Genomic DNA, 49,260 nt, shown 5'->3' with positions numbered 1-49,260 from the left:
ACACAGAATTTTCTGATTTGTCAAGCTCCGGGTTTTACACCGTGTCAGTTACCTGACCAGTCATTCAAGCTTCGGTGCGGGCCTCTTGGCCAAGGCGGTGAAACTTGCCTAACTGCTCTCTGCGGCGCTTACGGGAAAACCCTGTGTGTGCTGCAGCGAGAAAAGAACTATAGCACGATGATTTTCCGCCTTGCAAGCCTTCTTTGACATTTTTCTGGATATTTGAGGAGGAAAAATTCTGCAGAACGATGTAGCCGATTGATAACTATGAAGAATAACTATAAAAATAATTTTTTGATTAACTTCGAATTTTTGCCTACGGGCGGAAGACTTCAGCCCTCTACAGAGCAAAACATGGACTGACCGCTGTTTTCCTCAAAGAAATTCGTCAGATCATCCCCCCCACCCTCTGATAACTCTCCCTCCATATAGATAGGAGGGGAAATTCCTTCCCAAAATAGTCGTCTGTCGATGGATCGGCTGACTGACTGACTGACTGACTGACTGACTGACTGACTGACTGACTGACTGACTGACTGGATGGTTAGATGGTTGGATGGTTGGATGGTTGGATGGTTGGATGGTTGGATGGTTGGATAGTTGGATGGTTGGATGGTTGGATGGTTGGCAAACAGGCTAGCGGCGGTAAACACACAGCGCCATGCCCTCGCCCCAAATCAAGAGTGTCTCTATATAGATAGGCGGTTGAGTGGCCTCCAAGATCGAGCACGATGCAGAGCTGTTAGCCGCTCGGGGCCCCGGTACGGGGTGTTGGGGCGAGTCAGACGACTTGCCGCAGTCGGAGTCACCATCGGGGATGCAAGCAGTCTGCTGTTTGAGCCCAAGGTTTGTGATTGGTCCGGGGGACCAATCACTGGGCGAGTTCAGACTGCGCCCTGATAGTGGCTCTGACAAGGGGACCGGCGCGTAGTCCGCCCCATCACCCCGTACCGGGGCCCTGAGCGGCGTCCTACATAGAGCGGCTAGAACCACATCCACCCCAAAGCAGCCTCCTGAACAAAGACAAGCAAAGCATTCATCACCCCTAAACACTCTATATAGTCATAAAGGCATAGCAGCCTCACTGACTTGGCCCTACACTAGCTCGGAACAGATATTCCTTTAGCGAAACTAACTATGCATGAAGACATCCTGATTAACGTCACTCCGTTTGAAACCCGTGTTGCCCTGGTCGAGCAAGGTGCTGTCCAGGAGATTCATATCGAGCGCAGCATCCAACGCGGCTATGTGGGGAACGTGTATCTGGGAAAAGTGGCTCGGGTTTTACCCGGCATGCAAAGTGCCTTTATTGATATAGGGCTGGAACGCGCGGCATTTATCCACGTGGCCGACTTGCGCCAGAATCGCGCCGAGCGCAATCAAGGTAGTGCGACCACACCAATTGAAAAGCTCCTGTTCGAAGGCCAGTCTTTATTAGTACAAGTCATCAAGGATCCTTTGGGCACCAAAGGCGCTCGTGTCTCGACGCAGATCAGCATTGCTGGCCGCATGCTGGTGTATCTGCCTTTTGATCCTCATATTGGTGTGTCGCAACGCATTGGTTCGGATGCTGACCGGATCGAGCTGCGCGAACGCGTCAGCCGTCTGATGCCCAAGGATGAAAAAGGCGGTTTTATCGTACGGACTCAAGCCGAATGCGCAACCGATGAAGAGATCAGTGCAGACCAGCTATACCTGCGCACCTTATGGACCCGTATTCAAGAGCGTATCCGCGAGCAAGGCGCCCCCTCTGTGCTTTATACGGACTTGAACCTGGCGCAGCGTGTTTTGCGCGATATGGTCACACCCAACACCCAGTCCATCGTGGTGGATTCGCGCACGGTCGTGCAAGAGATGAAGGAATGGGCACAGATTTATACGCCATCCGTGCTGGAGCGCATTAATCATCACAAAGGCAGCCGCGCCTTGTTCGATACCGCCCATGTCGATGAAGAGATCAACCGCGCCTTGTCACGTCGAGTGGATCTGAAATCGGGGGGTTACTTGATTATCGATCAGACCGAAGCTCTGACGACGGTAGATGTGAATACAGGTGGTTTTGTCGGCGGCCGCAACTTCGACGACACGATTTTCAAGACTAACCTGGAAGCAGCGATTGCCCTGGCCCGCCAACTGCGCCTACGCAATCTGGGTGGCATCATCATTCTGGACTTTATTGATATGGACGACCCCACTCACCGGGAGTCTGTCTTGCAAGAGCTGCAAAAAGCACTGGCCAAAGATCGTACTCGTGTGACGATCAATGGCTTTAGCCAGTTAGGTTTGGTGGAGATGACACGCAAACGCACGCGTGATTCCTTGGCGCACCAACTGTGTGAGCCCTGCCCCACCTGCCAATCGCGTGGTTCCGTACGTACGGCCCGTACCGTCTGCTATGAAATCCTGCGCGAAGTGCTGCGCGAGGCCAAGCAGTTCAACCCTAAAGAGTTCCGTATTCTGGCGGCTCAGGAAGTGGTGGATCTGTTTCTGGAAGAAGAAAGCCAGCATTTGGCCGTGGCGGGCGACTTTATCGGCAAGCCTATCTCCCTGGAAGTAGACCCGCACTACTCCCAGGAACAGTACGACATTATCTTGCTGTAAGTGCTCTGCTTTGGGATTGGCTGGGTAGCCAATCCCCTTCATCCCTTATCGCACGGCAAGATCTCTGCAGTCTGCAAGCAGGTATCACTCAATAGCGGTTTGGACTCAGTTGGCCAGCTCAATAGAACAAATCAAACAAATAGAGCAAAGCGCTTTATGTGCGCCATGAGTGGTTTGTCATAAAAGGCATCAACAAACACACCACTACACCCAGGCTAACGCTGTATTACAGCTCACTCGCGCGAGCATCGACACACACAAAGCCCAGACACACATGCAGAGGCAGTCAAGCAAACGGTATCTGGCAACTAACAGCCAGAAAACAAGCCCGTAGCCTATTCCGCAACCTGATGACGAATAACATTAAAGCCCTCTGACTGCTGCGGTGCTACAAAATAGCGGCTGAACAAATCAAACTGCGCTTCAGTTGCTTCAAAGGGATGTTCCCCACGGGCATTACGGGCATGCAAACGCGCTTTGCACACAGCATCAGCCACATCCAGATAATGCAGTTCGTGAGCCACGCCCGCGTTTTCAATCAACTCCCGCGCCCAAGCTCGTGTTGCCAGCGTGTTGGAGGGAAAATCCAGCACCACGGATACCCCGGCCTGCAACAGACCCGTAATATGCGGTGCCATGGCGGTACGCAACAAGCCGGAACAACGAGCGTAATCCTCCAAAGACCCAATTTGACTGGGATACAAGCTAGCCAGCCAAAAGTCTTCGCTGATCAGGACTGTCTTTGACTGCTCGGACAGTTTCTTGGCGAAGGTGGATTTGCCCGCCGCAATCTTGCCGCAAATCAGATAGAGCATTGTTGCCGTCACGGCGGTCTGTTTGACTTGGGTTGTAGAGGCAGAATCCATCATCTCTCTTATTAGAAGCAACTAAAAACAATAAACCCGCCTGAACAGACGGGTCAAAAGCAGGTTTGTCCTGCCGTTTGGGCACCTCACGTATTGGAAGTGCCTCGTTGCGCAACGCTTGAACTATTACAGCGGTGCAACGGGGACAAAATCATCTTCGGGCAACACCTCTTTGGGCGCATCATCAGGATTGCACACGCCCGGAGCACGAATAGAGGTGAAGATTTCCTTGATTTCTTTTTTTACATCGGCACGGTAACTATAGACCTTGGCATCTACCCACCCCTTTTGCATCAAGGTCAGATCAATCAAAATACTGTTATCCCAACCCGCCCCCGGCTCCAGTTCATAACGCAAGGTGCCGTAGCTGGCCTGCCCCGGTTCCATCTTGAACACAGCGGCTTTGCCACACTCTGCCTGGTGCTTGAACAAGGCACGCTGAATGCTCACAAAATCCATATTGATGCGTCGCTCAGTCTTGAAAAAACTGGATCGACGCAAATCCTGTTCCCGCAATTCTGCATTCTGCTTGGCACATCCTGCCAACACAGCCAGCCCGGCCAGCGCAAGAATGATCTTCTTCATGATGTTCCTTATCGTGCAGCCTGAAGCCGCTTATTCGTTGAACTGAAACTGCATTTGGTAGAACCCGGCATACACACCATTGCGGGCCAGCAATTCGTCGTGACTGCCCTGCTCAATAATCCGCCCCTCATCCAGCACCAGGATTTGATCGGCATTTTGTACGGTAGACAGGCGATGAGCAATCACCAAGGTACTGCGCCCCTTCATCAAGGTTTCCAGAGACATCTGAACCTGACGCTCGGATTCGTTATCCAAGGCGGAGGTTGCTTCATCCAGAATCAAGATGGGTGCATTTTTTATCAGGGCGCGAGCAATGGCCAAGCGCTGACGTTGGCCGCCTGACAGGAAGTTGGCGTTCTCGCCAACCATCGTATCCAGGCCTTGAGGCAAACCCTCTACAAACTCACGCAGATTGGCTGCTTCCAGGGCCTCCCAGATACGCTCCGGTGAGACCTCGGCTCCCGCGCCATAAGCCACGTTTTGGCCGATCGTCGCCTCAAACAGCACCACATCCTGGCTGACCAAAGAAATCTGGCTACGCAAGCTGCGCAACGTCAGCTCTTCCGAGGGGATACCATCGACCCGCAACTGCCCGCTGCTTGGAATTAGAAAGCGCGGCACCATATTGGCCAGCGTGGTCTTGCCACTGCCGGAACGACCAACCAGCGCAATGGTCTGGCCGGGCTGCACCGCAAAACTGACCTCAGACAAGGTGTCGCGATGGGCGTTAGGGAAACGGTGAGAGACCGCATCAAATTCGATATGGCCACGAACGGGCTGCTTGAACTCCCGTGTTCCTGTGTCAGGCTCCGGATCCTGATCAACCAGCTTGAACACGCTTTCTGCCGCTACCAACATGCGCTGCATGGTGCCCGTAATATTGGTCAAACGCTTGATAGGGTCAAAAATCTGCCCCAAAGCAGCCATGAACGCCGCAAAACTACCGATAGTCAGTGTGCCGGTATTGGCCTGATACAAAGCCACAAAAATCACCCCGGCCACAGCGATGGACACAAACAACTGCGTAATGGGCGACAAGGCCGCATCCGCAGAAGCGGCGCGCATGGCAAAACGGCGCAGGCGCGCGCTCACGTACATGAAACGTGTGTTTTCACGCTCGTAGCCGTCAAACAGCTTGATGACACGCTGAGCATCAATGGCTTCGCTGACCACGCGGGTCAGCTCGGCGTTCATATTCACCGTATCGCGGTTAATGCGGCGCAAGCGACGCGACACCATCTTGGCAACAAAGACCGACGCGGGCATCACCAAAAACACGATGACCGTTAATTGCCAGGACATATAGAGCAAGACGCCCAGCAAGGCAATCACTGTCAGGGTTTCACGCACCACGACCGTGACCACCTCGGTAGCCACCCCGGTCATGGTGCCAGCATCAATCGTAAAACGGTTCAGCAAACGCCCCGTATCCCCTTGCTTGAACTCCGAGTCGGACAATCCCAGCAAGCGGGAGAACATGTCGCCACGTAAAGTCAGCAACATTTTGTTGGCGATCCAGGCAAACAGATAGGAGCTACCGTAACTGGTCACACCCCGCACAAACATCAGTCCGATCACGGCCAGCGGAATGGACCACATGTAATCAGGCTTGGCACCGGTAAAGCCATCGTCCAGCAACGGCTTCATGATCACCGCCAGCACCGGCTGGGTAGCCGAGGACAGACTGACCAGGATCAATGCCAACACCGCTACCTTCCAATAAGGCAGCAAACGGCTGTAAATGCGCCTCCAGAGATCGGATTTGACGGGATCGTGCCCAGCAGGCTTGATTTTGGTTTCTATGGCGTTGGACAACGAGGACACCCTATATACTATCTAATTGTGTTTATTCTAACGCTCATTGCCTGAATCGAGCGTCCCCGCTTTGGTTCGTTCTGCCTCGTTGTCCCTGTTCATGTCTGATCCCTCTGCCCTTTACCTACGATTGCCTAATTGGCTAGGCGATGCATGCATGAGCCTGCCGTGTTTACAGGCTCTGCTCGATACCGGTTTGCCCGTTGTGGTTTGCGCCCGTCCCTGGGCCCGCGAGCTGCTGTCGGCGTACCCTTTGCATGGCTTCATCCCCATGAGCAGCCACTGGCACCAGGATGCCAAAGCCATACGCCGCTATCGTCGCCAGCACGGCCATCGCCATGCGTATGGCCTGCTGCTGCCTGATTCGCTTAGCAGTGCGCTCAGCTTCAAACTGGCTGGCCTGCCAGCCTGCGGTTATCGGGACGACGGCCGTAGCCTTTTATTACGTTGGCCTTTAAATAAGCCGCAAAAGCGGTTGCACGCGGTGCAATCCTGGTTCTATATTGTTCAACAGGCTTTGAAGCTGTGGAATTTGAACCCGGCAGCCGAACAAGCCCCAGCCACCCTGGATTTGACGCTCAGCCCCCTGCAACGGCAAGAAGGCGACAACAGTTTGCGCCAAGCCGCCCTGCGCCCCGGTGACTATATTCTGATCGCCCCTACTGCAACGGGACTGCACAAAGGCCGCGTCAAAGTCTGGCCCTATTTCGACCAACTGACCCGACATCTGCAAGCCCAAGGCAAAACCGTCATTATGTGTCCTCCGCCCAACGAGCATGAGGCTGCCCTGCACAATGCGCCCAGCGCACGTTGTCTGCCGCCCCTACCCTTAGGGGCGTTTGCACGGCTTTGCCAACAGGCGCAGTGGGTAGTTTGCAATGACTCTGGCGTCTCCCATGTCGCCGCGGCCATCAAGGCGCAGCAGCTGACCTTATGTGGCGTCACCAACCCACAAGACACGGGCCCCTGGTCACCACGGGCGATCTGCCTGGGACGTGATGGCCAATGGCCTACGCTGAACGAAGTGGTGCAAGTGTTGGAGTCAGAACAGGAGCACCCATGAGCGTATCGAGCATCCTGACCAGCCTGGTCATTCCATTGAACTTGTTTGCAGCCCTATTACTTCTGGCAGTGTTGCTGTTTATCTTGCGCCAGCGTAAAACGGCTGCCGCCCTGGCCTTGGCCGGACTGCTCTGGACCGGTGCCTGGTCCCTGCCCGCCACCAGCCTGTATGCCGGTGGGTATCTGGAAAAAATGTATCCCTACCAGCCTGCTGAACAGGTGATGCAGGCCGATGCCATTGTGGTTCTAGGTGGCCACACTGCCCAAAACCGCAGTAATTGGTTCTTACCACAGACAGCCCAAAAGACATCGGCACGCGTAGAACGGGCGGCTGATCTGTATAAGGCAGGACGTGCGCCTTACATCGTCTTGTCGGGAGCAGCGCTGGACGGCGGCATCAGCGAGGCCAAGGTCATGGCCAACACCCTGAACAACCTGAATGTCCCCACCTCGGCCCTGCTGATGGAAAACGACAGCCTGACCACTCAACAAAATGGCGAATATACGGCCAAGCTGTTGCAAGAAAAGCAGGCCAAGCATGTCCTGCTGGTGACTTCAGCCTTGCACCTGCCACGTGCCATGGCCATTTTCCGCAAGCAAGGGGTTGATGTGATTCCAGCCGGTGCAGCCCCACAGTTAACGGTTCCGAACAGTCCCGGGTTTTCCAGGTGGAAACCCAATCTGATGGCCCTGCAGTCCAGCCGCTCCATCATTAAAGAATATGTCGGGATTCTGGTGTATTGGTCCCGAGGCTGGGCATGATTTGTCGCTCCGAATGCGGGGCCTGCTGTATCGCCCCCTCGATTTCCAGCCCTATCCCCGGCATGCCCCACGGCAAGCCAGCCGGTGTGCCCTGTATCCAGTTGGATGAGCAACTGCGCTGCCGGATTTTCGGCCAGCCCGAACGGCCTGCCTGTTGCTCTGGTTTACAGGCCTCGCCTGAAATGTGTGGCACCAAGCGCGAAGAAGCCTTGCTCTGGCTGGCAGAGTTGGAAACGCTGACAGCCCCCCAGCCCTAACGAGCGAGATAAAAAAAAGAGGTGTTCTGAAATACACTCAAAACGCCTCTTTGTATACACCCTTAATAAGCTGACGCTGACAGCGCCCGCGCTTTCAAATAGGCCTGATAGGTATCTACTGAAAAGCGTTGCGCGTCAAACCGCTTCTCTGCCCGCTTCCTGGCCCGTCTGCCCACCGTTTGCAAGCAATACTTCTGACACAGCATGTCTCGCACATGCGCTTCAATGGCCTCGACATCACCGCAAGGCACCACCCAGCCTTCATGCAAGTGTTCAATACTTTCAGGCAAGCCACCGGCATTGGAAATCAGAACTGGCAGCCCCAGTGCTAGGGACTCGTAACACGCGTAGGAGGCAGATTCTTTATAAGACAGCACAAAACCCACATCACATGCAGCCAACACCGAACGTACATCCTTGACCAATCCAGGAAAGAGCACTTGTTCGGCGCAACCCAAAGCCTGCACTTTTTCGCAGACGGCGGCGGCTGGCGGATCCCCCGCCACCACCACCCGGACTCGCTGTTTCAGCTCTGGTTCCAGACGAGCAACCGCCTCCACCAGCAGCAACCAGCCTTTTTCCAGATCGGTACCACCTACCGAGCCCAGCACCAGACAATTGTCAGGCAAAGTCGAGCCGAAGAGCGTCTGACGTGCGGCCCACTTTTCCTGCGGGCTCACTGGACAATAATGCTCCAGGTCCAGGCCGTGATAAATACGTTCCACATTGCAACGTCGGTAATCGGAATTAGCCAGTTGCCGCGCCACATAATCGCTAACGGCAATACAAAGATCCGTCCCAAAGCGCGCCCGCAAGCGGTTACCCACGCTATGGAGACGGTTGGTATTGTGTTTGGTCCAGATAATGACCGGAGGATTAGGCAGCGTTTTACAAGCGATCATGACATGGCGGTGATCGGTGCTGCCATTGCAATGCACGATATCAAAAGCCTCACGCTGCAAAAAACGGCGCAAACTCCATATCTCTGATAACGCCGTCCCGATACGGGCGGTGTACAGGCCCGGCAACACTCTGACGCCAGGTACCTGCAAAGCTTCACGATACAGTCGGCCTGTTGCCGGGACCGCCAGAGTGAAATCACACTGATGAGCCAGCCCACGCAACAAACCCAAAATATAGGTAACATGGCCTCCGCCATTACCGTGATGAATATCAGTGATCAGGACCTTCAAAACTCGCTCCGTCAGCGGCTATGAATGACAGGCAAATGCTCTGGCCGAGCATCTACGGGTCACAAAGTGTATCCGCTATTGCGCAAGCTGAACAATGACTGAACAGCAGTTTTGAAAATTTAATACCAATAACAAAGAAAACAGCGTTTTAAGCTTGGCGGCGAAGCAACACTTTTTGGTACAGCTCCTGATAACGACTTGCCACCGCAGGCCAACTGAACTGGGCCAGCAATTCCCGAGAGTTCTCGACCAGATTACGGGCCATCACCGGATCCTTGCTGATTTTCTCAATCGCTTGGGCCAGTTCCTGGGCATCTTCCGGATGGCTGAGCAGCAAGGCGTGATAACCACCCTGCACATATTGGGCAAAGCCGCACCACGGCGCCGGACTTAGGACGACCGGCAAACCATAGGACATGGCTTCCAGCGGTGCCATGCCAAAGCTGTCATTCAGGGTGGGATGCACGTAAATATCGGCAGCACGATAAAAGGGTTCGACGTTCGAGGTCTCGCCTTGCAAGATGACACGATCCTGCATATTCAGAGACTGCAACTGTTGGCGCATCTGATCTCGCAGGCCAGGTTTTCCACCCACCACCAACAGGCGGTAATGAGATGGCAATTTCGCCAAGGCCTCCAGCACCGTACTCAAGCCTTTGCGCAGGGGATTGCGCGCCACCAGCAGACAGACGACCTGCTCCTTGGTGAAACCCAAGGACTCACGCACTTTGGTACGCTCTTCCCCTTGCAAATCGGCTTGCGGCAAGGCCACGCCAGGAGCGATAACCGGATAATCGTGCACGCTGCCATAGGCTTGCTGCAATTGTTCGGCAATCAAGCCTGAAACGGCGACAACGGCATGAGGACCGGGCCGCAAACGGCGTTTTTCCAGACCCAGATAGCCCCAGACACGCGGGCTGAAGTAGGAACCCAGCTTTTTAAGCCAGGGCAAGGGTCGCACCCGCCAGTTGAAACGCACGGGGGTGACATGAACCACTTCCACGTCCCCGCACCACCCGTTCATGTGCGAATGCACAATATCAAAACCTTGGGCCGTGGCCTTGGCCGCCTTGCGGGCGAACAGGATGCCGCGTATCCAGCCAGGCCAGTGCGACCAATGACGGATAGGCACGTAGGCCAGCTTCAAGTCGCAACGACTGTCATACTCACGCGCAAACACGGTAATTTCGTGCTTTTCGGCCAGTTCACGCATCAGCTCCACGCCATAGGCCTCGGCACCGCCAAAGCGGTTACCAAAACGATCGACCACAAAAGCAATGCGTAAACGCTCGGCAATCGCAGCAGGCGTGTCGTGGATTTGATCTGAATTCATGAGCGGGAAACCGTACGGCGCTTGTCTTCCAGGCGTGTCACGCACTTTTGCACAAAGCGCAAAATATTGGTGGAACGCGAGACCGTCACGCGGGGCAGATCAAACAAGTCATCGTCCGAACGCGCCAGGCCACGATTGGTGGTGGTGGCGTTCAGATACCCTGCCTGGCGCACTTGCTCACGGATAGCCTGATTCTGATCGCCATAGGGATAGCAGAAAGCGCTGACTTCAACTTGCAGCGCATCTTGCAGCTCTGCCTTGGATTGCGCGATCTGGTAATGGGCAATTTCCGAGGACACATCAGTCAGATGCACATGGTCCAAGGTGTGCGAACCGGCTTCATGACCGGCATTTACCCAGGCGCGCAGCTCGGGCAAGGACATCAGACCGGAATGCGGCACACCTTTGGGTTGATCCCAGAAGTTGGAGCCGTCCAGATGCCGCGCAACAATGTAATTAGTGGCGGTAAAGCCCAACTCATCCAGCACCGGCATGGCATTTTGAAACACGTTACGGTAGCCGTCATCAAAGCTGATTCCCACAACCTTGCCCTGCTTTTCACCGCGCAGGTACGGCATCAATTGCGCCATGGACAAACCTTGATAGCCCAAGCGCTTCAGCCACGTCATCTGGCGCCGAAAGTCAGTGGGATGCACGGTCAAGCCTCGATACGGCGAACCTTTGGGAGCAGGCACCCCGACCTGGTGGTACATAAGAATCGGAATCATAGGCGGCATTATAAGGGGCTAATCAGACTTCTGACGGGTGTAATACCACAGCTTACTATATCGAAACAAGCTGCCTGCGGCGGCCATACACGCCAGGATGAAGCCTTGCGGGCCGTCCAGAAAGCCGCGTCGAACAATATAGTGACGTACAAAGGTCCAACTGGCATGACCGGCGATACCCGGCAAGCTAGTGGTCTTGCCCTTGGCCTGCATTTGACGGGCGGCATCCGAGGAATAGCGGTTGATCTTGTCAATAAAGACTTCAAGGCTGGCGTAGGGGTAATGCAGGAAATGCCCATCCAGAATCAGGACAGGATGTTCAGTCTGCACACTTTCATGGACTTTGGCATCGTTAAAGCGAGCGGTACCGCGCTTGAACAGGCGCAACACCCGGTCCGGCCACCAGCCACTATGACGCATCCAGCGGCCAGCAAATTCAGACAGGCGGGCAATCCGGTAAGCCGTGCCACGCGGCTGGGCTATTTCCTGCTGAATCAGCTGTGCCAGCTCGGGGGTAACGCGCTCATCCGCATCAATGGACAGCACCCATTCGCCCGTGGCCTGATCAAGCGCCCGATTCTTCTGCGGCCCAAAGCCGGGCCAATCCGGGGTAACCGTGACTTTCGCGCCCAGGGAACGGGCAATTTCCACGGTCTGATCGGTACTGCCCGAGTCCACCACAATGATCTCGTCCGCAAAGGCCACCGACTCCAGGCAGGCACGAATATGCGCCTGCTCGTTTTTGGTAATCAGGATAACGGACAGGCGCTTGCCGGAGGCGCTTCGCTCTACTTCTGTCGTTGACGACGACGCCATGCTTTCCACCTGTTGAAAATCGGACCAATCACGGGATGTACCGCGACATTCAGCCTGCGCCCGACTGACACGCCAGTCGTATCACGCACGGCGAAGCGATAAATATGCAAAGGATCGCTGCCAGGCTGGTTGGAGCCAAAGGCACGCGTCGTGTACAGATAGCGGAAACCTGCCTGCTGGGCGACCTGCACGTAATCTGGATCAAAATAACCTTGAGGCCAGCACAACTGATCGGAGACCGTACCCATATTGGCTCTCAAGGTTGTACGCGACTGCTCCAGTTCCCAACGCATCTTGTCATTCTTTTGATCGCGCTGTTCGCTCAAATCCCAGCGAGTATGGGTATGGGTGTGGCTGTGGAACTCAAACACGCCATCAGCCTGCATGGCGTGGATTTCACTCCAGCGCAAAATCACCTCGTCACTACGACCTTGCTCGATACGCGCTTCACATTCACGATGATCCGGGCACTCGGGCACGTCCTGGCCCTGGCCCAAATAAGGACGCACAGGCCCCTCATTGATCCAGCTCGTCACCAGGAAAATCACGGCATTGAAGCCATATTTTTTCAGCAAAGGATAGGCGTAGACCCAGTTATCCAGGTAACCATCATCAAAGGTAATCAGCACCGATTTGGGCGGTACACCCTGCCCTTGCAGATGGCCTACAAACTGCTCGGTTGTCAGGCTGGTCCAGCCATGCTTTTTCAACCATTGCAAATGCTGCTCGAAATGCTCGGGACTGGCATTGATCATGCCCCCTTCCGGGGTGACATGGTGGTACATCATGACGGGCACCGTGCTTGCCACTTTCATCCCTGAAGCTCCTTTAACCAGCGGTAGTAAGCGCTTTCCAGCCGGTCACCCATGGCAACCGGGGTAAAGCGCTCGTCGCTACGACAAAACAGGCGGCCTGCGGCTCCCATGTCCTGACGCAGCTCAGTGCTTTGAATCATTTTTTCCAATGCGGCGCGCCACTGCTTAGGGTCATGCAAGTCCGCCAAAAAACCGCTGTGACCGTCCAACATCATCTCCGGCACTCCACCGACGCGGCTGCCCAGCACGGGAATGCCAGCACACCCCGCTTCTACAAATACGGTGCCCGAGGCTTCCATATGGGTCGCCAAGGCAAAAATATCCAGATTGGGCAGAATCGAGGGCACATCCGCACGAGCGCCCAGCATATGAATCCGCTCCTGTAATCCCAGCTCCACAATCAAGGCCTGCAATTGCTCGTAGCCCGGCGAGCCGCCCCCCACCAGCACCAAGTGCAATTGAGGATAGCGGTCAAACAAGGGATGCATAGCGGCAATCAGCTCACGATGGCCTTTCTCACGGCGCAACACGGCAACGCAGCCTACCAGCAAGGAGTCAGATGCCAAACCTAGCTCAGCGCGCAAATCCAGGGCGGGTGCCGAATCGATCACACTGGGGTCCACACAGGGGTAGACCACCTGGACATGCTCAGGCTTCACGCCGCGCTCGATCAGGTGATCGCGCACATAATCGCTGGGCGTGATCACTCGTTTGGGCACGATGGTGTAAGACATCAAGGAACCGACCTTCTTGGCCAGATGACGCGTGCGCACAATCAAAGGCGTCCCCGCCAAGCGTCCGGCCACGCCAGCCAGCATGGTGTCCCGGCGGCTATGGCTATTGAGCACATCAAACCGGCCTTGACGCAAGACCCGACGCAATTGGCGCACACCGCGCATGTAATTGGCCGGGCCATCCATCAAGAGGGTGTGGACCACAAAGCCCTCATCACGCAAACGCTCGGTAAGCTGGGCATGAGGCTGGCACGCGGCCTCCACCTGGTGCCCACGCTCACGCAAGATACGCATGGCACGCAGGATGTAATTCTCCTGACCGCCAAAGCTGGTGGCTGCTTCCGAGTGCAAAATGCGCAAGGGCTTCATCGGTAGCTGATCTCCACCTCGTGTGTGGCATCCCAGCCTTCCAACTGCTCCAGCAAGGAATCAGCCAGACGAACACGCCATTGCGGGCCTAGCTGCACCACACATTCGTAATCGGGGCGTTGCAACTGCACCTCTACCGGCACACCGCCCTGCTGCTCGGCTCGATGCGGCGCCAGCAAGGCTTGCAAACGCTGCGCGTCCGCATTGTTATTCAAAGCAATGCTCAAGCAACTGGCACGCGCTTCACGGGCCAACTGCAGATCAAAAATCGAATCGGCATTGATACGCAGACCGCCGGTGTAGTCGTCGTTGCTGACCTTGCCCTGAATGATGATCAACTGGTCTTCTTTCAGACGCTGGCGGTGCTCTTCAAACAGTTCATTGAAGATCGCCACTTCCAGTTGCGCCGAGCCGTCATCCAGCATGGCATACAGCATCTTGCCGCGACGGGTCATGCGTACCCGCACGGCTGACAGCACGCCAGCAAACCACTGCGGGCTGCGCGAGGCTTCCAGGCGTGCCAAGGGTGTCGGTGCGAAACGACGAACTTCATCCCGCCAGGCGTCAAACAAGTGGCCGCTAAAATAAAAACCCAGTGCCGTCTTTTCCTGACGCAAGCGATCTTGCAGGCTCCATGGGGCGACTTTCGCGACCTCGCCTTCCACGATATCGTTGGAGTCATCATCAAACAGCGAGGATTGATTCGCGCTACGCTCGGCCTGCTCAGCCGCTTCCGTGGCGGCACCAATACTGGCCAGCAAGGCGGCGCGGTTTTCGTCAATCGAATCAAAAGCACCGGCGCGTACCAAGGCTTCAATCGTGCGCTTGTTGACCTGATGACGGTCCACGCGACGGCAGAAATCAAACAGGCTGGTAAAAGGACCACCTTGCTTGCGAGCTTCCACAATCGCTTCAACGGCGGCCTGACCCGTCCCTTTCACAGCCCCCAGGCCGTAACGCATGGTACGCGGCGGCAAACCTTTTTCTGTATAGCTGTCCTTAACCGGCTCAAAGCGGTAATTGGACGCGTTGATATCGGGTGGCAAGACTTCCACACCGTTAGCCAGCGCGTCTTTCCAGAAAATCTGCACCTTGTCGGTATCGTCCATATCGGACAACAAGGTCGCGGCCAGAAACTCGGCCGGATGGTGAGCTTTCAACCAGGCCGTCTGATACGCAATTAGCGCGTAAGCAGCCGAGTGACTCTTGTTAAAGCCGTAACCCGCGAACTTTTCCATCAGGTCAAACAACTTCACCGCCAGCTCAGGGTCGTGACCTTTCTTGACCGCCCCTTCCTCGAACAAGACGCGATGCTTGGCCATTTCCTCGGGCTTTTTCTTGCCCATGGCACGACGCAGCAAGTCGGCACCACCCAGTGAGTAGCCACCGATAATCTGCGAGATCAGCATCACCTGTTCCTGGTAGACGATCACCCCGTAGGTGCTGCTCAGCGTGCTTTCCAGATCCGGATGGAAATAATCCACCTCAGCCCGACCGTGTTTCCGGTTCACGAAGTCCACCACCATGCCCGACTCCAGTGGCCCCGGACGATACAGGGCCAGCATGGCGATAATGTCTTCAAAGGTGGAGGGCCGTAGACTACGCAGCAGCTCCTTCATACCGCGCGATTCCAACTGGAACACGGCGGTGGTATTGCCTTCGCAAAGCAGTTTGTAGGAGGCGTCGTCATCCAATGGCAAGGCCATGATGTCGAACTCGCGCTTGTCGGCATTGAACTGGCGCACATAGCGCACGGCCCAGTCCAGAATGGTCAGGTTACGCAGGCCCAGAAAGTCGAACTTGACCAGACCGGCGGCCTCCACGTCGTCCTTGTCGTATTGCGACACGGCGTTGGCGTCGGGGCCGGACTGCGCGTACAGCGGGCAAAAATCAATCAGCTTGCCGGGCGCAATCAGAACCCCCCCGGCGTGCATGCCCACGCTACGAGTCAGGCCTTCCAAGGGGCGGGCCAGATCGATCAGGGCTTTGACTTCCTCGTCGTTCTCGTAACGCTCGCGAAAGGCAGGCTCATCGGCCAGCGCCCGTTCCAGCGTCCAGGGATCAGCAGGGTTGAAAGGAATCAGTTTGGACAAGCCATCGCACAGGCTGTAGGGCAGCTCCAGCACACGACCGACGTCACGCACCACGGCTTTCGCACCCAGGGTACCGAATGTGGCAATCTGGCTGACAGCCTGGCGGCCATACTTCTGTTTCACGTAATCAATCACGCGTTCGCGGTTGTCCTGGCAAAAGTCCACGTCAAAGTCAGGCATGGACACCCGCTCGGGGTTCAGGAAACGTTCAAACAGCAAGTCATAGCGCAAGGGGTCCAAGTCGGTAATCCCCATGCTGTAGGCCACCAACGACCCCGCCCCCGAGCCCCGGCCCGGTCCGACCGGCACACCATTGTGCTTGCCCCAGTTAATGAAGTCCGCCACGATCAGGAAGTAGCCGGGGAACCCCATGGAGATGATGGTGTTGCACTCCCACATCAAGCGCTCTTCGTAGGTCGGGCGTTGCTTCTCGCGCTCCTGGGGATCGGCATACAGCTGCGTCAAGCGGATTTCCAGACCGTCCTTGGCCTGCTGGATCAAAAAGTCGCCCAGCGACATGCCATCGGGTGTCGGGAAGTCGGGCAGATAAGGTTTGCCCAACTCCAGCTCCAGGTTGCAACGCTTGGCAATTTCCAGCGTGTTTTGCAGTGCAACAGGAACGTCCGCAAAACGCTGCTGCATTTCATCCGTGCTGAGAAAGTATTGCTCTGGCGTAAAACGCTTCACACGCTTGGGGTTGGCCAATTGCTCGCCTTCAGCAATACATACCCGCACCTCGTGCGCACGGAAATCGTCCCGTGCAATAAACTGAATCGGGTGCGTCGCCACCACCGGCAATTCCAGCTCTGCAGCCAAACGCATGGCGGCTTGTACATAAAGCTCATCGCCGTCCGCACCGCTGCGCTGCAGTTCAATATAAAAGGCACCGGGGAACAAGTCTTCCCAATGGCGGGCACAATCCCGGGCCAAGTCCAGATTGCCATCGGCCAGGGCATGGCCAATATCACCCATACGCCCGCCGGACAAGGCAATCAGGCCACTACACTCTTTCAACCAGGCGCGCTGTACCTCGGCACGTCCTTTGTACTGGTTGCCCAGCCAGGCACGGGTCAAGATGTCGCACAGGCTCAAATACCCTGCTTCGTTTTGCACCAGCAAAAGCAGGCGTGACGGTTTTTCGCGGTCTTCCTCGTTCTGCAGCCAAATATCACAACCCATGATGGCTTTCAGCCCGGCTTTACGCGCCGAGGTATAGAACTTGATCTGTCCAAACAAGTTGCACAAATCCGTCAACGCCAATGCAGGCTGCCCATAGGCCTGCGCTTTTTTGATCATTTCGGGAATACGGGCGATGCCGTCCACCACGGAGAACTCCGAGTGGGATCGCAAATGGACAAAGGAAGGGGTGGTTTCGCTCATGATGGAATTGTACTTAAGCCAATGGACATTGGTGGCCCTGAAGCGATGCTCAGGGTGAATAAGGGCAGGCAATATGTTTCGATTGGTTCACATCTGGCTGAACAACAAACGCACAATCACCCGCCCCCTACCGACCAATACCAAAACAACAAATAACCTAGCGCTGCAAGGCAGCCCAGGCTTTTTCCAGACGCTTGACCGAAACCGGCATGGGAGTTCGCAACTCTTGCGCAAACAAGGACACGCGCAACTCTTCCAGCATCCAGCGAAAGTCCCGCAAACCGCTATCGGTGGCGCCTTTGAGCGCCGCCACGGCACGCTGGTACTTCGTCAGCAAGACTGACATATCCTGCATCAAGCGTTGATCGCGGGCCGGATCGGCTCGCAGCTTGTCCACCCGGGTTTGTACGGCTTTCAGGTAGCGCGGCATATGAGCCAACTGCGCGTATTCATTGCTTTCCAGAAACATGGTGGGCATCAAGGCATTCAATTGCTGCTGTATGTCTTTCAAAGCCTCGGGGTGAGCTTTGATTTGCGCCAGTTTTTTCTGGGCGGCACTCCACTCATTCAGAATCTGACCGGCCAGACGCGCTACTTCCTGGGCCACCAGACCCAAGCGACTGCGACCTTCTTGTACGCGTGCCTCAAACTCGGCCTGGTTTTTCGGCCACGGCTCCATCATGCAGGACTGCTCCAGGGCCACATCAATAATCTGATCCCGCAATTGTTCCTGCGTACCCAGATTGATATACAGCATGCTGATGCGGGTCAGATCCGTAATGTTCTTTTCCAGAAAGCGCACTTGCTCGCGCAAGGCCAAACGGAACAAGCGACGCAAACCCAAACGGTGCTGACGCTGGGCCTGAGCCGGGTCGTCAAATACATCCAGATCGCAATGGGTTTTCTTGTCGATCAAGGCCGGGTAACCAATAAAGCTGCGACCTTTGCGCTTGATTTCCATCAGCTCGGGCAGTTCGCCAAAGCTCCAACTGGTCAGTTGCTCGTGATCCAGCACCTGCGCCACTTGCTCGTCGCTGGCAGCCATCTGCTGGAAGGACGCCTGCGCCTGACGGCCATGTTCGGCCTTGAGCTGGTCCAGATTACGGCCGCCCGACAACATGCGACCATGCTCGTCAATCACTCGGAAATTCATGAACAAGTGAGTCGCCAACGTTTCCGGCTTGAAATCGCTGCGCTGTGGTCTTTGTTTGACGTGCGCCCACATATCCTGAGAAATCGCATCCAGCAGGCTCATTCCGGGATCGGATGCTTTTTCAAACCAGCGCTGGTGAAAGGCGGCCGCGTAATCGGGCAAGGGCACACAATGACGGCGAATACGCTGTGGCAAGGATTTCAGCAAAGCCAGCACTTTTTCCTTCAACATGCCGGGCACCAGCCATTCGCAACGCGCGGCGTCGATCTGGTTCAAGGCGAACAAGGGGACACTCAAGGTCACCCCATCGCGCACCGAACCCGGCTCGAAGTGATAATCCAGCGCCATCTTCACGCCCTGCCATTCAACCGAGCGCGGAAACACCTCGGTGGTGATACCGGCTGCGTCGTGCTGCATCAGCTCGTCGCGGTTCAGCTCCAGGCCCTTAGCCTGTTCCTTGGACAAACCCTTGAACCATTTTTCCAATGTGGCAGTCTGGTACACGTCCTTGGGGATGCGCTGATCGTAAAAGGCGTAGATCAGTTCCTCGTCCACCAGAATGTCAGGACGACGCGATTGATGCTCCAAACGCTCTACCGCCTGAATTTGCTGACGGTTATGGCGCAGGAAAGGCAGGTTGGAATCAATCTCGCCCGGCACCAGAGCCTGACGCAAGAACAATTCACGGGCCTGCACCGGATCAATGCGGCCAAAGTGAATGCGACGGCCACTGTAAATCAGCAAACCGTACAAGGTCGCACGCTCATTGGCAACGACCTGACCGGCCTTTTTCTCCCAACGCGGGTCGCCCCAGGTTTTACGCAGCAAATGGGCGCCAACTTTTTCAATCCATTGCGGTTCGATACGCGCCACACAGCGGGCAAACAGGCGCGTGGTTTCCATCAGCTCGCCGGCCAGAATCCAGCGGCCTGCTTTCTTGACCAGCTTGGAACCGGGGTGAATCACAAAACGCAGCTCACGCGTGCCTTGATAGACGCCGGTTTCTTCGCTCTTGTAGCCAATATTGCCGATCAGCCCCGTCAGCAAGGCCAGATGCACCTGCTCATAAGTGGCAGCCGAGGGATTGGCGACCCAGCGCTGTTCCTGCACCAGGCTACGCAATTGAGTATGGACATCACGCCACTCCCGAATCCGCAAGGGTGACAGCAGGGCCTGTTTAACGCTATTGGCAAACTTGCGCTGCGAGCTTTGCTCCTGTGACAAGGCTTCCAGCCAGTTCCACAGCTTCACATAGGACAGAAACTCGGACTTGTCGTCATTGAAACGGGCATGGGCCTGATTGGCCGCTTCACGTTCATGGACAGGACGATCTCGCGGGTCTTGCACGGACATGGCCGAGGCCACGATCAGCATTTCCGTCAAACAATGATGTTCGTGACCGGCCAGAATCATGCGGGCCACACGCGGGTCCACCGGTAGCTTGGCCAGGGAACGGCCAACTTTGGTCAGGCGCTGCTGTTCATCCAGCGCGCCCAGCTCTTGCAAGATTTGATAGCCATCGGCAATGGCGCGGCCAGTCGGTGGCTCCACAAAGGGGAAGGTTTCCACATCGTCCAGATGCAGGGCCTTCATGCGCAGAATCACCGAGGCCAGCGAGGAGCGCAGAATCTCGGGATCGGTAAAGGGGGGGCGGCTCTTGAAGTCCTGCTCGTCATACAGACGAATACAGATACCGGGACCAATACGACCACAACGCCCTGCCCGTTGGCTGGCCGAGGCCTGGCTGATCGCTTCAATGCGCAACTGCTCGACCTTGTTGCGCCAGGAATAGCGCTTGATACGCGCCAGGCCGCTATCGACCACAAAGCGTATGCCAGGCACGGTCAAGGAAGTTTCGGCCACGTTGGTCGCCAGCACCACACGGCGCGCATTGCCTTTGGGGCGGAAAATACGTTCCTGATCCGCCTGCGACAGACGCGCAAACAAAGGCAGGATCACTGTATTGATGGGCTTTTCTTTTTCCAGTGCCTCGGTGGCTTCACGGATCTCGCGCTCGCCGGGCAAGAACACCAAAATATCGCCAGTGCCGTGCCGGGCGCATTCCTGCACCGCATCCACAATGCCTTGCATCAGATCCCGCTCTTCCTCGGAGGCAGAACGGCGTTCTTCGGCATCGACCAAGGACGGGTCCAGAATCGGGCGATACACAATATCCACGGGATACAGACGGCCCGACACTTCAATCACGGGCGCCCTCTTGCCCTTGTGGGCAAAGTGCTCCGCAAAACGCTCGGCATCAATGGTGGCCGAGGTGATGATCAGCTTTAAATCCGGACGCCGTGGCAGCAACTGCTTTAAAAAGCCCAGCAGAAAGTCAATGTTCAGACTGCGTTCATGGGCCTCGTCAATAATGATGGTGTCGTAGCGGCTTAACAAGGGATCGCGCTGGGACTCGGCCAGCAAGATCCCGTCCGTCATCAACTTGATGGCCGAACGCGGTCCGGTCTTGTCGTTGAAACGAATTTGATACCCTACCCAGTCACCAATCTCCGATTGCAGCTCCTGGGCAATACGCTTGGCAACCGATGTGGCCGCCAGACGGCGCGGCTGGGTATGACCAATAATCTTGCCCTGCAGGCCGCGCCCCAGCTCCAGGCAGATTTTAGGTAATTGGGTGGTTTTGCCCGAGCCGGTTTCACCACACACAATGACCACCTGATGGTCTTTGATTGCCTGGGCAATTTCGGCCCGTCGGGCGCTGACTGGCAGGTCATCAGGATAGGAAATTGTTGGTAAAGAGGGTGGATTTTCAGTCAATTCGTCGGACTCGTGCATGAAAGGTAGTTTCTGGTACAGACATCATTATAATTTTGGCTTGAAACCATTTGGACGCAAAGATCCCCCGCAATGAACACAGACATCCCCGACTCGTACAACGCCATCGAAACACCTGATCAGTCCCAGGCACAATTTGTGCGATGGTTCAGGGAAGTGGCGCCTTATGTACACGACTTTCGAGGCAAGACGTTCGTGGTGGCTTTTGGGGGCGAGCTCATCAACGATGGATTGCTCTACACCCTGATCCCGGACTTGTCGCTGCTGTCGGCGCTGGGCATCAAGCTGGTGCTGGTGCACGGTTCACGCCCCCAAGTCAATGAACAGCTACGCCTGAAAGGGGAAACCACGCAATTTGGCCGTGGTACCGAGCCGACCAGCGCCGTCGCTCTGGAATGCGCCAAAGAGGCCGCCGGTGAAATTCGCCTGGATATTGAAGCCGCATTCAGTCAGGGTTTGCCCAACACCCCCATGTCACATGCCCAGATTCGCATTATTTCGGGCAACTTTGTGACCGCGCGTCCTGTGGGTGTCATTGATGGCCTGGACTTCAAGCACTCTGGCTCGGTGCGCAAACTTGATGTGGACGCCATGCGCGTCATCCTGAATCAAGGTGCGCTTATTCTACTCTCTCCCTTGGGTTTTTCTCCAACCGGGGAGGCCTTTACCCTGGATATGGAAGATCTGGCAACCAGCACGGCCATCGCGCTGCGCGCTGAAAAACTGATTTTCCTGACACCGGAACATATTGGTCACTCCAATAATCTGGATATTGACTCGGAACTGGCCCGTGCCGATGCCGATGGCCTGCTGGCCTCGGGCAAACTCGATCAGGACTGCTCGACCTTTTTGCGCTATGCCTCGCAAGCAGTCAAACGCGGTATTGCCCGTGCACACCTGGTGCCCTACAAGCAGGACGGCAGCATTTTGCTGGAGATCTTCACCCACGATGGGGTGGGTACCATGGTGGTGGAAGATTCGCTGGACGATTTGCGCCCGGCCAATCTGGACGATGTGGGTGCAATTGTGCAACTGATCGAACCACTGGAAATTGACGGCACCCTAGTGCCCCGTGGTCGTTCTGTCATCGAGCGCGAAGTGGAGCAGTTCACGGTTCTGGAGCATGACGGCATTATTTACGGCTGCGTTGCCCTGATCCCCTACGAACAAGAAAGCATGGCCGAGATGGCCTGTCTCATCGTGCACCCCGAATGGCAAGGCTCGGGCGAAGGCGAAATCCTTTTGCGGCACACCGAGGCCAAGGCCCGTGCAGCCGGTTTCAAGCGCCTGTTCGTGCTGACCACGCGCACCTCTCACTGGTTTATCAAGCGTGGGTTTGTGCAAGGTGGCGTATCTGATCTGCCTAAAGGCAAACAGTCGCATTACAACCGATCGCGCAACAGCATGGTCTTTATTAAAAAGCTGTAAGCCGGTTTGACCGTCCTGCGCCCCTCAGTACAATACGCCCATCCACGCATTTGATTGAAAAGGAACACATATGGCACGCATGATTCACTGTGTGAAGCTGAAACAGGAAGCCGAGGGCCTGGAGTTTCCCCCCTACCCCGGCGAACTGGGCACCAAGATCTGGCACTCGATTTCCAAACAGGCCTGGGCCAACTGGATGGATGTGCAAACCCGTCTGGTGAACGAGAACCGCCTGAATCTGGCTGACGCCCGTGCCCGCACGTATTTGAAAGAACAAATGGAGCAGTATCTGTTTGAAGACAAGGATGTGGAAGCCGACGGCTTCACCGCCCCTTCCGCCTAGGGCCAGCCCCACTCGCTGACCACAGGCGACCGACCCCGGAGCATGACATCGTGCTCCGGGGTTTCTTTATTTCTGCTCCCGTTTCTTTGCCTTTCCCTGCCCAAGACGCAAACCATCCCCCCTTTCGCACGCCACCCATAACAGTAATTAAATGAAACACTGCGCGACAAGTCAGTTTCAGACTGGTTAAAAATCAAAAGAAATGGAAATTTTCTATAATTATGAATCGCCCTAAAGCACAAAATCACGGCTGGCCTTAATGTGCTTGCAGAGCACCCAAGCCAAGCATGGAGCGCAGCACAAACACAGGAATAATGCTGCAGGGAGCATGCCCTTCCCCAACGCTGCCGCCATGCCTTGGCACAGTCCTGCGCCAATTCAATACTGGCTCGCCTAGCCCGAGCCACACAGGCCCATCACGTGTCCATGTCTGAGCAACCAAGCTCGGCGCCTTGCGCCGGACCTGAACAGCACAGCCACTTACTGCTTTACCCACAGGAAAAGAAGTTCATGTGCCGCCTAGACCTCCCCGAGATTGCCCAGTACTCCACCCATTTGCGCCTGTGGCTGGTCAATCTGAGCTATCTGAAGGCTTTGTATGGGCCACAGTTCCATGCTTTCGTGTTGGACACGGTGCAGCAAAGGCTGCTGGATTGTGGGTTGAATACAGACGAGATCCTTATCCAGGGGGATTTTGTCCTGATTGCCCTCAAGCAACTGAGTAAGCAGAACCGCTTTGAACGCACCCACCCCAACGCACTGGCCCAATTGCTGGGCGCAGCCCTGGAGTGCGATCCCATCACTCAGGACGAGCACCGCATCTACTTGCATACACAGATGGCCTATCACTATGACAGCCGGCAGTACGATACGGATCTGCTCCACCCTCCAACGCCCAACCCCTGCTCTCACACCCATCCGGCCACGCTGGCGGCCTGGCACAAGGTCTGGGCCAAGACCTACCGGGACGACATGAGCCTGGCTGTGCGTATGCTGGATGATTTGCAAACCGGCATGTTGGTACTGGCTTTTCAGCCCCTCTTTCACCTAAGTGAGCACCACAAGAGCAAAGATTTTTATGAAGAGGCACTGATTCGCCACAGCAGCGGTACTGACTATTCCCTGCCCGAGGCAATTGCCGCCCTGGAGCGACTGGGACTGATCTCGCGGCTGGATCGCAGCGTCCTGGGCAGCGTGGTGAAACTGCTCAGCACGCAAACGACTCTGTGTCTGGGTGCCAACCTGTCCGCTGGTTCTTTGCAGGATGACTTGTGGTGGCAAGACTTGTTCAGCTATCTGGACAGCCGCCCGGATGTCGCCCAGCGCCTGATTCTGGAAGTAACTGAAACCGGCACTATTGCCCACAAACCCACCGCGCTGCGTCTGATTGCACAATTGCAGAATCTGGGCGTGCGCATTGCGCTGGACGATACCGGCTCAGGCAATAGTACGCTGGCCTTTCTGGCCCAGACCCACGCCGACATTATCAAAATTGATCGTTCTATTTTGCTGCGGGCACGCAGCCCCGGACAACCGGCCCACTTGCTGCGTAATCTGGTCAATGTCTGCGCCGATTACTGCCCCTATGTCGTGATTGAAGGGGTAGAGGACGAGACTGACCTTGAGTTGGTGCGCCAGTCTGGCGCACACGGCGTACAAGGCTATCTGCTTGCCCTGCCTACCCTGACGCCATCCTGGTGGGACTCACCCGCTTTGATCACAGTCCAAGATGCGGTGCTCGTTCGTACCCAGTTCTATCCCGGACACGTTCCCCAGGGCTACGGCTTTGGTTTCTGAAACATCGCCGTCCCGCTAAAAACCGGCTGCTTTTCACGGCGCTGAAAACCAACAAGCCTTGCATGAAACCATGCAAGGCTTGAAGCAAGAAGGCCGGGATCAGAATCAGGCTTTGTCTTCAGACTCTGGCTCGGGCAAAGGCTCGCCGCGCGCCGTGCGCTCGGTATTTTTCACACCAGTGTGACGCACATCGTCACCGCGCACCATGTAGATTACACGTTCAGCCATGTTCTTGGCGTGGTCACCAATGCGCTCCAGCGCACGAGCAATAAAGATCAGGTCAATAGAGTGCGAGATCGTACGTGGGTCTTCAATCATGTACGTGATGATGTGACGCAGCGAACCCTTCCACTCACGATCCACTTCCTTGTCACTGCGTACAATCTGTGCCGCGTGCACGGCATCCTGACGGGCAAAGGCGTCCAGCACGTCGTTGATCATGCCAGCCACCGAGGAGCTCATGTGACGCAGTTCGACCACCGGCTCATAGCCTGCGGTACCTTCGTGCAAACGGCGCGCCATCTTGGCGATGCGCTCGGCCTCGTCCCCACAGCGTTCCATGTCGGTCAGCATTTTGGAGATGGACAACAACATGCGCAAGTCAATGGCGGTGGGCTGATTACGGGCGATCAAGTTGGTGATGCGCTCGTCAATCTCCACCTCCAGGCGGTTGATTTCTTTTTCACGCTCGCGAACCTGGTCAACCAGCGACATATCCCCGGTTTGCAGGGCTTCGGTCGCACTGCGAACCATAGATTCAACAATACCGCCCATCTGCAAGAACAGCGAACGGGTGGCCTCCAGATCGGAGTGAAACTGCTTATTGGTATGTTCGTTCATAGTGGCCTTCTTTAACAGCAAAATGGCTCGCGCCAGCGCTTAATCCGTATATAGATTAAGCACCGATTATGACAGAGACATTAAATTTCAGAAACCGTCGCCAGACAGGGTACGCACACCTTGTTGACCGGCAATCAAGGCCACGCTGGCCGGGGCAATAGCGAACAGACCGCAACATACCACACCGGGCATATTGTTGATGCGCGCTTCCAAAGCGGCCGGGTCTTCAATGGACAAGCCGGACACGTCCAGAATCAGGCCGCCATTATCGGTGACAAAGCCCGCACGCTCGACGGGATTACCGCCCAGGGCACGCAACTGACGGGCGACCGCATTTTTGGCCATGGGGATGACTTCCACCGGCAAGGGAAACGCACCCAGCCGATCCACCAATTTAGAGTCGTCCACAATACACAAAAACTTGTCCGAGACTGACGCCACAATTTTCTCGCGAGTCAGTGCGCCACCACCACCTTTGGTCATGTTCAGGGCAGCGTCGATTTCGTCAGCACCATCGACATACCAGTCCATGCGTTCGATGGTGTTTAAGTCTTGCACGTCAATACCCAGACTTTGCAGGCGAGTGGTCGAACGCTCCGAGCTGGAAGCTGCAGCCTTGAAGGCATGCTTGTGCGCCGCCAGGGCATCAATAAACAGATCAACCGTGGAACCCGTACCCACACCCAGAATCGAATCAGGAGTCAGGAAAGGAAGGACGTATTCAACGGCGGCCTGAGCCACCTGTTGTTTGAGTTCGGACTGTGTGTACATGGCAGATATAAAAATCGGGGGGCTGGGCCCCCCTTTGGTTTACTTGAGAAAACGAGCAGCAAATTTGCCTTCGTTAAAGCCCACGCTAACTTCACCCTCGGGCGTAATCAGCAAGGGACGGCGTACCAGGGCAGGAAACTCGGCAATCAAGGCCAGCCATTGGGCATCGTCCTGCGGTTCTTTACGTTCCGCCGGCAGATTACGCCAGGTCATGGAAGCGCGGTTGACCAGTTTGGGCCAACCGCCCAGCTCCTGCGCCCATTGTTGCAAACGGGCCGCTTCCAAGGGATGTTCGCGGTAATCCACAAAGGTCAACGACAGACCATTTTGCTCAAACCAGGCCATCGCCTTTTGGCAGGTGCTGCAGTTTTTCAAACCATACATCGTGAACACGGCAAGACTCCTTATCAATCAGGCGCGACGCTCGCGGCGTACCTGCAAGCGATTGGCGACGATCACAAAAATACCGATCACCAAAATCAGCAGGGTTGCCAGGGCGTTGATCTCGGGCTTGAGCCCCAGACGGACACGCGAAAAAACTTCCACCGGCAAGGTGGTAAAACCCGGGCCAGACAGGAAAGAGGCAATCACCACATCGTCCAGCGACAAGGTAAAAGCCAGCAACCAGGCCGCCATCAAGGACGGCACGATCGAAGGCAACACAACCTGGAAAAACGCTCGTAAGGGAGTCGCCCCCAGATCCAGCGCCGCCTCTTCCTGTGAACGGTCCAGCTCACGCATGCGCGATTGCAGAATTACAGTGGCATAGGCGGTACACAGCACCACGTGCCCGATCCAGATCGTGAAAATACCGTTCTGTTCCGGCCAGCCAAACAAGGAGTTCAGCTCCACAAACATGAGCAGCAAGGAAATGCCCAATACAACTTCCGGGATGACCAACGGTGCGCTGACCAAGCCGATATACAGCGCAAACCCCTTGAAGCGGCCCATACGAGCCAGCACATAGGCAGCCCAGGTGCCCAAAATCGTGGCCATGGTGGCCGTCAACACAGCAATCAGAAAAGACAGCTTGGCAGCACTGAGCAAGGCCCTGTCCTGAAATAGGGATTCGTACCAGCGCAAAGAAAAGCCCGACCAAGACGTCATGATGGCCGATTCATTAAATGAAAAGACAATCAGGAACAGAATCGGTATGTACAAAAAGCCAAAGCCCAGTGTCAGAACCAGGGCACGCAACCAGGGATTAGGCTTGGTCATCAGCGGCCTCCCCGTTGCGTTTGCATTTGCCGCATCTGGCTGTACTGGAAAAAGATCAAAGGAATGATCAACAGCAGGACCATCACGCAGGTCACGGCAGCGGCCATGGGCCAGTCTGCATTATTGAAGAACTCGGTCCACATGACGCGGCCCATCATCAAGGTATCGGCACCACCCAGCATTTCCGGAATCACGTACTCGCCCACTGCCGGGATGAACACCAGCATGGCACCAGCAATCACGCCGGACATGGACATGGGCAAAGTGATGTGCCAGAACGCCGACCAGGGACGGGCGCCCAGATCATAAGCCGCTTCCAGCATGCGCATATCCAATTTGACCAGATTCGCATACAAGGGCAGGATGAAAAACGGCAGATAAGCGTAGATCAAACCAATATAAACAGCCAGGTCGGTGCGGTAAATTTCCAAAGGCGCATCAATAATGCCTATCCACAGCAAGACCTGATTGAGCAGGCCATCGCCGCGCAAAATGCCTACCCAGGCATAGACGCGCAGCAGCATGGAGGTCCAGAATGGCAAAATCACCGCCAGCAAGAGCAGGCTACGCACAGCCGGTGCAGAGCGCGCAATGTAGTAGGCCACCGGGTAGCCGATCAAAATACAAAAGATCGTGGTGACAGCGGCCATCTTCAGGGAACTGACGTAGGTCGCCAAATACAGATTGTCGCTGAACAGCAGAATATAGCCGCGCAGGTTCAGGACAAAGGAAATGCTTTCCTCGGCAAACTGGGCCAAGGGCGTATACGGTGGCACCCCGAAATCAAGATCGGCAAAACTGATCTTGAGCACGAGCAAAAACGGCACCAGCAGAAACAGAATCATCCACAAGAATGTGGGCGCGACCACCAGCGTGCGACTGGTGGGCAGCAGTTTGCGCCAGGACAGGTTCTTCATGTGCTCAGTACCGTTGCGCTATCGTCGGACCAGGACACGTAGACCTCTTCATCCACACCCGGAGCATCAGGTTGAGCCAAGGTGCCGCTAGGCATTTGCGCTTCGATCAACATGCCGGCATCCAGACGAATCTGATAGCGGGTGTAACTGCCCATCCAGGATACGTGGGTCACAATGCCGTGGCCCCAGTTGGTATCCTCCGAGGGCAATTCGCGGCCCACCTTGATCTGCTCGGGGCGAACGGACACGTAAACATCCATGCCCAGCGGTTCGCTGATCCCGTGGCTGACATACAAGGGCCGGTTCAGCTCCTCACATTCAATGTGAACATGATCCGGCTCGTCCACCGTCACCACGCCAGTGAACAAATTGGTAGAGCCGATAAAACCCGCCACAAACCGCGAATTCGGAAAGGAGTACACATCGTAAGGCGTACCAGACTGAATGATCTGCCCGTCGGACATCACCGCCAGCCGGTTGGCCATCGTCATGGCCTCTTCCTGATCGTGAGTGACCATAATGCAGGTCACCCCCACGCGCTCCAGAATCTTGACCAGCTCGATCTGCGTTTTCTGACGAATCTGCTTATCCAGAGCCGACATGGGCTCGTCCAGCAAAAGCAGTTTGGGGCGTTTGACCAGGCTACGTGCCAGGGCTACACGCTGTTGTTGCCCACCCGACAACTGATTGGGTTTGCGGCGCGAAAAGCCCGCCATCTGCACCAGGTCCAGCGCCTCGAACACGCGCTCGTGGATCTCATTGCGGGGCACCCCCTCTTGCTTTAGACCAAACGCCACATTGGCCTCGACCGACATGTGCGGAAACAGGGCGTAAGACTGGAACATCATATTGACTGGCCGCCGATAAGGCGGCAGGTCAGTAATGTCCTCGTTGTCCAAGTAAATCCGACCGGAAGTCGGCTCCTCAAACCCTGCCAGCATGCGCAGCAAGGTGGACTTGCCACTGCCCGAACTGCCCAGCAGCGCAAAAATCTCGTGACGAGCCACGTCCAGACTTACCGACTGGACGGCCACCGTGTCGCCGAAAATCTTGACGACTTCGTCCACACGCACAAAAGCATCCTCGCCATCCATCCAGGGCGAGGTTCCGGTACGGATATCTTGCATGATGCCTAGCGTCCAGACTTGAGTTCAGCCCACAGGCGCGTTTGCAGGCGCTGCACTTTCAATGGCTGAGGTTTGATCACGAATAAGGTCTTGGAGACTTCAGACGAGGGGTAAATCATGGGGTTGTCGGCCACTTCCTTGACCACGAACTTGCGCGCCTCTTTATTGGCGTTCGGGTAGAACATGGTGTTGGTAATGGCGGCATGAACCTCTGGTGTTTCAATGTAATTGATAAAGGCGTGGGCCTCTTTCACATTGTTCGCGCCCTTGGGAATAGCCATGGTGTCGAACCAGATCGGTGCCCCACCTTGCGGAATGTAGTAGTCGATGGCATACGGTTTTTTCGCCTGACGCGCACGGTCAGCCGAAATCATCACATCGCCCGAGAAACCGTAGACCATGCACAGATCACCCGCAGCCAGTTCGTCGATATATCCCGAGGAGCTGAACTGACGCACGTAAGGACGAATGGTCTTGAGCAGATCCAAGGCCTCGCGGTAGTCCGCTTCGTTGCTGCTGTTGGGGTCTTTGCCAATGTAGTGCAGCACGGCGGGAAATACTTGGGCGGCTTCGTCCAGGATGGAAATGCCACAGCCTTTCAGCTTCTCGGCATTTTCCGGTTTGAACAGCATGTCCCAGTTGCCCAGGTCCACCTGTTCACCCATGATTTCTTTGACTTTGGTGACGTTGTAACCCAAGCCATTGGTGCCGTAGCCCCACGGGATCAGATACTCGTTGCCAGGGTCCACATCCGAGAGCAAGGCCATGATGTCCGGGTCCAGATTGGACCAATTGGGGATCTGGCTTTTATCCAGCTTCTGGAACAAACCACCTTCGATCTGACGCGCAGCATAATGCGTGGAAGGAACCACCACGTCGTACCCTGATTTGCCCGTCAACAACTTGGCTTGCAAGGTGTCGTTATTATCGTAAACGTCATAACGCACGGTAATGCCTGTGGCTTCCTGAAAGCCAGACAAGGTATCGGGGGCCGTGTACTCAGCCCAGTTATAAACGTTAACAACCTGATTTTGTGCCTGTGCAACAGGCATGATGGCAGCAGCGGCCAGCAGGCCGGCGAGTACCTGTGGTGTGTTCATCCCAAAAGACATCACGAGTCCCCTTCCTATCGAAAGCGAAAAACCCAAAAGGCGAGATGATAAAGCTTTTTTAAAGCCCGTAGTCGTAATTAACGCTGCGTTTGGTGACGGTAAGCAGAAAACATCTGCTGCCACCACCTATCGCCACGCGGCCCACACACTTTGAGCAAAGATCGCCTGAGACGGTGCACATTACCCAGCGCCTGGGCGGGGCTGACAGGCCCCCGTCGTGCACGGTCAAAATCGATCAGCCAGACTTTGTCATTCGCATCCAGCAAAATATTGTAGGCGTTCAGGTCAGCATGCCAAACCTCGAATTGGTGCATGCGGACAATCTCGCGCGCCACTAGCTCAGGGCAGGCGCGATCCAGACACAAAGTCAAAGGCTGCACATCGGGCACCCGCCGGCTTATCAGGGCCGCACGGTACCAAAAACCCTGTCGCCACCACGCCCCTGCCAGCACCTCGGGAACAGCCAAACCCTTGTTGTGCAAATAAGACATCACTTGAAACTCTCGCCAACTGCGGGTATTGGATGCACCTTGCCAGAGATAGGCGGAATCATTGAAGCGAGCCACCAGACCACCACGACGATAATGACGTAATACGGCCTGACCAAAAGGGCCATTCACAAACCAGGCAGCCTGACGGCCGCCCTGCCCGACTTTGCTGGCCTGATCGCCATAGGAGGCCGCCTCGAACCAGCGTTGCAAGGCCGCCGGTTCCAGATCCAGTTGATTGGCCAACGCCGGCGCCAACAAGGCACCGCCACCGGGCAAAGCATAGACAGTTTCGGAATGGGTGCTCACAGCAGCTCCTCAGGCACGAACCAGCAACAAGGTCACGATCAGTACCAGCATGCAGGCAAAAATAAACTTCAGACGATTCTCAGGCAGGCGATAAGCCAGACGCACACCAAACGGCACCAGCATCAGGCTGCCTATCGCCATCGGTATCCCGATCTGCCAGGTTGCTTGGCCATGAAAAGCATAGGTCGCCAAGGCAACCAGCGTACCGGGAATAATCATGGACAGCGCCAAGCCTTGCGCACCTGTCTGGCTATAACCCATGCGACTGGTCAGAAAAGGCACTACCAGCACCGCACCGCCCACACCAAATACGCCCCCGGCCAAGCCCGCCATCATGCCTACCGCGATATACCACAGCTGGCCAAACGACTCCGGGTCCGGACGCGGCTTGTCACTGCGACGACGCCGCCGGGAAAAACCCAAACTCTGGTCGAAATAATACAGGGCAATGGCCATCACAAATACAGAGTAAATGCGACGCAGCAAGACCGCATCCATACCCAAGGCCAGACGCGCCCCCAGCCAGGTAAAGATGATGGAAGAAACCGCCCCCAGAGCAGCCCGGCGGAAATCAATATGATTGCGGCGATGATACTGACGCACGGTCAGCAGCACCGCTGGCACCACCATGATCAAGGCCGTCCCCTGAGCGGTTTGCTGATCCATGTCCAGAATCAGGCCCAGCAGCGGAATGGCCAGCAAACCGCCGCCTATCCCCAGCACACCACCGGCGTAGCCAATAAGCGCACCTCCCAGCAAACAAGCCAGGATCAACTCAAGATTTAACATGGCAATTACAGGTTGCGCAGACGATCGACGGCGTCCTCGACCCGATCTACCGCCCAGATTTCCAAGCCTTCAATCGCCTGGCGCGGGGCATTGCTCTTGGGAATCAGCGCGATGCTGAAACCCAGCTTGGCCGCTTCGCGCAAACGCTCCTGACCGCGCGGGGCCGGACGAATTTCACCGGCCAGGCCAATTTCCCCGAACACCACCAAACCGCGTGGCAAGGGACGGTTATTCAGGGAAGACAAAATAGCCAGCAGCACAGCCAGGTCGGCGGCTGGCTCAGTAATCTTGACACCCCCCACGGCATTAACAAACACGTCCTGGTCGTACGTAACCACACCTGCGTGGCGGTGCATCACGGCCAGCAACATGGCCAAACGGGAGCTTTCCAGGCCCACAGACAAGCGGCGCGGATTAGGTACATGCGCTGTATCCACCAGGGCCTGAATTTCCACCAGCAAAGGCCGTGTGCCTTCCTGAGTGGCCATGACGCAGGAACCGGCGACCGACTGGGAATGCTGCGACAAGAACAGGGCCGACGGATTGCTGACCCCTTTCAAACCCTTTTCCGTCATGGCGAACACGCCCAGCTCATTGACCGCGCCAAAGCGGTTCTTGAATGCCCGCACCATGCGAAAGGACGAATGCGTGTCGCCCTCGAAATACAGCACGGTATCCACAATGTGCTCCAGCACTCGTGGCCCGGCCAGCGTCCCGTCTTTAGTGACGTGACCGATAAAAATCATGGAGGTGCCGCTTTGCTTGGCCAAGCGGGTGAGCTGTGCTGCACATTCGCGCACCTGCGACACCGAGCCTGGAGCCGCACTGAGCTGATCGGAATACAGGGTTTGAATCGAGTCGATCACCACCACACTGGGTTGATGCGACTGCAAAGCCTGGCTGATGGATTCCAGACGAATTTCAGCCAGCAGATCCACGCCTTCAGTAGGCACACCTAGACGGCGAGCGCGCAAGGCGACCTGTTCGGCGGACTCTTCGCCCGTCACATACAGCACTTTGGTTTGCTGGGCCAAGGCTGCCATGGCTTGTAGCAGCAACGTCGACTTACCGACTCCGGGATCGCCCCCAATCAGGATGACGCCCCCTTCCACCAGCCCTCCGCCCAGAACACGATCGAACTCACCTATGCCGGTAGGCACACGTGGCAATTCCCGTGCCTGTACCTCTGAAAGACTTTGAACCGGGCTGGAACCGGCCAGGGAAGCGAAACGGTGAGCACTGGCCGCCGCCGGTGTCTCCACCGTTTCCTGCAAACTGTTCCACGCCCCACAGGCAGGACATTTGCCTGCCCACTTAGGTGTATCTGCCCCGCACTCTGTGCAAACAAATACAACTTTGGCCTTGCGGGCCGCACGAGTACTGGTGGCCATAGAAATTCCTTAACGTCCGCCCAGACTGCCACCGCCATCCACGCCCAGATTCTGGCCGGTGATATAAGCGGCTTCATCGCTAAGCAGAAAAGTAACCGCCGCAGCCACTTCCGCGGCCTGCCCAAACCGCCCCAAGGGAATGGAGGACAGGCTGCGTTGTTCAGCTTCGCTGCCGACGGGATGATTGGCACGGAACAATTCGGTTTCGATCGGACCAGGAGAGACCGCATTGACGGTAATGCCGTAAGGGGCCAGTTCCAGCGCCCAGGTGCGGGTACAACCCAGCAAAGCACTTTTGGCCGCGGCATAGCTGGTGCGGTCGGCACCGCCGTGCACGACACGACTGCAAATATTGACGATGCGGCCTTCCTTGCGCGCTTTCATCGAGGGGATGAACGCCTGGGCCACTTGCACCGCCACACGCACATTCAGGTCAAACACCTGATAGAGGTTGCCCAGGTCCACCTGACCAATGGGCTCGGGTGCGACCATACCCACATTGTTCACCACCGCATCAACGGGGTATTTTTCGCGGATAACGCGCAGCATTTCCTCGGTTTCGCCTGCATTGCTCAAATCGCAGGAGTACAGATAACCGGGGAAATCAATATTCTCCGTGTGACGGGCCAGACCCACCACGTGGGCCCCGGCATCGGCCAGCCTTTGGCTGATTGCCCAGCCGATTCCTTTGGTAGCACCGGTAACGAGTACACATTTATTCTTCATGGCTATGCCTTATGGGTGTTAATCCTGGATGAAGCGCGGCACGCGTGGCGCGACCGCACAAATCAATTCGTAGCCCAGGGTTCCCGCTGCTGCGGCAACTTCATCCACACTGGGCCCGCCTTGACCGAACAACACCGCCTGGCTGCCTACTCCGGCGGCGGGCACCGGGGTCAGGTCTACTGCCAACATGTCCATGGAGACACGGCCAAGCAAACGGGTACGTACACCATTGACGGTAATAGGGGTGCCGGTTCCCGCATGGCGCGGGTAACCATCGGCATAGCCGCAAGCCACCACGCCAATGCGCATGGCCCGCTCGGCAAGATAGGTATGGCCGTAACCAATGCCCTCGCCCTGCTTGACGCCGCGCACACTGATGATTTCTGCAGCCAGCGTCATGCCGGGCTGCAAACCAAAATCATCGGCACTGATATCCGCAAAAGGAGAGCTACCGTACAGACAGATACCGGGACGTACCCAGTGATCCGGGCCGGAGGGCATGTACGCACCCAGATCGGGGCTTAAAGTCGCGGCAGAATTGCACACACTGACCGGGCCGGGCAAACCGTCGGTAATCCGGTTAAAGCAGCGAATCTGCTCCAGCGTGGCGTCGATATTGTCATCGGCGCGCGCAAAGTGCGTCATGCGCCCAACCGTGCCCAGCTTGCCTGCTTTTTGCAGACGCTGGGCGCGCTCGAACGCGGCAGGGTAATCGTCCACGCTGAAACCCAGGCGGTTCATGCCGCTATTGAGCTTGACCATGGCATTCAAGGCTACCCCGCCTTTCCACTGCTCCAGCATCTTGAGCTGCTCATGGCAATGGATGACGGTGGTCAGACCGAACTCGGCCAGCACCTCCAGATCTTCTGGCTGAAAAAAACCTTCCAGCAACATGATAGGGCCGGTCCAACCGGCAGCCCGACAGCGTATGGCCTCTTTTAAATCCAGCATCGCCATGCCTTCGGCGGCACTGAAAGCCCGCACCGCATTTTCGATGTCATGACCGTAAGCATTGGCCTTCATGACGGCCCAGATATGAGGCCGTTTTACACCCGATGGAGCCGTAGCGTTATTCAGGCTCTGAATAACCATATCGAGATTGTGACGCAGTGACGCAATATGAATGGTGGCCGAGATAGGACGTGGCATGGTTCTCCCCGAAGCAATACGAAAGTCTAAACCAGCCCTAGTGGAAACGAAAGCCGTATACTGGCGGACTATGTCTATCGAGCACTATGAAAACTTCCCTGTCGCCTCTGTGCTGCTACCTCGTCGGCTACGCCGACCGGTCACCGATATTTATCGTTTTGCCCGCAGCGCCGACGACATTGCCGATGAAGGCGATTTAAGCGCTGCCGAGCGCCTGGAACTGCTGGCGCAGTTCGAAGCCGGAATAGAACAACTGCAATATCACCAGCCCGTCCTGGCCGATACCCCGCACAGCGAAATTTTTGTCCCTTTGGCCAGCAGCATCAGCAACTTCCAATTGCCGCTCAAGCCTTTTTTGGACCTGCTGTCTGCGTTCCGCCAGGACGTGACCACCCACCGCTATCGCGATATGGCACAGGTTCTGGATTACTGTACCCGCTCGGCCAACCCGGTTGGCCGCTTGATGCTGCATCTGTACCAAGCTCACAGCCCAGAGCTGATCGAGCTGGCCGACTCCACCTGCACGGGGCTGCAACTGGTTAATTTCTGGCAGGACGTGGCGCTGGACTGGCACAAGAACCGTGTCTATATCCCGCAAGACCTGCTGGCCCAATATGATCTGGATGACGATTACATCCAGGCCCGCACGCAACTGCTGCGTCAGCCCGAGGCCGATGCACGCTGGCAGGAAATGATGCAACTGCTGGTGACCGATGCCCGTCAGCGCCTGCAAGCCGGACTGCTGCTGTCCTCCCACCTGTCCGGGCGCATCAGCCTGGAATTGAAAATGATGGTACTGGGCGGCCTGCGTATTCTGGAACGCCTGGAAGCGGTAAAGTTTGATGTCTTTAGCCATCGCCCCACCCTGTCCCGCCTGGACTGGCTACGCCTGATTACCCGCGGCCTGAGCCGTACCTCTTACCGACCCTGAACGTCCATGAGCCCAGACGAGTATTGTCAGAACAAGGCAGCCCAAAGCGGCTCCAGCTTCTACTACGCCTTTTTGTTTCTGCCGCCTGAGCGCCGTCGCGCCATCACGGCGCTGTACGCGTTTTGCCGCGAGGTGGACGATGTCGTGGACGAGGTTCACGAAGAGTCCGTCGCCCGCATGAAGCTGGTGTGGTGGCGCACACAGGTGGCTGATCTGTATGAGGGCCGTGCCCATCACCCGGTCATGCAGGCCCTGGCTCCTCATATTGAAGCGTTTGGTCTGCCACAGGACGAGTTGCTGGCCGTGATCGACGGCATGGAAATGGATCTGGACCAGATGCGCTACCCAAGTTGGAGCGAGCTGGAACGTTACTGTTGGCACGCCGCCAGCGTGGTGGGGCTGCTGTCGGCGCGTATTTTCGGTCAAACCCAAGAACAGACCAGCGACTATGCACAAAAGCTGGGCCTGGCATTTCAACTGACCAATATCATCCGCGACGTGGGTGATGACGCCCGTCGTGGTCGCATCTACTTGCCCCAGGAAGATCTGGACAAGTTTGGGGTGTCGCCCCACGAGATTCTGGACCAGCAGCACTCGGACCGTTTCGAGGCCTTGATGGCTTTTCAAACCGAACGTGCTCAGGATCTGTACCGCCAGGCCATGCGCGCCCTGCCTGCTGTTGACCGTCGGGCACAACGCCCCGGCCTGTTGATGGCAGCCATCTACCATGCCCTGCTGGTGGAAATTGCCAATGATCGCTGGCATGTGCTGGAACAGCGCATTTCGCTGACGCCCATTCGCAAGTTCTGGCTGGCCTGGAAAACCTGGGTATCGGGTGGCCGCAGCTTGCAACGCAAACTGGGCCGATGAAAGTCGCGGTTATCGGGGCGGGTTGGGCGGGCTGTGCCGCTGCCTGGCGACTGAAAACCCAGGGCCATCAGGTCAGTGTCTTTGAAGCCTCCCGCCATATAGGCGGGCGTGCCCGCCGTATCCACAGCCCCAATCTGGGGCGCGACACCGATAACGGCCAGCACATCATGCTGGGCGCCTACGCCGTCATTCTGGGCTTGATGGGGGAAATTGGCCTGGACGAAGCTTCCCGTCTGGAACGCAAGGATCTGGACGTAATCTCGGCCGATGGGCATTTCCGCCTACGCAATCGCCCCCTGCCCGCCCCCTTCCATGTATTGACTGGCCTGCTGGGTGCCCAAGGCCTGAGCTGGTCGCAAAAAATCAAGCTGGCGCGCTTGTGCCGCTGGCTGATGAAACAACAATGGCGCACCCCAGCCGGTCTGACCGTGTTGCAGCTTCTGGAGCAGCATCAACAAGACAAGCATGTCATCCGCTTATTCTGGCAACCGCTGTGTGTGGCCGCCATGAACACCCCGATTGAACAAGCCTGCGCCCAATTGTTTGCCCATGTCCTGCGCGACAGCCTGGGCGGTCCCCGACAAGCCAGCCAAACCTTGATCCCGCTGACAGACTTAAGCCAGCTCTGGTGCGAACCCGCCCTGCGCGATATTCAGCTACAGCTAGGCCACCGGGTACAAAGGCTGGAGCTAACAGAATCGGGCGTACACATTGATGGCCTGCAATTTGATGCAGCCATCGTGGCTTGTCCTCCCGTACAAGCTGCTCGCCTGCTGCATAGCCTGCCTAGCAGCCCAGCCAGCGAACAGTTGTTGGCGGATCTGGAGGCGTTTAGCTATATCCCTATCGCCACCCTGTATCTGGAACTGGAGCAAGCCTGGAACCTGCCCCACTCCATGTTAATGCTAGACGATAGCAGCGGCAGCGGTGGGCAATGGCTGTTTGATCACAGCGCCTTGAAACCAGGCAGCGGCGAAACGTTGGTAGGGATCGTCATCAGCGACGCAGTACGTTTGCAAGCCCTGGATCGTGAACAGGCTATTGCCGCCATTATCGAGCAGGTGCGCGCTCAAACCCAGCATCTACACGCCATGCCAGCCGTGCGCGCCAGCGAGCTGATTATCGAAAAGCGGGCCACTTTCGCAGCCATTCCCGGCTTGCGCCGCCCTGGGGTCACAACGCCGTGGCCAGCCATTCGTCTGGCGGGCGACTGGACCGATACCGGCTACCCTGGTGTGCTGGAAGGCGCAGTACGCAGTGGTCTGAAAGCGGCGCATCTGTAAGTACCCGCTCTGAGCGGATCACAGACAGAAAGAATATTCCTAGCATCTATCTTTCCAGCTACGCATTCATTCAGTCCTTGCTTTACCGCTAAGCTGGCTTGGCTTGGACTTTAGACTCGGCTTTAGTTGCCACTTTAGCTACGACGACCACGCGTAACCCCCCTCAAAACACGAGCTATCGAGGCAAGGCACTATTGCGCCAGGGGCGTCAACAAAGTCTGGGCTGGCTTGTTGGCTGCCAAAAAATCAGCCTGGAACAAACGCATACGCACCACATCCCGATATTGGCCGTTGATGAAGAACTCGTGCTTGAGCTCACCTTCCACCTGAAAACCAAACTTCTGATAGATATGGATAGCCTTGTGGTTTTCCTTGTCCACAATCAGCACGATCTTGTACAGGTTCAACACCCCAAAACCGTATTCGATAGCCAGCTTGGTCGCCCGCGAGGCAATTCCCTTACCCTGAAACTCCGGTGCAATAATGATCTGAAACTCTGCGCGGCGGTGTACATAATCAATTTCCACCAGTTCCACCACTCCCGATGGCTGCCCTTCCCACTCCACCACAAAACGGCGCTCACGCTGATCGTGAATGTGCTCATCGTACAGAGCTGCCAGTTCGCCATAGGTTTCGTAAGGTTCTTCAAACCAGTAGCGCATCACACTGGCGTTATTGTCCAGCAAGTGCACAAAGCGCAAATCCTCACGCTCCAGAGGGCGTAATTTAACGTGGGTCGTTTTACTCATGGTTTTTCTATCCTTTCTCTATGTTCGATAGACGAGCCGCCTATCTGCCTATACCAAAGGCCATAGACATCATGCCCGCATATTCCGTGTTTTTGATGAAGGCCTGATAGAAAAAGTTCAGTTGGCTGCCAAGCCACAGCCCTGCCAGTCTTGTTGCTGCATAACCGGCCAAAAATGCAAAAACCCCGATTTCTGCTTTCCTGCCGAGCAAACTGAATATCAGTCAGACCAGCAGGAAGATCAAAATCGGGGTTTGAAACGACTACCTAGCCGCTATGGCTGCGCCAGCAAAGAAGCAGCGCAGGTAGCTGGCATCAGGTGGGGGCGTGTTCCTCGATGTAGCGACGTACTTGAGCGACATCGGCATCCATCACGACCACTTTTTGCGGCAAATCTGCCAGACCACGCAAGTGTTCAGGCACTGGCGCCGGCTGACCAATTGCTTCTTCGATCGTTTCGGAGAACTTGGCAGGCAGCGCGGTTTCCAGCACCAACATGGGGATACCTTCTTCGCGGAAGTTCTGAGCCACCTTGACGGCATCTGCCGTGTGCGGGTCGATCAGCGTCTGATACTGCTGGTTCACCTGGGCGATCGTGTTCAAACGATCCTGGTGCGAGCTGGCACCGGCCACAAAGCCGAACTCTTCCTGGAAGCGTGGCAGATGCTCGCTCAGGTCGAACTGGCCTTCTTTGCTCAACTGTTCCCACAATGCCTTGACCTTGCTGCCATCACGGCCCAGCAGATCAAACACAAAGCGCTCGAAGTTGGAGGCGCGGGAAATGTCCATGGATGGGCTGGACGTGGCATACGTTTGCTCGGAACCACGGGGACGATAAACACCCGTGCGGAAGAACTCTTCCAGCACGTTGTTTTCGTTGGTGGCCAGAACCAGCTTGGCGATAGGCAGACCCATCTGGCGAGCAATGTGACCCGACAGAATATTGCCGAAGTTACCCGAAGGAACGGCAAACGACACCTTTTGACCAGCCTGATTCGTGCTGCGCAGCCAGCCCCAGAAGTAGTACACCACTTGAGCGGAAATACGTGCCCAGTTAATGGAGTTCACGGCACCCAGATGCCATTTGGACTTGAACTCCAGATCACCAGCCAAGGCTTTGACGATATCCTGGCAATCATCGAACACACCTTTCACCGACAGGTTGTGGATGTTGTCGTCTTGCAAGGAGTACATCTGAGCGCGTTGGAAAGCACTCATGCGACCGTAAGGCGAGAGCATGAACACGCTGACGCCACGCTTGCCGCGCAAGGCGTATTCTGCCGCCGAACCTGTGTCGCCAGACGTGGCGCCCACAATGTTCAGGGTGCTGTTGCGTTGTGTCAGTACGTACTCGAACACTTGGCCCAGAAACTGCATGGCCATGTCTTTAAAAGCCAGGGTTGGACCTTGGGACAAGCCCAACAAAGAGAAACCAGGCTCCAGTTCCTTGACGGGGACCACCTGCTCGCTATCGAACACGCCGGGGGCGTAAGCACGTGCAGTCAATGCGGACAGTTCGTCCGCCGGAATATCGGTGACAAACAAGCCCAGCACTTTGGCGGCCAGTTCGGGGTAACTCAGTGCGCGCCAGGATTCCAGCGTTTCTGCACTGACTTGAGGGTAGCTTTCTGGCATGGCCAAGCCACCATCCGGAGCCAAGCCTTCCAGCAAGATGTCCGAAAATGGCTGGGCTTTCATGCCGCCACGGGTGGATACGTAATTCATTACAGATTCTCCACGCGCAAACGGGTCACGGCGGACTGTACAAAAGGCAGATTCTGAATCTGGCTGATAGCGCCATTGATGGCACCTTCACGCGCTTCGTGCGTCAGGAAGATGATATCGGCCTGTTCGCCAGCCGGTTCCTGGAACATGGAACCGATCGAGATCGAGGCTTGCGCCAGAATACGAGCCACATCCGCCAAAACACCAGGACGATCGTCCACACGCAAACGCAGGTAGTACGAGGACACCACTTCATCCATAGGCAAGATGGGGGTATCGGACATGGCGTTGTGCTGGAAGGCCAGATAGGGCACGCGGTGTTCGGGTTCTGCGGTTTGCAGACGGGTCACGTCTACCAGATCGGCCACCACCGCCGACGCGGTTGGCAAGGCACCGGCACCAGCGCCGTAGTACACAGTCTGACCCACAGCATCGCCATGCACCAGCACCGCGTTCATGGCACCTTGCACATTGGCCAGCATGCTTTGCAGCGGAACCAGTGTGGGGTGTACGCGCAGCTCAATACCTTCTTCGCGGGCACGGGTAATTCCCAGCAGCTTGATGTTATAGCCCAGGCGTTGTGCGTGTTGCAGGTCTTCCAGTGCCAGGCTGGTAATGCCTTCCACGTGGGCCTTGCTAAATTGCACTGGAATACCAAAGGCCAAGGAGGCCAGCAGGCTCAGCTTGTGCGCCGCGTCCACCCCTTCAATGTCGAAAGTAGGATCAGCTTCGGCGTAGCCTAGACGCTGGGCATCGGCCAGGGCTTCAGCAAAGCTGACGCCACGGTTGCGCATTTCGGACAGGATGTAGTTGGTGGTGCCGTTGATAATGCCGGCCAGCCACTGAATACGGTTGGCCGTCAGGCCTTCGCGAATTGCCTTGATGATAGGAATACCACCGGCCACAGCGGCTTCAAATGCCACCATGACACTGCGCTCGTGAGCCGCGGCAAAAATCTTGTTGCCATGCTTGGCCAGCAGCGCCTTGTTGGCGGTGACCACGTGCTTGCCCTGAGCAATGGCTTCCATGACCCATTCGCGTGCCAAGGTGTCGCCCCCCACCAGCTCGACCACAATATCGATCTCGGGGTTGCGCACCACGTCCATGCCGTCTGTGGTCAGGGTGACGTCGTCCCCCACCAGCGCACGTGCCTTTTCCAGGTCACGCACAGCAATAGCGACCACCTCAATACGGCGACCGGCGCGGCGAGCGATTTCATCTGCATTGCGTTTCAATACGTTCCAGGTGCCGCTGCCAACCACACCCAAACCCAGCAAACCTACTTTGATAGGACTCATTGAACAAATCCGTCCTTACGGAACATTTCTTTGATGCCGCGTACCGCCTGACGGGTACGTTGCTCGTTTTCGATCAGCGCAAAGCGCACATAGTTGTCGCCATACTCACCAAAGCCGATGCCGGGGGATACGGCTACTTTGGCATCGCTCAGTAAGCGCTTGGCAAACTCCAGCGAACCGATGTCCTTGTAGAACTCGGGAATCTTGGCCCAGATATACATTGATGCCTTGGGGACATCGACCATCCAGCCTGCTTCATGCAGGCCCTTGGCCAATACGTCGCGACGGCGGCGGTATTGCTCCACCACCTCCTTGACACAATCTTGTGGCCCTTCCAGCGCCGCAATGGCGGCCACCTGAATCGGTGTGAAGGTGCCGTAGTCGTGATAGCTCTTGATACGTGCCAGAGCATTGACCAGTGACGCATTGCCCACCATGAAGCCAATACGCCAGCCAGCCATATTGTAGCTTTTGCTCATGGTAAAAAACTCGACCGCTACATCGCGCGCGCCTTCCACTTGCATGATGGAGGGGGCCACGTAGCCGTCAAAGGTAATGTCGGCATAGGCCAGATCATGTACCACCAGAATATTGTGCTCGCGTGCCAGCGCCACAATACGCTCAAAAAAGGACAGTTCCACGCACTGGGCTGTCGGATTGCTGGGAAAACCCAGAATCATCATTTTGGGCTTGGGAATGGACTCCCGCACGGCTTTTTCGATTTCCTCGAAAAAATCCACGCCGGGGATCATGGGCACCGAACGAATATTGGCACCGGCAATAACGGCACCATAGATATGAATGGGGTAACTGGGATTGGGCACCAGCACAGTGTCGCCCTTGTCCAGCGTTGCCAGCATCAAGTGGGCCAGGCCTTCTTTGGAACCGATGGTAACGATCGCTTCACTATCCGGATCCAAGTGCACATTGTAGCGGCGCTCGTACCAATTGGTCACGGCGCGGCGCAGACGCGGGATGCCTTTGGAGACAGAATATCCATGAGTGTCAGGGCGGGTAGCCGCCTCGACCAGCTTTTCCACGATGTGCGCCGGTGTCGCTCCGTCTGGGTTCCCCATGGACATATCAATAATGTCCTCGCCACGACGGCGGGCGGCCATTTTCAGCTCGCCAGTAATATTGAACACGTAAGGCGGCAAACGCTCGATGCGCGGAAAGCGAATCATGGTATTCCTTAATGAGAAAAAGCGAAGACCCAGACCAAAAGGTAAAAGTGAATCAAAGAGTTTAATCCATGATTGACTTACTGAGAATCACTGCAAACAGATCAGGTGCCGCATCGACGCTGGCGCTTTGCGCTATCATCGAAGCTGAAAACCGGAGAGACTCATCGTGCAACTGCAACGCGAACACAATCCAGCCATGAATGCCATCACCGCCTACGGTGAGGACTACGTGGCGATCAACTTTCAAAACCACGATCATTCCATCTTCTTTAGCCCTGAAGGTCCGGTTCAGGACCTGGCCATTCAAAGCGCATCCGAGCTGACAGCCGTGCTGCTACGCCGGATTGCGGGACTGGAATCGGTCCAGCAAGACCCTATGGCCTTTCTGGACGACGCCCCGCCGGCGCGCCCGGACAACGCCCCCGAACTGATTTTGATTGGTACTGGCCAGCGCCAGCACTTTTTGCACCCGGCTGTCACGCAGGAAATGCTGCAGTGGGGCATAGGTGTGGAAATCATGGATACCCAGGCCGCTGCCAGAACCTACAATATCCTCATGGCTGAAGGCCGCAAAGTTGTTGCGGCCTTACTGATACAGGAAAAAGCATGACTGCCGTACAAATTGGTGCCCCTATCCCCGACTTTTCCGTGCCCTCCACCCAGGGCGAGTTCAGCGCGGCTGACCTGAAAGGTAAAATGACAGTGTTGTACTTTTACCCCAAAGACAACACGCCAGGCTGCACCACCGAGTCCCAAGATTTCCGCGACGCTCTGCCCGAGTTCCAGGCGGCGGGTGCGCAAATTATTGGCGCCTCGCGCGACTCGCTCAGCTCGCACGAACGTTTTATCGACAAACAAGCCCTGACGTTCCCTTTGCTTGCCGACACCGACGAGCGCTTGTGCGAACTGTTTGGGGTCATGAAAATGAAAAACATGTACGGTAAACAGGTACGTGGCATCGAGCGCAGCACCTTTTTGATCGACGCCCAAGGTGTGTTGATTCAAGAATGGCGTGGCATCAAAGTGCCCGGCCACGTCCAAGCTGTATTACAGGCTGTCCAGCAAGCCGCCTGAAACCTTACCGTGCCGGCCTGCGGGTCGGCACACAACCAGGAGTACGTGTTATATGCCGCTACCAACGTTGCCCACCAAGCTGGGAACCCTGCTTAGCGAAAAAGATGACAGTGTCATCCTTGCCGATCCACCCGTACCACTAGACGAACCCGAATCTCCTCCTGCCAGCCCCAACGCTCCAGCCCGCAAAGCCGCTGTTGAGCCACGTGCAAAAAAGACGGCGCCTGCCAAAACAGCGCCGGCGGCCAAAACAGCTCCCGCCAGCGCCGCCAAGCCAGCTCCCAGCAAAAGTGCCGCCGCCAGTCCGGTCCAGCAGCCCAAGCCCACGACCAACACGTCGGGCAAACGCACTCGTCTGGCCCCTACTCAGCGCAAACTGTTTGTGCTGGATACCAACGTTTTACTGCACGACTCCAATTCGCTGTTCAAGTTTGAAGAGCACGACATCTTCTTGCCCATGATGGTGCTCGAAGAGCTGGATCACCAGAAAAAAGGCCTGTCAGAAGTGGCTCGCAATGCGCGCCAGGTTAGCCGATCCCTGGAAGGTCTGGTGGGCGATCATGGTCTGGACAAACCCATTAATCTGGATGGCATCGGCAATACCGAAGCGCTGGGCGCCGTTACCTTCCAGACCAGTGCCCTGGATACCAGCCTGCCCATCCAACTGCCGCTGGGCAAGGCTGACAACGCAATTTTGGCCGTGGTCAATGCCCTGACCCAAAGCATGCCCAAGCGCGAAGTGGTCCTGGTGTCCAAAGACATCAATATGCGCCTGAAAGCCAAGGCCCTGGGCCTGCTGGCCGAAGACTACCGCCACGATCACGTGCTGGATGACTCCGACTTGCTGTATGACGGTGTCATGCCCTTGCCGGACAACTTCTGGACCAAACACGGCAAGAACATGGAGTCCTGGCAGCAGGGGGGCACCACCTTCTACCGCATCAGCGGGCCGCTATGCAGCCAGTTCATGGTCAACCAGTTCGTGTTTACCGAAGGCGATGATCCCTTGTATGCCCAGGTACGTGAGACCGCCGGCAATACTGCAGTACTGGCGACCTTGCGCGACTACAGCCACGGCAAAAACAATGTCTGGGGTATTACGGCTCGCAACCGCGAACAGAACTTTGCCCTGAACCTGTTGATGAACCCGGATTTTGATTTCATCTCCCTGCTCGGTCATGCCGGTACGGGTAAAACGCTGTTGGCCCTGGCCAGTGCGCTGACCCAGACCCTGGAGACCAAGCGCTACAACGAAATCATCATTACCCGTGCCACGGTGCCCGTGGGTGATGACATCGGTTTTCTGCCTGGTACTGAAGAAGAGAAAATGCAGCCCTGGATGGGGGCCCTGGAAGACAACCTGGAAGTCCTGCACCTGGGCACCGGTAAGTCCTCCGGCAACCTGAGCAATCCCCAAGGCACTGAGGCTCCTCGCAACTCCACCATGGAACTGGTGCGCTCCAAGATCAAGGTCAAATCCCTGAGCTTCATGCGTGGCCGTACCTTCATGAACAAGTTTCTGATCATCGACGAGGCGCAGAACCTGACACCCAAGCAGATGAAAACACTGGTGACGCGGGCCGGCCCTGGAACTAAAATCGTCTGCCTGGGCAATATTGCCCAGATCGACACGCCCTACCTGACCGAGGGCAGTTCGGGACTGACCTACGTAGTAGACCGATTCAAAGGCTGGCCGCATGCAGGCCACATTACCTTGCAACGTGGTGAGCGCTCCCGTCTGGCCGATTACGCCAGCGACGCACTCTAAACCGAATCTCTACTCACTCAAACCGGGTCTTGAACCCGGTTTTTTTTTACCGCCAAGCTACACCACGATCAACAAGCCGATCGAAGATGCAGCATGGGGGATTTTTAATGACTGTTATGAAACGTACCGCACAGCCCATCGGGCTTACCATGGGCGATGCCGCTGGCATAGGCCCGGAAATTATCGCCCGTCTGATGGTTGAAGGTTTGCCCCACCCGGCCGTCGTGTATGGCGATCCGGGTGCAATGCGTCGTGCCTTGACTCTGATTGGCGCTGCCCAGGACTGGCGGGTCGAAGAAGTAAAGCAACCCGTTTGCACGCCCAAAGGGGTCATTGCCGTACTGAATCGCTGGCAAGCCCTGCCCGAAGATCTGCCCTATGGCGAAGTTCACGCCCTGGCTGGACGTGGTGCCTACGAATACCTGTGCCACGCCATTGATGATGCCCAGGCTGGCCTGATCCGTGCCATCGTCACCGCCCCGCTGAATAAGCTGGCCATGCAAAAAGGCGGTATCGATGCCCCCGGCCATACCGAGATTCTGGCCGAGCGCAGCCACACCGAGCACTACGCCATGATGCTGGCCAACGAGCACTTGCGCTCCATTCTGGTCACCATTCATGAACCGCTGGCACGCGTCCCCTCCCTGATTACGAAAGCGCGCGTGCTGCAAACCATACGGCTGGCACAATTGGCCTGCACCCAGGCCGGAATCGCCAAACCCCGTGTGGCGGTGGCCGGTTTAAACCCCCATGCTGGTGAAGGCGGCAAATTTGGCCTGGAAGATAGAGAACAGATCACACCGGCGATTGAACAAGCCCGCGCCGAAGGCATCCAGGCCAGCGGCCCCTGGCCCGGCGATACGATTTTCATGCGAGCACGTCAGGGGGAGTTCGATATTGTGGTGGCCCAATACCATGACCAAGGCCTGATCCCCATCAAGCTGCTGGGTCTGGACGAAGGCGTGAACGTAACCGTGGGCCTGCCCTTTATCCGCACCAGTGTGGACCATGGCACGGCATACGACATTGCCGGACAGGGCAAGGCTGATGCTTCCTCCCTGGGCTATGCCTACCGTATGGCGCTTTCCATGAGCGCTCACCAAGCATGATCAAGCGTTTACCGATTGACCCGTTTTTGCTGAAACTGTTTGCCACGGTTGCGCTTGCCAGTCTGCTGCCCGCCCAAGGCTGGGGCGTGCCTTTGTTTCAACACATCACACAGATTGCGATTGCCCTGCTGTTCTTTCTGCATGGTGCCCGCCTATCACGCGAGGCTATCTGGGGTGGCTTGTCCCACTGGCGTTTGCACCTGCTGATTCTGTCCGTCACCTTTGTGCTCTTCCCTATTCTGGGTAGTGGCGTGGCCGCCGTACTGCGTCCCTGGCTGACAGACAATCTGTACCTGGGAGTTCTGTTTCTGGCTTGTCTGCCCAGCACCGTGCAGTCTGCGGTAGCCCTGACAGCAATGGCACGTGGCAACGTACCGGTTTCAATTTGCAGTGCCTCTGCTTCTACCTTGCTGGGCGTATTCATCACTCCCCTGCTGGTCGGCATCATGTTGGCCGGCGCGACCAGCGCCCAGGCAACGGTGTCGCTGGAGGCGGTGGGGAAGATCATGCTGCAACTGTTTTTCCCCTTTGTCTTCGGGCATCTGCTGCGTCCCTTGATAGGGGCCTGGGTGATGAAACGTCAGCAACTGCTGAAAGTCGTGGATCAGGGATCCATCCTGCTGGTGGTGTATACGGCCTTTTCAGGCGCGGTGGTGGGCGGTCTATGGTCCTCCACCCCGCTCAGTGCCCTAGGGCTGATTGTACTGTCCAACGCCGTTCTGCTGACCTTGGCGCAAGTGCTGGCCTGGAACCTGGGGCGCTGGCTGGGCTTTTCCTTTGAGGACCGAGTCAGCCTGCTGATGTGCGGCTCCAATAAAAGCCTGAGCAGCGGCATCCCGATTGCCAATGTCATTTTCCCCAGTGCTATGGTCGGGCCCATCATCTTGCCGATCATGCTGTTTCACCAGTGGCAACTACTGGTGTGCGCGTGGCTGGCGAAAAGACTAGCTGCCCGCAGCGGAGATTAAAAAGGCATTGAGGCTGTTTAAACAGCCTCCTAGCCTATCTATGCCCATCAATCGCCAAACCTCCAGCGCGCCGGCTTCTCTCCTGCTTGCAGGCTGTGGACAACAAAACTCAGATTCACCCTTCCAGGGCCAGAACAAGCCCACTCCCAGCCGAGCCGGTGGCGTTTGCTGCTGATGGTCTGCCTCTGATCCGGTAAAACATAACAAAGGGGAGGCAAATGCCTCCCCTTGATTCTTCTGCGGTAGCCCGCTCCCGATGCCTAGCAACACTCACCAGCGAGTAGGCATCGCATACCAATCTTTACTACGTCGGCATGTAATCCAAAAAGCGCGTACTGGCGCCAGCAAAGGTCAGACGAACCGAACCAATAGGACCGTTACGCTGCTTACCAATAATGATTTCTGCCGTGCCCTTGTCGGGTGAGTCAGGGTTGTAGACCTCGTCACGGTAAATAAACAAGATCAAGTCCGCATCCTGCTCAATAGCACCCGACTCCCGCAAGTCACTCATCACAGGACGCTTGTTGGGCCGCTGTTCC

43 protein-coding genes (1 of these 43 cut by a window edge) are annotated in these 49,260 nt (G+C 56.4%); 15 read left to right on the top strand and 28 right to left on the bottom strand.

The features are described from left to right. The first annotated feature begins 1,137 nt into the window (after positions 1–1,137). Entirely contained in the window at positions 1,138–2,601 is a 1,464-nt protein-coding gene (rng, locus tag AC6I6N_RS12945) for a ribonuclease G (RefSeq protein ID WP_094196047.1), read from the top strand. Positions 2,602–2,936: 335 nt separating this feature from the next. Here the strand turns inward: rng and AC6I6N_RS12940 are convergent, their stop codons facing one another. The 3 genes from AC6I6N_RS12940 to msbA all read right to left on the bottom strand — a co-directional run bounded on the left by AC6I6N_RS12940 (position 2,937) and on the right by msbA (position 5,876). Continuing rightward, positions 2,937–3,467, bottom strand: a complete 531-nt coding sequence (locus tag AC6I6N_RS12940) for a P-loop nucleotide/nucleoside kinase family protein (protein ID WP_395029508.1) — start codon at positions 3,465–3,467, stop codon at positions 2,937–2,939. A 126-nt stretch (positions 3,468–3,593) separates the two neighbouring features. Further along, positions 3,594–4,052, bottom strand: a complete 459-nt coding sequence (locus AC6I6N_RS12935; RefSeq protein WP_094196046.1) for a hypothetical protein — start codon at positions 4,050–4,052, stop codon at positions 3,594–3,596. Between the two features lie 30 nt (positions 4,053–4,082). Further along, on the bottom strand, positions 4,083–5,876 hold the full coding sequence (gene msbA, locus AC6I6N_RS12930) for a lipid A export permease/ATP-binding protein MsbA (protein WP_094196045.1): 1,794 nt from the start codon (positions 5,874–5,876) through the stop codon (positions 4,083–4,085). A gap of 148 nt (positions 5,877–6,024) precedes the next feature. Between msbA and AC6I6N_RS12925 the strand changes: the two genes are divergently transcribed. The 3 genes from AC6I6N_RS12925 to AC6I6N_RS12915 are packed head-to-tail and all read left to right on the top strand — an operon-like array spanning position 6,025 to position 7,948. Then, positions 6,025–6,930, top strand: coding sequence for a glycosyltransferase family 9 protein (locus AC6I6N_RS12925; RefSeq protein ID WP_094196044.1), 906 nt, complete (start codon positions 6,025–6,027; stop codon positions 6,928–6,930). Next, positions 6,927–7,691 (top strand): YdcF family protein, encoded by a 765-nt coding sequence (locus AC6I6N_RS12920; RefSeq protein WP_395029507.1) that lies wholly within the window; start codon positions 6,927–6,929, stop codon positions 7,689–7,691. The genes AC6I6N_RS12925 and AC6I6N_RS12920 overlap by 4 nt, the downstream gene beginning before the upstream one ends. Next, positions 7,688–7,948: a YkgJ family cysteine cluster protein gene (locus tag AC6I6N_RS12915; RefSeq protein WP_094196042.1), complete on the top strand. Its 261-nt coding sequence runs from the start codon at positions 7,688–7,690 to the stop codon at positions 7,946–7,948. The genes AC6I6N_RS12920 and AC6I6N_RS12915 overlap by 4 nt, the downstream gene beginning before the upstream one ends. 62 nt (positions 7,949–8,010) lie before the next feature. Here AC6I6N_RS12915 and AC6I6N_RS12910 read toward each other — a convergent pair whose 3' ends face one another. The 8 genes from AC6I6N_RS12910 to hrpA all read right to left on the bottom strand — a co-directional run bounded on the left by AC6I6N_RS12910 (position 8,011) and on the right by hrpA (position 21,358). Further along, the gene (locus AC6I6N_RS12910; RefSeq protein ID WP_395029506.1) at positions 8,011–9,141 is read right to left on the bottom strand and encodes a glycosyltransferase; all 1,131 of its coding nucleotides are present in this window, start codon (positions 9,139–9,141) and stop codon (positions 8,011–8,013) included. Between the two features lie 148 nt (positions 9,142–9,289). Then, positions 9,290–10,474 carry a glycosyltransferase family 4 protein gene (locus AC6I6N_RS12905; RefSeq protein WP_094196040.1) on the bottom strand — a complete coding sequence of 395 codons (1,185 nt, stop codon included), beginning with the start codon at positions 10,472–10,474 and terminating at the stop codon, positions 9,290–9,292. Then, entirely contained in the window at positions 10,471–11,187 is a 717-nt protein-coding gene (locus AC6I6N_RS12900; RefSeq protein ID WP_094196039.1) for a polysaccharide deacetylase family protein, read from the bottom strand. The genes AC6I6N_RS12905 and AC6I6N_RS12900 overlap by 4 nt, the downstream gene beginning before the upstream one ends. A gap of 33 nt (positions 11,188–11,220) precedes the next feature. Further along, positions 11,221–12,018 carry a glycosyltransferase family 2 protein gene (locus AC6I6N_RS12895; protein WP_108727883.1) on the bottom strand — a complete coding sequence of 266 codons (798 nt, stop codon included), beginning with the start codon at positions 12,016–12,018 and terminating at the stop codon, positions 11,221–11,223. After that, on the bottom strand, positions 11,991–12,833 hold the full coding sequence (locus AC6I6N_RS12890) for a polysaccharide deacetylase family protein (protein WP_264672590.1): 843 nt from the start codon (positions 12,831–12,833) through the stop codon (positions 11,991–11,993). Before AC6I6N_RS12890 ends, AC6I6N_RS12895 begins: the two co-directional genes overlap by 28 nt. Then, a complete protein-coding gene (locus AC6I6N_RS12885) occupies positions 12,830–13,936 on the bottom strand; it encodes a glycosyltransferase family 4 protein (protein ID WP_094196036.1) in 1,107 nt (368 codons plus the stop codon). The genes AC6I6N_RS12890 and AC6I6N_RS12885 overlap by 4 nt, the downstream gene beginning before the upstream one ends. Next, positions 13,933–17,409, bottom strand: a complete 3,477-nt coding sequence (gene dnaE, locus AC6I6N_RS12880) for a DNA polymerase III subunit alpha (RefSeq protein ID WP_108727885.1) — start codon at positions 17,407–17,409, stop codon at positions 13,933–13,935. The genes AC6I6N_RS12885 and dnaE overlap by 4 nt, the downstream gene beginning before the upstream one ends. A gap of 157 nt (positions 17,410–17,566) precedes the next feature. After that, positions 17,567–21,358 carry an ATP-dependent RNA helicase HrpA gene (hrpA, locus tag AC6I6N_RS12875; protein ID WP_249461522.1) on the bottom strand — a complete coding sequence of 1,264 codons (3,792 nt, stop codon included), beginning with the start codon at positions 21,356–21,358 and terminating at the stop codon, positions 17,567–17,569. Positions 21,359–21,430: 72 nt separating this feature from the next. On the opposite strand from hrpA, the gene argA reads away from it, so the two are divergent. The 3 genes from argA (at position 21,431) to AC6I6N_RS12860 (ending at position 24,926) form a co-directional block, all read left to right on the top strand. After that, positions 21,431–22,786, top strand: coding sequence for an amino-acid N-acetyltransferase (gene argA, locus AC6I6N_RS12870; protein WP_094196033.1), 1,356 nt, complete (start codon positions 21,431–21,433; stop codon positions 22,784–22,786). Positions 22,787–22,856: 70 nt separating this feature from the next. After that, positions 22,857–23,129: an oxidative damage protection protein gene (locus AC6I6N_RS12865; RefSeq protein ID WP_009461661.1), complete on the top strand. Its 273-nt coding sequence runs from the start codon at positions 22,857–22,859 to the stop codon at positions 23,127–23,129. Between the two features lie 510 nt (positions 23,130–23,639). After that, the gene (locus AC6I6N_RS12860) at positions 23,640–24,926 is read left to right on the top strand and encodes an EAL domain-containing protein (protein WP_094196032.1); all 1,287 of its coding nucleotides are present in this window, start codon (positions 23,640–23,642) and stop codon (positions 24,924–24,926) included. A 105-nt stretch (positions 24,927–25,031) separates the two neighbouring features. Here AC6I6N_RS12860 and phoU read toward each other — a convergent pair whose 3' ends face one another. From phoU to alr, 12 genes are all read right to left on the bottom strand, one after another. Beyond that, positions 25,032–25,766, bottom strand: coding sequence for a phosphate signaling complex protein PhoU (gene phoU / locus AC6I6N_RS12855; protein WP_009461659.1), 735 nt, complete (start codon positions 25,764–25,766; stop codon positions 25,032–25,034). Positions 25,767–25,853: 87 nt separating this feature from the next. After that, complete coding sequence (gene rpiA, locus AC6I6N_RS12850) at positions 25,854–26,537, bottom strand: ribose-5-phosphate isomerase RpiA (protein WP_249461516.1); 684 nt, start codon at positions 26,535–26,537, stop codon at positions 25,854–25,856. 39 nt (positions 26,538–26,576) lie between these two features. Continuing rightward, positions 26,577–26,921, bottom strand: coding sequence for a Spx/MgsR family RNA polymerase-binding regulatory protein (locus AC6I6N_RS12845; RefSeq protein ID WP_094196030.1), 345 nt, complete (start codon positions 26,919–26,921; stop codon positions 26,577–26,579). 27 nt (positions 26,922–26,948) lie between these two features. After that, complete coding sequence (locus AC6I6N_RS12840) at positions 26,949–27,755, bottom strand: ABC transporter permease subunit (protein WP_094196029.1); 807 nt, start codon at positions 27,753–27,755, stop codon at positions 26,949–26,951. Further along, positions 27,755–28,672 (bottom strand): ABC transporter permease subunit, encoded by a 918-nt coding sequence (locus AC6I6N_RS12835; RefSeq protein ID WP_094196028.1) that lies wholly within the window; start codon positions 28,670–28,672, stop codon positions 27,755–27,757. The genes AC6I6N_RS12840 and AC6I6N_RS12835 overlap by 1 nt, the downstream gene beginning before the upstream one ends. Next, entirely contained in the window at positions 28,669–29,799 is a 1,131-nt protein-coding gene (locus AC6I6N_RS12830; protein ID WP_094196027.1) for an ABC transporter ATP-binding protein, read from the bottom strand. Before AC6I6N_RS12830 ends, AC6I6N_RS12835 begins: the two co-directional genes overlap by 4 nt. 5 nt (positions 29,800–29,804) lie before the next feature. Continuing rightward, positions 29,805–30,899, bottom strand: coding sequence for a polyamine ABC transporter substrate-binding protein (locus AC6I6N_RS12825; RefSeq protein WP_395014077.1), 1,095 nt, complete (start codon positions 30,897–30,899; stop codon positions 29,805–29,807). An 89-nt stretch (positions 30,900–30,988) separates the two neighbouring features. After that, a complete protein-coding gene (locus AC6I6N_RS12820) occupies positions 30,989–31,708 on the bottom strand; it encodes a 3-deoxy-D-manno-octulosonic acid kinase (protein ID WP_395029501.1) in 720 nt (239 codons plus the stop codon). 9 nt (positions 31,709–31,717) lie between these two features. Further along, positions 31,718–32,497, bottom strand: a complete 780-nt coding sequence (locus AC6I6N_RS12815) for a sulfite exporter TauE/SafE family protein (RefSeq protein WP_108727888.1) — start codon at positions 32,495–32,497, stop codon at positions 31,718–31,720. A 5-nt stretch (positions 32,498–32,502) separates the two neighbouring features. Beyond that, a complete protein-coding gene (gene radA / locus AC6I6N_RS12810; protein WP_094196023.1) occupies positions 32,503–33,888 on the bottom strand; it encodes a DNA repair protein RadA in 1,386 nt (461 codons plus the stop codon). Positions 33,889–33,897: 9 nt separating this feature from the next. Continuing rightward, positions 33,898–34,614: an SDR family oxidoreductase gene (locus AC6I6N_RS12805; RefSeq protein ID WP_094196022.1), complete on the bottom strand. Its 717-nt coding sequence runs from the start codon at positions 34,612–34,614 to the stop codon at positions 33,898–33,900. 18 nt (positions 34,615–34,632) lie between these two features. Continuing rightward, a complete protein-coding gene (alr, locus tag AC6I6N_RS12800; RefSeq protein WP_094196021.1) occupies positions 34,633–35,763 on the bottom strand; it encodes an alanine racemase in 1,131 nt (376 codons plus the stop codon). A 70-nt stretch (positions 35,764–35,833) separates the two neighbouring features. On the opposite strand from alr, the gene hpnC reads away from it, so the two are divergent. From hpnC to hpnE, 3 genes are read left to right on the top strand one after another with little or no spacing between them, the layout of a single operon-like run. Next, complete coding sequence (gene hpnC, locus AC6I6N_RS12795) at positions 35,834–36,694, top strand: squalene synthase HpnC (protein ID WP_094196020.1); 861 nt, start codon at positions 35,834–35,836, stop codon at positions 36,692–36,694. A gap of 6 nt (positions 36,695–36,700) precedes the next feature. Next, positions 36,701–37,564, top strand: coding sequence for a presqualene diphosphate synthase HpnD (hpnD, locus tag AC6I6N_RS12790; RefSeq protein WP_094196019.1), 864 nt, complete (start codon positions 36,701–36,703; stop codon positions 37,562–37,564). Next, a complete protein-coding gene (gene hpnE / locus AC6I6N_RS12785) occupies positions 37,561–38,847 on the top strand; it encodes a hydroxysqualene dehydroxylase HpnE (protein ID WP_249461498.1) in 1,287 nt (428 codons plus the stop codon). Before hpnD ends, hpnE begins: the two co-directional genes overlap by 4 nt. Before the next feature lie 191 nt (positions 38,848–39,038). Here the strand turns inward: hpnE and speG are convergent, their stop codons facing one another. The 4 genes from speG to alaC form a co-directional block, all read right to left on the bottom strand. Then, positions 39,039–39,596 carry a spermidine N1-acetyltransferase gene (gene speG, locus AC6I6N_RS12780; protein WP_094196017.1) on the bottom strand — a complete coding sequence of 186 codons (558 nt, stop codon included), beginning with the start codon at positions 39,594–39,596 and terminating at the stop codon, positions 39,039–39,041. Between the two features lie 314 nt (positions 39,597–39,910). Further along, the gene (thrC, locus tag AC6I6N_RS12775; protein ID WP_321268290.1) at positions 39,911–41,320 is read right to left on the bottom strand and encodes a threonine synthase; all 1,410 of its coding nucleotides are present in this window, start codon (positions 41,318–41,320) and stop codon (positions 39,911–39,913) included. Beyond that, positions 41,320–42,618 carry a homoserine dehydrogenase gene (locus tag AC6I6N_RS12770; RefSeq protein ID WP_094196014.1) on the bottom strand — a complete coding sequence of 433 codons (1,299 nt, stop codon included), beginning with the start codon at positions 42,616–42,618 and terminating at the stop codon, positions 41,320–41,322. Before AC6I6N_RS12770 ends, thrC begins: the two co-directional genes overlap by 1 nt. Next, positions 42,615–43,802, bottom strand: a complete 1,188-nt coding sequence (gene alaC, locus AC6I6N_RS12765; protein ID WP_094196013.1) for an alanine transaminase — start codon at positions 43,800–43,802, stop codon at positions 42,615–42,617. The genes AC6I6N_RS12770 and alaC overlap by 4 nt, the downstream gene beginning before the upstream one ends. Before the next feature lie 166 nt (positions 43,803–43,968). Here alaC and AC6I6N_RS12760 point away from each other — a divergent pair, with 166 nt between their 5' ends. From AC6I6N_RS12760 to AC6I6N_RS12740, 5 genes are all read left to right on the top strand, one after another. Next, on the top strand, positions 43,969–44,412 hold the full coding sequence (locus tag AC6I6N_RS12760) for an Mth938-like domain-containing protein (protein WP_094196012.1): 444 nt from the start codon (positions 43,969–43,971) through the stop codon (positions 44,410–44,412). Next, on the top strand, positions 44,409–44,876 hold the full coding sequence (locus AC6I6N_RS12755; RefSeq protein ID WP_108727897.1) for a peroxiredoxin: 468 nt from the start codon (positions 44,409–44,411) through the stop codon (positions 44,874–44,876). Before AC6I6N_RS12760 ends, AC6I6N_RS12755 begins: the two co-directional genes overlap by 4 nt. 52 nt (positions 44,877–44,928) lie before the next feature. Beyond that, positions 44,929–46,644: a PhoH family protein gene (locus AC6I6N_RS12750; protein WP_094196010.1), complete on the top strand. Its 1,716-nt coding sequence runs from the start codon at positions 44,929–44,931 to the stop codon at positions 46,642–46,644. A 116-nt stretch (positions 46,645–46,760) separates the two neighbouring features. After that, complete coding sequence (pdxA, locus tag AC6I6N_RS12745; RefSeq protein ID WP_497943556.1) at positions 46,761–47,753, top strand: 4-hydroxythreonine-4-phosphate dehydrogenase PdxA; 993 nt, start codon at positions 46,761–46,763, stop codon at positions 47,751–47,753. Further along, positions 47,750–48,721: a bile acid:sodium symporter family protein gene (locus tag AC6I6N_RS12740; protein WP_094196008.1), complete on the top strand. Its 972-nt coding sequence runs from the start codon at positions 47,750–47,752 to the stop codon at positions 48,719–48,721. The genes pdxA and AC6I6N_RS12740 overlap by 4 nt, the downstream gene beginning before the upstream one ends. A gap of 304 nt (positions 48,722–49,025) precedes the next feature. Here AC6I6N_RS12740 and AC6I6N_RS12735 read toward each other — a convergent pair whose 3' ends face one another. Beyond that, positions 49,026–49,260 carry the 3' end of a replicative DNA helicase gene (locus AC6I6N_RS12735; RefSeq protein WP_094196007.1) on the bottom strand. 1,136 nt of this gene lie beyond the right edge of the window, so 235 of the gene's 1,371 nt are visible here — the last part of the coding sequence; its start codon lies off the right edge, out of view; the stop codon is at positions 49,026–49,028.

Source organism: Alcaligenes sp. LTN-3 (assembly GCF_059735605.1).
Note: the sequence above shows the minus strand (reverse complement) of the source record. Positions and strands in the feature narration are given on the sequence as shown.

Coding starts and splice junctions, on each gene's coding strand:
- AC6I6N_RS12825 (WP_395014077.1), bottom strand. CDS start 30,899: ATGAACACACCACAGGTACTCGCCGGCCTGCTGGCCGCTGCTGCCATC.
- hpnD (WP_094196019.1), top strand. CDS start 36,701: ATGAGCCCAGACGAGTATTGTCAGAACAAGGCAGCCCAAAGCGGCTCC.
- AC6I6N_RS12940 (WP_395029508.1), bottom strand. CDS start 3,467: ATGGATTCTGCCTCTACAACCCAAGTCAAACAGACCGCCGTGACGGCA.
- AC6I6N_RS12845 (WP_094196030.1), bottom strand. CDS start 26,921: ATGTATGGTTTGAAAAACTGCAGCACCTGCCAAAAGGCGATGGCCTGG.
- hpnC (WP_094196020.1), top strand. CDS start 35,834: ATGTCTATCGAGCACTATGAAAACTTCCCTGTCGCCTCTGTGCTGCTA.
- thrC (WP_321268290.1), bottom strand. CDS start 41,320: ATGAATTACGTATCCACCCGTGGCGGCATGAAAGCCCAGCCATTTTCG.
- AC6I6N_RS12905 (WP_094196040.1), bottom strand. CDS start 10,474: ATGAATTCAGATCAAATCCACGACACGCCTGCTGCGATTGCCGAGCGT.
- pdxA (WP_497943556.1), top strand. CDS start 46,761: ATGAAACGTACCGCACAGCCCATCGGGCTTACCATGGGCGATGCCGCT.
- AC6I6N_RS12830 (WP_094196027.1), bottom strand. CDS start 29,799: ATGCAAGATATCCGTACCGGAACCTCGCCCTGGATGGATGGCGAGGAT.
- rng (WP_094196047.1), top strand. CDS start 1,138: ATGCATGAAGACATCCTGATTAACGTCACTCCGTTTGAAACCCGTGTT.
- AC6I6N_RS12935 (WP_094196046.1), bottom strand. CDS start 4,052: ATGAAGAAGATCATTCTTGCGCTGGCCGGGCTGGCTGTGTTGGCAGGA.
- alr (WP_094196021.1), bottom strand. CDS start 35,763: ATGCCACGTCCTATCTCGGCCACCATTCATATTGCGTCACTGCGTCAC.
- AC6I6N_RS12925 (WP_094196044.1), top strand. CDS start 6,025: ATGAGCCTGCCGTGTTTACAGGCTCTGCTCGATACCGGTTTGCCCGTT.
- AC6I6N_RS12915 (WP_094196042.1), top strand. CDS start 7,688: ATGATTTGTCGCTCCGAATGCGGGGCCTGCTGTATCGCCCCCTCGATT.
- AC6I6N_RS12860 (WP_094196032.1), top strand. CDS start 23,640: ATGTGCCGCCTAGACCTCCCCGAGATTGCCCAGTACTCCACCCATTTG.
- dnaE (WP_108727885.1), bottom strand. CDS start 17,409: ATGAGCGAAACCACCCCTTCCTTTGTCCATTTGCGATCCCACTCGGAG.
- AC6I6N_RS12750 (WP_094196010.1), top strand. CDS start 44,929: ATGCCGCTACCAACGTTGCCCACCAAGCTGGGAACCCTGCTTAGCGAA.
- AC6I6N_RS12805 (WP_094196022.1), bottom strand. CDS start 34,614: ATGAAGAATAAATGTGTACTCGTTACCGGTGCTACCAAAGGAATCGGC.
- AC6I6N_RS12885 (WP_094196036.1), bottom strand. CDS start 13,936: ATGAAGCCCTTGCGCATTTTGCACTCGGAAGCAGCCACCAGCTTTGGC.
- AC6I6N_RS12840 (WP_094196029.1), bottom strand. CDS start 27,755: ATGACCAAGCCTAATCCCTGGTTGCGTGCCCTGGTTCTGACACTGGGC.
- AC6I6N_RS12920 (WP_395029507.1), top strand. CDS start 6,927: ATGAGCGTATCGAGCATCCTGACCAGCCTGGTCATTCCATTGAACTTG.
- argA (WP_094196033.1), top strand. CDS start 21,431: ATGAACACAGACATCCCCGACTCGTACAACGCCATCGAAACACCTGAT.
- AC6I6N_RS12890 (WP_264672590.1), bottom strand. CDS start 12,833: ATGAAAGTGGCAAGCACGGTGCCCGTCATGATGTACCACCATGTCACC.
- AC6I6N_RS12895 (WP_108727883.1), bottom strand. CDS start 12,018: ATGGCGTCGTCGTCAACGACAGAAGTAGAGCGAAGCGCCTCCGGCAAG.
- phoU (WP_009461659.1), bottom strand. CDS start 25,766: ATGAACGAACATACCAATAAGCAGTTTCACTCCGATCTGGAGGCCACC.
- AC6I6N_RS12770 (WP_094196014.1), bottom strand. CDS start 42,618: ATGAGTCCTATCAAAGTAGGTTTGCTGGGTTTGGGTGTGGTTGGCAGC.
- AC6I6N_RS12900 (WP_094196039.1), bottom strand. CDS start 11,187: ATGTACCACCAGGTCGGGGTGCCTGCTCCCAAAGGTTCGCCGTATCGA.
- hpnE (WP_249461498.1), top strand. CDS start 37,561: ATGAAAGTCGCGGTTATCGGGGCGGGTTGGGCGGGCTGTGCCGCTGCC.
- hrpA (WP_249461522.1), bottom strand. CDS start 21,358: ATGCACGAGTCCGACGAATTGACTGAAAATCCACCCTCTTTACCAACA.
- radA (WP_094196023.1), bottom strand. CDS start 33,888: ATGGCCACCAGTACTCGTGCGGCCCGCAAGGCCAAAGTTGTATTTGTT.
- AC6I6N_RS12835 (WP_094196028.1), bottom strand. CDS start 28,672: ATGAAGAACCTGTCCTGGCGCAAACTGCTGCCCACCAGTCGCACGCTG.
- AC6I6N_RS12740 (WP_094196008.1), top strand. CDS start 47,750: ATGATCAAGCGTTTACCGATTGACCCGTTTTTGCTGAAACTGTTTGCC.
- speG (WP_094196017.1), bottom strand. CDS start 39,596: ATGAGTAAAACGACCCACGTTAAATTACGCCCTCTGGAGCGTGAGGAT.
- alaC (WP_094196013.1), bottom strand. CDS start 43,802: ATGATTCGCTTTCCGCGCATCGAGCGTTTGCCGCCTTACGTGTTCAAT.
- AC6I6N_RS12865 (WP_009461661.1), top strand. CDS start 22,857: ATGGCACGCATGATTCACTGTGTGAAGCTGAAACAGGAAGCCGAGGGC.
- AC6I6N_RS12815 (WP_108727888.1), bottom strand. CDS start 32,497: ATGTTAAATCTTGAGTTGATCCTGGCTTGTTTGCTGGGAGGTGCGCTT.
- AC6I6N_RS12755 (WP_108727897.1), top strand. CDS start 44,409: ATGACTGCCGTACAAATTGGTGCCCCTATCCCCGACTTTTCCGTGCCC.
- rpiA (WP_249461516.1), bottom strand. CDS start 26,537: ATGTACACACAGTCCGAACTCAAACAACAGGTGGCTCAGGCCGCCGTT.